The 57,671-nt window shown below is 64.1% G+C and carries 46 protein-coding genes and 1 tRNA gene (2 of these 47 only partly in view); 18 read left to right on the top strand and 29 right to left on the bottom strand.

What is annotated here, in order from left to right:
• From ACQR50_RS04205 to ACQR50_RS04215, 3 genes are all read left to right on the top strand, one after another.
• A protein-coding gene (locus ACQR50_RS04205; protein ID WP_428969909.1) for a DUF2306 domain-containing protein crosses the window boundary here: on the top strand, positions 1-598 show its 3' portion. Its footprint begins 41 nt before the window's first position; only the last 598 of its 639 coding nucleotides appear in the window; its start codon lies beyond the left edge, outside the window; its stop codon occupies positions 596-598.
• Positions 599-1,138: 540 nt separating this feature from the next.
• The gene (locus tag ACQR50_RS04210) at positions 1,139-3,067 is read left to right on the top strand and encodes an AI-2E family transporter (RefSeq protein WP_428969910.1); all 1,929 of its coding nucleotides are present in this window, start codon (positions 1,139-1,141) and stop codon (positions 3,065-3,067) included.
• Positions 3,064-4,197 (top strand): YihY/virulence factor BrkB family protein, encoded by a 1,134-nt coding sequence (locus ACQR50_RS04215; RefSeq protein WP_428969911.1) that lies wholly within the window; start codon positions 3,064-3,066, stop codon positions 4,195-4,197. Before ACQR50_RS04210 ends, ACQR50_RS04215 begins: the two co-directional genes overlap by 4 nt.
• A gap of 538 nt (positions 4,198-4,735) precedes the next feature.
• On the opposite strand, the gene ACQR50_RS04220 is transcribed toward ACQR50_RS04215, so the two are convergent.
• The 3 genes from ACQR50_RS04220 to ACQR50_RS04230 form a co-directional block, all read right to left on the bottom strand.
• On the bottom strand, positions 4,736-5,497 hold the full coding sequence (locus ACQR50_RS04220; RefSeq protein WP_428969912.1) for a Crp/Fnr family transcriptional regulator: 762 nt from the start codon (positions 5,495-5,497) through the stop codon (positions 4,736-4,738).
• 1,163 nt (positions 5,498-6,660) lie between these two features.
• Positions 6,661-8,505 (bottom strand): methyl-accepting chemotaxis protein, encoded by a 1,845-nt coding sequence (locus tag ACQR50_RS04225; RefSeq protein ID WP_428969913.1) that lies wholly within the window; start codon positions 8,503-8,505, stop codon positions 6,661-6,663.
• A gap of 410 nt (positions 8,506-8,915) precedes the next feature.
• Positions 8,916-9,101, bottom strand: coding sequence for a hypothetical protein (locus tag ACQR50_RS04230; RefSeq protein WP_428969914.1), 186 nt, complete (start codon positions 9,099-9,101; stop codon positions 8,916-8,918).
• Between the two features lie 235 nt (positions 9,102-9,336).
• Between ACQR50_RS04230 and ACQR50_RS04235 the strand changes: the two genes are divergently transcribed.
• Positions 9,337-9,786 (top strand): hypothetical protein, encoded by a 450-nt coding sequence (locus ACQR50_RS04235; RefSeq protein ID WP_428969915.1) that lies wholly within the window; start codon positions 9,337-9,339, stop codon positions 9,784-9,786.
• A gap of 1,049 nt (positions 9,787-10,835) precedes the next feature.
• Here the strand turns inward: ACQR50_RS04235 and ACQR50_RS04240 are convergent.
• The 6 genes from ACQR50_RS04240 to ACQR50_RS04265 form a co-directional block, all read right to left on the bottom strand.
• Positions 10,836-12,887, bottom strand: a complete 2,052-nt coding sequence (locus ACQR50_RS04240) for a TonB-dependent receptor plug domain-containing protein (RefSeq protein WP_428969916.1) — start codon at positions 12,885-12,887, stop codon at positions 10,836-10,838.
• A 2-nt stretch (positions 12,888-12,889) separates the two neighbouring features.
• Complete coding sequence (locus ACQR50_RS04245; RefSeq protein ID WP_428969917.1) at positions 12,890-13,327, bottom strand: YfiR/HmsC family protein; 438 nt, start codon at positions 13,325-13,327, stop codon at positions 12,890-12,892.
• 210 nt (positions 13,328-13,537) lie between these two features.
• Positions 13,538-15,427, bottom strand: coding sequence for a putative bifunctional diguanylate cyclase/phosphodiesterase (locus ACQR50_RS04250; RefSeq protein ID WP_428969918.1), 1,890 nt, complete (start codon positions 15,425-15,427; stop codon positions 13,538-13,540).
• A 1,245-nt stretch (positions 15,428-16,672) separates the two neighbouring features.
• Entirely contained in the window at positions 16,673-18,775 is a 2,103-nt protein-coding gene (locus ACQR50_RS04255; RefSeq protein ID WP_428969919.1) for a TonB-dependent siderophore receptor, read from the bottom strand.
• Between the two features lie 586 nt (positions 18,776-19,361).
• Positions 19,362-21,686, bottom strand: coding sequence for a GH92 family glycosyl hydrolase (locus ACQR50_RS04260; protein ID WP_428969920.1), 2,325 nt, complete (start codon positions 21,684-21,686; stop codon positions 19,362-19,364).
• A gap of 125 nt (positions 21,687-21,811) precedes the next feature.
• A complete protein-coding gene (locus ACQR50_RS04265; protein WP_428969921.1) occupies positions 21,812-24,418 on the bottom strand; it encodes a M1 family metallopeptidase in 2,607 nt (868 codons plus the stop codon).
• A 152-nt stretch (positions 24,419-24,570) separates the two neighbouring features.
• On the opposite strand from ACQR50_RS04265, the gene ACQR50_RS04270 reads away from it, so the two are divergent.
• Both ACQR50_RS04270 and ACQR50_RS04275 read left to right on the top strand, forming a co-directional pair.
• Complete coding sequence (locus ACQR50_RS04270) at positions 24,571-25,665, top strand: SPL family radical SAM protein (RefSeq protein ID WP_428969922.1); 1,095 nt, start codon at positions 24,571-24,573, stop codon at positions 25,663-25,665.
• Complete coding sequence (locus ACQR50_RS04275) at positions 25,662-26,171, top strand: metallophosphoesterase family protein (RefSeq protein WP_428970639.1); 510 nt, start codon at positions 25,662-25,664, stop codon at positions 26,169-26,171. The genes ACQR50_RS04270 and ACQR50_RS04275 overlap by 4 nt, the downstream gene beginning before the upstream one ends.
• Positions 26,172-26,210: 39 nt before the next feature.
• Here ACQR50_RS04275 and ACQR50_RS04280 read toward each other — a convergent pair whose 3' ends face one another.
• The 3 genes from ACQR50_RS04280 to ACQR50_RS04290 all read right to left on the bottom strand — a co-directional run bounded on the left by ACQR50_RS04280 (position 26,211) and on the right by ACQR50_RS04290 (position 28,585).
• Positions 26,211-27,191 (bottom strand): aldo/keto reductase, encoded by a 981-nt coding sequence (locus ACQR50_RS04280; RefSeq protein ID WP_428969923.1) that lies wholly within the window; start codon positions 27,189-27,191, stop codon positions 26,211-26,213.
• A 70-nt stretch (positions 27,192-27,261) separates the two neighbouring features.
• Positions 27,262-27,561, bottom strand: a complete 300-nt coding sequence (locus ACQR50_RS04285; protein WP_428969924.1) for a putative quinol monooxygenase — start codon at positions 27,559-27,561, stop codon at positions 27,262-27,264.
• Complete coding sequence (locus ACQR50_RS04290) at positions 27,554-28,585, bottom strand: zinc-binding alcohol dehydrogenase family protein (RefSeq protein WP_428969925.1); 1,032 nt, start codon at positions 28,583-28,585, stop codon at positions 27,554-27,556. The genes ACQR50_RS04285 and ACQR50_RS04290 overlap by 8 nt, the downstream gene beginning before the upstream one ends.
• Positions 28,586-28,685: 100 nt before the next feature.
• On the opposite strand from ACQR50_RS04290, the gene ACQR50_RS04295 reads away from it, so the two are divergent.
• On the top strand, positions 28,686-29,033 hold the full coding sequence (locus ACQR50_RS04295) for a winged helix-turn-helix transcriptional regulator (protein WP_058732892.1): 348 nt from the start codon (positions 28,686-28,688) through the stop codon (positions 29,031-29,033).
• A gap of 23 nt (positions 29,034-29,056) precedes the next feature.
• Here ACQR50_RS04295 and ACQR50_RS04300 read toward each other — a convergent pair whose 3' ends face one another.
• From ACQR50_RS04300 to ACQR50_RS04315, 4 genes are read right to left on the bottom strand one after another with little or no spacing between them, the layout of a single operon-like run.
• On the bottom strand, positions 29,057-29,314 hold the full coding sequence (locus ACQR50_RS04300) for a hypothetical protein (RefSeq protein ID WP_294242170.1): 258 nt from the start codon (positions 29,312-29,314) through the stop codon (positions 29,057-29,059).
• Between the two features lie 6 nt (positions 29,315-29,320).
• Entirely contained in the window at positions 29,321-32,596 is a 3,276-nt protein-coding gene (locus tag ACQR50_RS04305; protein WP_428969926.1) for an error-prone DNA polymerase, read from the bottom strand.
• Entirely contained in the window at positions 32,596-34,383 is a 1,788-nt protein-coding gene (locus ACQR50_RS04310; RefSeq protein ID WP_428969927.1) for a Y-family DNA polymerase, read from the bottom strand. The genes ACQR50_RS04305 and ACQR50_RS04310 overlap by 1 nt, the downstream gene beginning before the upstream one ends.
• Positions 34,301-35,065, bottom strand: a complete 765-nt coding sequence (locus tag ACQR50_RS04315) for an ImuA family protein (RefSeq protein ID WP_428969928.1) — start codon at positions 35,063-35,065, stop codon at positions 34,301-34,303. The genes ACQR50_RS04310 and ACQR50_RS04315 overlap by 83 nt, the downstream gene beginning before the upstream one ends.
• 476 nt (positions 35,066-35,541) lie before the next feature.
• On the opposite strand from ACQR50_RS04315, the gene ACQR50_RS04320 reads away from it, so the two are divergent.
• Both ACQR50_RS04320 and ACQR50_RS04325 read left to right on the top strand, forming a co-directional pair.
• Positions 35,542-36,168, top strand: coding sequence for an SOS response-associated peptidase (locus ACQR50_RS04320; protein ID WP_428969929.1), 627 nt, complete (start codon positions 35,542-35,544; stop codon positions 36,166-36,168).
• A gap of 2 nt (positions 36,169-36,170) precedes the next feature.
• A complete protein-coding gene (locus ACQR50_RS04325; protein ID WP_428969930.1) occupies positions 36,171-37,151 on the top strand; it encodes an MBL fold metallo-hydrolase in 981 nt (326 codons plus the stop codon).
• Here ACQR50_RS04325 and ACQR50_RS04330 read toward each other — a convergent pair.
• A complete protein-coding gene (locus tag ACQR50_RS04330) occupies positions 37,148-37,978 on the bottom strand; it encodes an aldo/keto reductase (protein ID WP_428969931.1) in 831 nt (276 codons plus the stop codon). The two genes, ACQR50_RS04325 and ACQR50_RS04330, sit on opposite strands and share 4 nt — an antisense overlap.
• Positions 37,979-38,095: 117 nt before the next feature.
• Between ACQR50_RS04330 and dinB the strand changes: the two genes are divergently transcribed.
• From dinB to ACQR50_RS04345, 3 genes are read left to right on the top strand one after another with little or no spacing between them, the layout of a single operon-like run.
• Complete coding sequence (dinB, locus tag ACQR50_RS04335) at positions 38,096-39,178, top strand: DNA polymerase IV (RefSeq protein ID WP_428969932.1); 1,083 nt, start codon at positions 38,096-38,098, stop codon at positions 39,176-39,178.
• The gene (locus ACQR50_RS04340; RefSeq protein ID WP_428969933.1) at positions 39,175-39,738 is read left to right on the top strand and encodes an alpha-ketoglutarate-dependent dioxygenase AlkB; all 564 of its coding nucleotides are present in this window, start codon (positions 39,175-39,177) and stop codon (positions 39,736-39,738) included. The genes dinB and ACQR50_RS04340 overlap by 4 nt, the downstream gene beginning before the upstream one ends.
• 5 nt (positions 39,739-39,743) lie before the next feature.
• A complete protein-coding gene (locus ACQR50_RS04345) occupies positions 39,744-40,592 on the top strand; it encodes an exonuclease domain-containing protein (protein WP_428969934.1) in 849 nt (282 codons plus the stop codon).
• Between the two features lie 274 nt (positions 40,593-40,866).
• Here the strand turns inward: ACQR50_RS04345 and ACQR50_RS04350 are convergent.
• Together ACQR50_RS04350 and ACQR50_RS04355 are read right to left on the bottom strand one after the other, a co-directional pair.
• Positions 40,867-40,941, bottom strand: a tRNA-Glu gene (locus tag ACQR50_RS04350).
• A gap of 123 nt (positions 40,942-41,064) precedes the next feature.
• Positions 41,065-42,438, bottom strand: a complete 1,374-nt coding sequence (locus tag ACQR50_RS04355; protein ID WP_428969935.1) for a class II 3-deoxy-7-phosphoheptulonate synthase — start codon at positions 42,436-42,438, stop codon at positions 41,065-41,067.
• Between the two features lie 195 nt (positions 42,439-42,633).
• Here ACQR50_RS04355 and ACQR50_RS04360 point away from each other — a divergent pair, with 195 nt between their 5' ends.
• The 3 genes from ACQR50_RS04360 (at position 42,634) to ACQR50_RS04370 (ending at position 46,137) form a co-directional block, all read left to right on the top strand.
• The gene (locus tag ACQR50_RS04360; RefSeq protein WP_428969936.1) at positions 42,634-43,665 is read left to right on the top strand and encodes a M48 family metalloprotease; all 1,032 of its coding nucleotides are present in this window, start codon (positions 42,634-42,636) and stop codon (positions 43,663-43,665) included.
• Between the two features lie 67 nt (positions 43,666-43,732).
• On the top strand, positions 43,733-45,601 hold the full coding sequence (locus ACQR50_RS04365) for a methyl-accepting chemotaxis protein (protein ID WP_428969937.1): 1,869 nt from the start codon (positions 43,733-43,735) through the stop codon (positions 45,599-45,601).
• A gap of 221 nt (positions 45,602-45,822) precedes the next feature.
• On the top strand, positions 45,823-46,137 hold the full coding sequence (locus tag ACQR50_RS04370) for a hypothetical protein (RefSeq protein ID WP_056429960.1): 315 nt from the start codon (positions 45,823-45,825) through the stop codon (positions 46,135-46,137).
• Positions 46,138-46,184: 47 nt separating this feature from the next.
• Here ACQR50_RS04370 and cysS read toward each other — a convergent pair whose 3' ends face one another.
• The gene (gene cysS, locus ACQR50_RS04375) at positions 46,185-47,639 is read right to left on the bottom strand and encodes a cysteine--tRNA ligase (RefSeq protein WP_428969938.1); all 1,455 of its coding nucleotides are present in this window, start codon (positions 47,637-47,639) and stop codon (positions 46,185-46,187) included.
• A 388-nt stretch (positions 47,640-48,027) separates the two neighbouring features.
• Between cysS and rpsU the strand changes: the two genes are divergently transcribed.
• Together rpsU and ACQR50_RS04385 are read left to right on the top strand one after the other, a co-directional pair.
• On the top strand, positions 48,028-48,234 hold the full coding sequence (gene rpsU / locus ACQR50_RS04380; protein WP_007404630.1) for a 30S ribosomal protein S21: 207 nt from the start codon (positions 48,028-48,030) through the stop codon (positions 48,232-48,234).
• Between the two features lie 146 nt (positions 48,235-48,380).
• Positions 48,381-48,956, top strand: a complete 576-nt coding sequence (locus ACQR50_RS04385) for an FKBP-type peptidyl-prolyl cis-trans isomerase (protein ID WP_428969939.1) — start codon at positions 48,381-48,383, stop codon at positions 48,954-48,956.
• Between the two features lie 741 nt (positions 48,957-49,697).
• Here ACQR50_RS04385 and ACQR50_RS04390 read toward each other — a convergent pair.
• From ACQR50_RS04390 to wecB, 4 genes are all read right to left on the bottom strand, one after another.
• Positions 49,698-49,970, bottom strand: a complete 273-nt coding sequence (locus tag ACQR50_RS04390; RefSeq protein ID WP_244489584.1) for a hypothetical protein — start codon at positions 49,968-49,970, stop codon at positions 49,698-49,700.
• Between the two features lie 161 nt (positions 49,971-50,131).
• Positions 50,132-50,836, bottom strand: a complete 705-nt coding sequence (locus tag ACQR50_RS04395; protein WP_428969940.1) for a metallophosphoesterase family protein — start codon at positions 50,834-50,836, stop codon at positions 50,132-50,134.
• A gap of 126 nt (positions 50,837-50,962) precedes the next feature.
• Entirely contained in the window at positions 50,963-52,225 is a 1,263-nt protein-coding gene (gene wecC / locus ACQR50_RS04400) for a UDP-N-acetyl-D-mannosamine dehydrogenase (protein WP_428969941.1), read from the bottom strand.
• On the bottom strand, positions 52,209-53,339 hold the full coding sequence (gene wecB / locus ACQR50_RS04405; RefSeq protein ID WP_428969942.1) for a non-hydrolyzing UDP-N-acetylglucosamine 2-epimerase: 1,131 nt from the start codon (positions 53,337-53,339) through the stop codon (positions 52,209-52,211). Before wecB ends, wecC begins: the two co-directional genes overlap by 17 nt.
• Positions 53,340-53,452: 113 nt before the next feature.
• Here wecB and galU point away from each other — a divergent pair, with 113 nt between their 5' ends.
• Complete coding sequence (gene galU / locus ACQR50_RS04410; protein WP_428969943.1) at positions 53,453-54,313, top strand: UTP--glucose-1-phosphate uridylyltransferase GalU; 861 nt, start codon at positions 53,453-53,455, stop codon at positions 54,311-54,313.
• Positions 54,314-54,514: 201 nt separating this feature from the next.
• On the opposite strand, the gene ACQR50_RS04415 is transcribed toward galU, so the two are convergent.
• The 5 genes in view from ACQR50_RS04415 to coaBC are tightly spaced (each overlapping or abutting the next) and all read right to left on the bottom strand, a layout consistent with a single transcriptional unit that may run on beyond the window.
• Positions 54,515-54,871, bottom strand: coding sequence for a hypothetical protein (locus ACQR50_RS04415; protein WP_428969944.1), 357 nt, complete (start codon positions 54,869-54,871; stop codon positions 54,515-54,517).
• The gene (locus ACQR50_RS04420; RefSeq protein WP_076715247.1) at positions 54,868-55,635 is read right to left on the bottom strand and encodes a HesA/MoeB/ThiF family protein; all 768 of its coding nucleotides are present in this window, start codon (positions 55,633-55,635) and stop codon (positions 54,868-54,870) included. The genes ACQR50_RS04415 and ACQR50_RS04420 overlap by 4 nt, the downstream gene beginning before the upstream one ends.
• The gene (locus ACQR50_RS04425) at positions 55,632-56,075 is read right to left on the bottom strand and encodes a hypothetical protein (RefSeq protein ID WP_428969945.1); all 444 of its coding nucleotides are present in this window, start codon (positions 56,073-56,075) and stop codon (positions 55,632-55,634) included. Before ACQR50_RS04425 ends, ACQR50_RS04420 begins: the two co-directional genes overlap by 4 nt.
• Positions 56,072-56,521, bottom strand: coding sequence for a dUTP diphosphatase (gene dut / locus ACQR50_RS04430; RefSeq protein WP_428969946.1), 450 nt, complete (start codon positions 56,519-56,521; stop codon positions 56,072-56,074). The genes ACQR50_RS04425 and dut overlap by 4 nt, the downstream gene beginning before the upstream one ends.
• On the bottom strand, positions 56,518-57,671 hold the 3' portion of the coding sequence (gene coaBC / locus ACQR50_RS04435) for a bifunctional phosphopantothenoylcysteine decarboxylase/phosphopantothenate--cysteine ligase CoaBC (protein ID WP_428969947.1). 34 nt of this gene lie beyond the right edge of the window; 1,154 of the gene's 1,188 nt are visible here — the last part of the coding sequence; its start codon lies off the right edge, out of view; it ends in the stop codon at positions 56,518-56,520. The genes dut and coaBC overlap by 4 nt, the downstream gene beginning before the upstream one ends.

Raw genomic sequence — 57,671 nt, forward strand, 5'->3', positions numbered from 1 at the left:
CCGGCCCACCCTTGCGATTCTCGCCGCCATTTTGCCGATTGGCGTCGGATTGATTTCACTCCGCTACGGCCTGCCTGGCAAGCCGGGCGCGGCACCGCTGCCGAATGTCACCATCAACCCCGTTGCGCTGACGCTGCATGCGGTGCCGGCCGCACTGACGCTGATCGCGGTGCCGTTCCAACTGCATCCAGGTTTCCGGGCGCGGCACTTGCGGGCCCATCGCCGGATAGGTTGGGCCTATGTCGGACTGGTGTTCGTGGCCGGGCCTGCCGCCCTTTGGATCGCGCCATCGGCGCTGGGCGGGGCAATCAGCGCAGCGGGTTTCACCGTCCTGGCTCTTGCTTGGATGACGACGACGGCGCTGGGCTTGGTCGCAGCGATAGGGGGGCGCTTAGCCGACCACCATGGGTGGATGACACGCAGCGCGGCCCTGGCGGTGTCCGCAGTGACGCTCAGAATGTACCTGCCGCTCGCAAGCTTAGCCGGCGCAGACTTTGTGATGGCATACCGCCTGGCTTCGTGGGGGTGCTGGGTGCCCAATCTCATCGTTGCGGAGTGGTGGCTTCAAGCCCGTCGGCTGGCGAGCGCCGCCTCCTGACCCGGACCTCCCCGACCGATTTGCTCGTAGCGGTCCATACCGCAGAGATCGACGGGCAAACGCGGCGATGCTTCGGTGGTGGCGGACGACCTACGGAATCGCTCACGATCCAATATGTATCCGACCAGCCAGAGCAGTAACGTGTGTCCGCTTTCGCCCGATCCATTCGCTTCGTCCACTTTGGAGCAATCGCCGCACGCCTACCGCTTTTGTGATGAATGAATGGCGGATGTTGGGACCGGGGAGGGCGACCTTGAATGACCGGATGTGGGTCATGCGTCTTGGTTGACTAGCCGAAGAAGGTATACGAGTAGCAACGTCCGTCCGACGGATTGCCGCAGGCGGCGTAGTGTCAAGATCTTGGCAGGTGGCTAGCATCCGCAGCTGCCCGGAAGAGTTTTGACGCTACGTAAGGATACCCCTCGGCTGAGACGGCATAAAGGCCCGAGGTTCGAACACGTGTTTTTCTGGAGTGTTGTCGTAGAAATACGTTTGCGATGGATCGGCTGCCTACGGGTTAGTGGACCAAAGTAGACAAGCGTGAGTTTGCTGTTCCCGAAGGGAACACTGATGAACGACAGGATTGAGCAAGGGGCAGCCGCTGCTCAGGTGGCGGCCGCCAAAGTGCCGAGCAGAGACGGCTTGCTGGGTCTTGCGGTAGCCGTGGTCGTGATAGCCGGGCTTTTCCTGGCCAAAGACGTGTTGATACCCGTCACGCTCGCGGTGCTGTTGTCTTTTGTCCTGTCGCCCATCGTCCTGTTGCTGCGACGCCTGAAGTTGCCGAAGGGCTTGGCAATCTTCGTGGCAGTGATGAGCGCCTTAGGCGTCCTTGGCGGCATAGGGACATTGGTCGGGATGCAGGCCGCTTCGCTATCGGACAAGGCGCCAAGCTACGTCACGACCATTCAGTCCAAGATCGATAGGGCGACCGGCTTCATCACGAAGGAGCTCCCGTTCGTTGGACCTGACACTGCGCCCCCGGCCGTGATCGCGGATCCCAATGTCGTGCGAGGCACTCGGACCCATCCCTTGAACGTCCGTGTCATCGACAAGCAGATTCCGGTACTGGAACAGGTGGGCAGCTACCTCGAACCGGTGGTGGCGCCGTTCGAAACGTTCGTCATCGTGTTGGTCGTGGCAATCTTCATTCTAATGCAGAAGGAGGACTTACGGGATAGAATGATCCGCCTTTTCGGCTCGTCCGATCTTCACCGCACGACGGCCGCCATGGATGACGCCGGCGGACGGCTCAGCCGGTACTTCCTGTCTCAATTGGCAGTGAACGCCAGCTTCGGTACCGTCGTGGGTATCGGCCTTTGGATCATCGGCCTGCCGGTTCCTGCCTTATGGGGCATTCTCGCCGGCGTGCTCCGTTTCGTACCGTATATCGGCGCGCTGCTGGGGGCCGCCTTGCCATTGGTAGTGGCAGCTGGAGCCGATCCGGGCTGGTCGACGATGCTGATGGTGGCAGCGCTCTTCGTCGTCCTCGAACCGCTGATTGGCTACGTCATCGAACCGTTGCTGTACGGTCATTCGACCGGACTGTCGCCCCTTTCAGTAGTCCTGGCGGCGGTGTTCTGGACATGGATTTGGGGTCCCGTAGGTCTTGTCCTGTCGATGCCACTGACGCTGCTGCTAGTCGTGTTGGGCCGGCATATTCCAAGCTTGGAATTCCTGGACGTTATACTGGGCGACCGACCCGCCCTTACCCCGGTGGAAAGCTTCTATCAGCGGATGCTGGCAGAGGATCCGGACGAGGCACTCGAACAAGCGGAAAGTCATCTCGCGGAACGGTCGCTGACGGCCTATTATGACGAGGTGGCGCTGGCCGCACTCAAATTGGCGGCCGCAGACGTTGAACGAGGTGCCATCACCCGCGAACGCGCGACTAGGGTCGTCGACTCCATGTTGGTGCTCGTAAATGAACTCCATGAGCAGGAGGACACGGCTAGCGCGACCAAGGCGCGGGAGGGTCGGCTGAATCCGCTAGTCGGAGAAGGGGTAGGGTTCGAGGAGACGGCACCGGCCACCCTTCCGGCAGCGCCAGCCCAATGGAAAGCCGACGGAAGCGTCCTGTGCATTGCCGGCCGTGGCGTACTCGACGATGCCGTTACGGCTATGCTCGAGCAGTTGCTTGCGAAGCGCGGCTTTGGCGCAAAACGGGTTTCGCATGACGTCGGATCACGTGCGAACATTGATCGTCTTGATGCTACGGGCACCCGCCTCGTATGCATATCCTACCTCGAGATCGGCGGCTCGCCGTCCCATCTCCGATATCTCGTACGACGCATCCGGTCCCGCGTAGGTAATGTTCCGATTCTTGTCGGTCTATGGCCGGAAGGCGAAGCGGCGCTCACCGATCGTGAGATACAGCGCACGTTGGGCGCGGACCTCTACGTCGGCAGCCTGGGCGCGGCAGTGGAGGCATGCTTGGAATTCGCGGGCGCCGAACGGGAGCAGGTGGCATGAACGTATCTGATCATGGCGCAGGCGCCGGCGCGAACTCCCCCTTACAGGTACCGCCCGCGGGATGGCTCGCAATCCTGAAGCGTACGTGGAAGGAGATGGGGGACGACAATATTGGCATCATTGCCGCCGGTATCGCCTTCTACGTCTTCGCTGCCATCGTCCCGACGCTGGGTGCCGTCGTCTTGAGCTACGGTCTGTTCGCCGAGGCGGAGACGGTACGGCGCAATATCGAGGGCGTCTTCGCCTCGCTGCCCAGGGATGCGGCATCCATCATCTCGGACCAACTGCTGACGGTCGTGGAAAGTTCGAAGGACAAGCAAGGAATTGGGCTGGTAGTTGCGCTGTTGCTGGCCTGGTACGGTGCGACAAAGGGTTCTGCAGCGATCATCACCGGTCTCAATGTCGCCTACGATACGGAGGAGAGCCGAGGCTTCGTCCGTTTGAACCTGTTCAAGCTCGCCGTGGTCGCCGGCGGCGTCCTGATGATGTTCGCCGCAATCGGCACGACCATGCTCCTCGCATTCCTTAGCGGGCTCATCCCGAACGCACCGCTTGCCGTTCTGACAGTCATAAGGGTCGTCGGTTTTATGCTTTTGGCCGTACTGGTTGTGACGGCTGCAGCGGTCCTGTTCCGGTTCGGTCCAGACCAACGACAACCTCGCTGGATATGGCTATCGCCAGGGTCCGCGGGTGCGACGTTGCTATGGTTGGCAGGCACGGCAGGGTTCGGGTTCTACGTATCCAATTTCGGCAACTACGGCGCGACCTACGGCTCGCTGAGCGCGGTCATTGTGACGCTGACGTGGCTCTGGCTTACCGCATACGTGTTCCTGTTGGGTGCGGAATTGAACGCCGAACTGGAACGACAGGTCGAAGGGGCCGCTTCGACCTCCGATCTTCCACCGAATGACCAGCGCGTGTTCGTAGCGCCTCGACTAGCGGGGCCTCCGCAATCCCAACCTGCGACCGGGCGGCGCAATGGGTCGGTTAGCGCGCTCATCAATGTCGTGGGCAACGGTGCGATAGCGACGGTTGGTTTCGCGATGCTACGCCGCGGACGCCCTATTGGAATTTTGGCAGTCGCAGTCGCTGCCGGCGTAGCGTGGCGGAAGCGTCCACCGATCGTGTGAAATGCTCGTGTAAAGGACTAAATACCTAGCCGAGACCAGATGAACGAATGTCTGAAGTAGGGAGGTGGAAATGGGATTCTTTACGTCTGCAATTGGGTCAATAGCTCCCCCTCTCAGTAGCAAATGCCTCCGACAAACCTGGCGCGGTTCAGTTCTCGGCTATTGGACGATGATGCAGAACCTCATGAGTGGGGGGCGCAGCGACAATTTGCGGCGTTTCAGGCCAATAGTAGCCCCATGGGATCGGGCTGACGTCGTTTTGTCCTCCATCAAATCAGGCCATGTCGCTTCTGCCCTTAGGATCCAGCTCGCGACCCGTTTTGCGCCTGCGCGATACGGAAGGCTGGATGAATGCCAATCAATTTTGGAAAATGTATCAAGCTCATGTTAGCGCTTGCAACATCGCCTTCGCGCCTGCAACATGGCTACGCCTTTCAGGCATCCTCTCCTAAAACTTGTGGGCTGGCTCATGCTGGCCCTTTTTTTTGTGCCGCAGTGATGGCTGCGCAGCGGCGTCGGCCGTCCACCGACGATGAGACTATAGCGTGTTCTCAGTGACAGGATGCTGCAAAGGCGTTGGCGCATGAAGGTAGCTACAATCAAAATGGGCTGCCTTTCGAAGCTCATTGATGTCGGGAATGGTAAGCACTTTACGCGAGAGATCGATGACGCCGGATGCTCGCAAACGTTGAAGCACTCGATTGAGGTGGACGGGAGTCAGCCCCAGCGCATCCGCGAGATGCTCCTGATTGACTGGCAACTGAAACTGACGCGATCCGCTGGTTTCGCCTGGGTGAAGGCGAGCCTCGAATTCACAGAGCAGATGTGCAAGCGTGCGAAACGCGTCACTCGAATTCAAGAGCCAGATGCGTAAGATGGCCTCGTCGACAAGCTTTGCGTGCCATAGCGCCCGCCCGATCACTGGAAAGCGCGCTACCAGCTGTTCCAGCTGACCCAGGCTGACCTTTGCTATGACGCAGTCGGTCAGCGCTACGATTGCATGATCCAAGGGGCTGTGGCAGACAGCATGTATGCCACAAAAGTCACCAGGCACAACAAAGCCCGTTATCCGTCGAGTGCCGTCCGGGCGTAGGCTGTAGCGACCGGCCCAGCCATCGAGCACAGCATATAAATAGGACGGCGTTTCACCCTTGGCGATCACATTGCGGTGTCGCGGAATGCTTACCAGCTCGAATTCCAGCCCCCTGATTGCCTCACTCTCGTCTTCGGTCAGGGCAACTAGCTGCGCCAGTCTCTGCAAAAATGGCTGTAACGAGATGTCGTCATCATAGCCCGTCATCTCGATCCCCCCTGACGTTGAGCCATGCCGCATAAGGTGGGTTGATAGCGACGAGCACTGATTTAGATCAATACCCCTGACCTACAACATTGTCGTATGCGTCCATTCGCGCCGTTCGATCGATCGCCGCGTTTGCCCTGCGGGGAATGCGCCGGGAACGGGCATGAAGTGTCAAATGATCACGATAGGGTTGCTTCGCGGTGCCGGCGAAGTGCGATGTGAGCGTGACGTATTAGCCGATCCTAGCGGATTATTTGGATTGGGCTGGTAGAGGTGTGGCGCCTCCAGTGACGCCACACCGTCAGGTCACCGGCAGACGCGGATGCGCTTGTGCGCCCGGTGGCTATATTCGATCCGGCAGCGCTTTTGACGATAGTGGTTGCGGCCTTGCCAACGCGGGCCGTCGTGGCGGTCATACCGATCCGGTCCGCGGTGCGGAGGACCATGACGGCCAGGCCGTGCTTGAGGACCTCTCGGATCATCGTGGCCCCAGCGCTGTGCATCAGCACTGGCGCTCAAGCCGAGAGTGGCGACGGCGAGGCCAGCGGCAAGCAAACTCACAAATTTCATGATCACATCCTTCTGGGAAACAGGTGTCGGGGCAAATGATCTACGTGCCCGTCACGTTCCGTCACCTGAACAGAATTGCCTGTAATCGTTCAGGTTTTACATCCGCGGGGTGATCGAAAACGATCAAATCGATTGCATTGGTGGAATGGTCTCAAATCTATGGTGGTGCCAATTTTTATGGGCGGCAAATGAATCGGGCGGCTACAGTCAACGAGCGCGATTGCCTGACGATGCTGGTTACGAGCGTCGCCAATGTCTGCAATCCCACGGACGGTTCGCATTGATAGAAAAATCGTCTGCGCCTTCCGGCTGACCTATGAGCGTGGGTCGAGTCTTCGCGAGATCATGCTGAGGTGAATGTGGGGTCAGAGACGGCGGTCAATCGGACGGAGGGCTGCTTGGTGACGGCTGTGCGGTTGATCCGCCACTTCGATGGGCTGGCGGTGCTTGGCGATACTGGTGGGGCGGTACAACTGCAGCAGTGGTGCGGATGGCATGTCGTTGCTTCGCATGGGTGAAGCTCGCGGAGTGGCATCAGGGCGAGTACGGCCCGTCAGGATTGCCAAGAACCCTGATGGGCCAACCCGCGCCCGTCAGAATGAAGACCAATCGTCCTCGGCAAGTGCGGCGTTGCTCTGTGCCAGCGGCATCGGTTTGCCTCGCAGGCGTGGGGCTGCGGTTGAGAGGCGGGCTTGGAGCGTGTGGACATTGGCCGGCAAGGTATCCACCGATTGTCCGATCTGGAACCGCGCGATCTGGCGGGCCAAGCCGTCGGCTTCGGTCGCCAGACTCCGTGCCGCAGCGGTCGCTTCCTCAACCATCGCGGCGTTCTGTTGGGTGACGCCGTCCATTTCGCCGATGGCCGTATTGACCTGCTGCATGCCAGCCGCCTGTTGTTCGGCGGCATTGGCGATCTCGCCGACCAATCCGCTGACTTCGACAATGCGCGTGATGATGCCTGTCAGAGCTTGGCCTGCCTCGCCAACCAGCCGGACACCCTCTGCGACCTGTTGAGACGAGGCGCTGATCCTTTCCTTCACGTCCTTGGCGGCATCGGCCGAACGCTGGGCCAACGCGCGGACTTCCGATGCGACAACCGCGAAGCCCTTGCCTGCATCACCGGCGCGCGCCGCTTCGACCCCGGCGTTCAAGGCCAGCAGGTTCGTCTGGAACGCGATGCCGTCGATGACGGCGATGATGTCCGAAATCTCGTTGGAGCGACGCTCGATGCCGTCCATCGCCTCGACGGCGTTCTGAACGATACCACCCGACTGCTCAGCCAGATCGCGCGCGCCGCGCACCGCCGCGTTAGCGCTCGCCGTACGCTGGGCGGTAGTGCGCATCGTCGCACTGATTTCATCGATGGCGGAGGCCGTTTCCTCCAGGCTGGCCGCTTGTTGCTCGGTCCGCATCGACAGATCATCAGAGGCCGTGCGGATTTCGCCGGCGCCGCCATTGATGCCGGTCACCGCCGTCGAAACCTGGGCCAACGCATTCTGCAAGGCCTCGGCAGCAGCGTTGAAATCGGTTTTCAGCGTGGCAAACGGGCCGGTCAGATCGGCATCGACGCGTGTCAGAAGATCGCCCTTCGCCAGATTGGATAGCGCTCGTCCGATGCTGTCGACGATCAGCGTGGTCTGTTCAGCCTTCGACCTTTCGGCGGCAGCGAGTTGGTCGCGAAACTTGGTCATGGCGCTGGCCAGATCGCCGAGTTCGTCCCGGCGATCGGCATCGGGCACGTGGACAGCCATGTTGCCAGCGGCCAATTCGCCCATGGCCTTGGTCATGGTGTTCAGGGGCTTGGCGATCTGGCGGATCAGCAGCGTCAGAAGCGCGATGGTCAATGCGACCGCCGCCAAGATCATCGCTATGGTGATCAAGCGCCCCGTCTCTGCGGTTGCCTTGGCCTCTGCGCGAGCCTTGTCCATGGCGGCCGTATAGGCGTCTTCGGCCCGACCCAGTGCGGCGTTCTGCGCATCATAGTCCTTGACCTCCTGCAACGCACTGGCCTGCGCTGCATCGGTCTCATCGCGGCTCGAGAGGGCGATGGTTTGCGGGATATGATTGGTGAAGCGCTGCCAGATCGGTGCGAAATCCTCCATCGCTGTCTTTGCCACCGGATCCTGCTCCATCGACCTGACCTGAGCCAGCGACTGATCGATCAAGTCGAGTGATACGTGCATCGCCTTGTCATGCGCCGCCATCGCCTCGGGCGACCTACTGACAATATGGGTCATTTCCTCGGCGCGAACGTTCGAGGTCTGTGTGTCGATGCTGTGGGTCAGCTTCTGCAACCGGGCCAGACGAGAGGCAATATCGGAAGTGCCCGCGCTCAAGGCGTTCTGATTGCGAATCGAAAGCCCACCGACGACTAAGAGGGTCATCAAGAGGATTGCAAAGCAAGCTATCAGCTTCGAACTGATCCGCAAGTTTTTCACGATATTCTCCAGACACGCCCTAATCAATTACGCATGTGCGGGACGGCCACACAGGCGCCATCAATAGCCGGCATTCGTTAATGAAAACCTTTGCAGGGCGTTTTTCGATCGTGGTTTTTAACCAGTGGCGTTAGGGCAATTAGTCTGCTTGCGCCTAAATTTATGGTGCGGACAGCCGATAGCCGCCCTTGCCTGAGCGATAGACTCGTCGACTTTCACAAGGAGGCGTTCCGCTATCACTCGATCTCAATTGCTCCTTTACCTCGATTTGGCCGGACGTCAGCCGTCGTTTCCGAGATTAACAAACGGCTGGAACTGGGAAGTGGCAAAGGAGCGCTGGATGGCCGAACATGGGTCTTCGTGACGGAAGGGGAGGGCGGTCGCTTCTGCCCAGTAGCAGACATTCTCAATCAGTCGCACGATCCGGCGATGCGTGCGCTGTCCCTACTGTTCATGTCGCTGTCAATTGCCGGGTGTGACCGCATCAGCCAGCGGGTTTGGAACTGCTCGACCGTAAAGCTTGATGTTCTCAAGACCGGCGCGCCAAATTTCGAGATTGTCGAGACAATTCCGGCGCGTAGCTGGATCGCGTCCATGAAGGGTGGCGTCCAGATAACGAAAATTTGCCGTTGCCGGTGGAAGGGGCGCCAGGGTTCTCTGGCATCAAGTTCAATCGGTCCTTACCAGCCGTTCGAATTCAGCAGACTATATCTGTGCTGGGCGAATTAGCGGCGTTGTAATCCAGCAGTTTTAACGGCAGCTAACCTCCCGGAGCAGCCGTTCCGCTCACGCCCAATAGCAGACGTGCATAGCTTGTGCGAAAGTCGAGGCATGGAACGCGTTGACGACGATACGCCAGCAGACCGGCTTTACCTCAAAGGTTTGGCGATCCGGTATGAGCGACACGTTGGTAAGTGGCTGCCGATCATGTGGCACCTTGCTCTACGCAAACACGCGGGTGCGATGATCGAGCTTGCAGACTGGTTCTTGAACGATGGAAGCGCCGACCCGTTTGGCACTCCCGCAGATGCCTTTAGCGCGGCTGGCCTTTATCGACGCGCATACAAGCAAGGCGACCTGCGCGCAGCTCAACACATGGCGTTGAGCTGCTTCAATAAGGACGACATGGCTGGGTATCGGCATTGGCTCGGTCAGGGTGCCAAGGCTGGTGACGGTGAAGCAAAGCAGGAACGCAAGCGGTTTGAAACTCGCCTCTGGCACGCCGACGCTGGCAGAGTGCGGCGGCTACGCCCGAAGCAGAAGCGGGACGGGTTCGCCTAGGACTGTGCCCGCTCTCCCCTAATAGGCGACACACAGTCAGCCCAGCATCTGGGGCACTGCCTTGGTCTCGCGTGATGAACGAATGGCAGAAACCGGGAAGCGGTCTGGCAGCTTCGAACGACGGCTTCTAGGTCGTCGTGGCGGGAGGGCCGCGCGGCTGCTCTCGCTCCATGTTGCCGCTTGAACGGTGACGGCGCATACCCAGGACCAGTTACTTGATCATAGGCGCTCTGATGATGCCGTTGGATGGGAAATATCGGTATGCCATTGCTCTGGCTCATAGGCCTTCAGGCTGCGGCAACCTGGAGTCCTCCCGCTCAGGCGGCTTGGTTAGGGGACAAGCCTCCGATCGAAGTCCGGTTGCATGCGTCTACCTTGTCCATGCGGGGGGAGGCGCCCATCGAGGTCGATCTTACCGCCAAAGACAACACCTTTGCCGTATCGCCGTTTCTACAACCCACACGGGGCATTGCGTTTGAGGTTATCTCGGAAGACGGGCGACCAGTGGAGCCGGCCGAGCCGATGGCGGGTTCACCGCCCCCGCCTCCTTTGGAGGCAAAGGAACTGACCGCTGTATCAGTCGCATCGCCTTACCGTGTCCTCACCCACGAACCCGCAAAAACAATCTTCCCAGGGGCAGGTCGATACAGGGTGAGAGCCCGGATATTCCTCTTCAATTTCCCATCCGAGCCAGTCCGTTATGCCCAACTAGTATCGGATACGATCACGGTGAACGTCACTAAGTAGAACGCAGCCGTGCCACTCGTGACTGAGGCTTTTGTTGGCAACGTCTGGAAAGCCGGCCGGCCGCTATCACTGAAAGGGTCACATTGGTTAGTGAATGTCAGGATTGGCAAGCTGGTCATTCGCGTCGATGAACGAGCGTCTTCACTCGGAAAGTCGGAAGGGTGTCCCGAGTGACCGAAAGTGGGTCGTCGTCACGGTAGGGCAAGACGGGTATTTTTGCTTTTATGACACGCTAAAGCAACGTTTTACATAATGATGATGATCTGCTCATAGTGCTACCGTCTGATTTTAGCCAGCAGCGCTTATAGCTTCAATGAGACGCCAAGACGAATGCGGCGATCCGCCGGAATAGGGGAATTATAGACCCCCCTTCCATTACCCAGATTCTCACATGCACCATAGAGCGAAAGGCGCTGGGTCACCGCTCGGCTGAGTCGGGCGTCGATGCCGACGCTCGTCGGCACGCGGATCAAGGTCAATTCGGTGGTCGGCAGGAAGCTGGCCTGGTGCGTAACAGTGACCAGATGGGCCGTCGCACTTGCCGCCCAGCCGCCCAAGGCATAGTCGAGGTTCAGGTTTGCGCGATGGCGGGGCGTGGTCGTGCGCGGAAAGACCGCATAATAATTCGCGTCGCGATTTGCCGGAAAATTCTCATCGACGCGCATCAAGCTGTACTTCGCAGACCAGTCCAGACGGGACGTTATCGAGGCGCTTGCCCCCACTTCGATGCCGTAACTGTCAAAACGTCCTACATTTGCGAAGCGTGTGACGGCGACAGGATCGGGCGTGAGCGCCACCGTCACATCCACCGAACTACCCGGCGAGGCGATGACATTTTCGGTTCGCGTATAAAACAGGGTCGCATCCAGCCGCAGGCTCGAATGAAACCTGTGCGAGTAGCTTGCCTCACCACTCCAGACGGTAACGGGATCCAGTCTGGGATCGCCAGTGAAATAAACCGGGATCGGCACGGTGGGAGCCGGCACTTCGACATGTAGGCCAAAGTTGACCAGCGATGGCAATTGCAACCCGCGCCCGCCATTGACGCGAATGCTGCCTGCTTCGCTCACCTGTACCGTCACCGCCGCATTGAAGCTGACCGGTGTGATGGTGCGGTGATAGGACGAAACCGGATCGATCTGCGGAGCCGCGGGGTGTCCGTCTTGCCCGAGTATGAGGTGATCGACGCGGGCCGCACCAATGATCGCAATATGATCAGTAGGCGCGATATCTAGCATTCCGCTTGCGGAAAATACCTCGTAGCCAATCTGTCGCGAATAAAGCCGCTCGCCAGTCATCTGGTTGTTGCGATACTCTGCACCGAACCGCAATGTATCCCTGTTGCCCAGTCGAACGAGAGTCGACGCCATCCCGACGAAGATGCGGTTCCGGACACGAATTCCCGCAATCGCGCTATACGGATCTTCGGCCGCCGTCGTGATGCCGTAATCCGCCTGTAACCAGTTTGAATAGGCCCGCCCCGTCACACTGCCCCAGTTGGTGTCATGGTTCGCCACGATGCCAATGGTCTGGTTGCGGAAGCGCTGCTCTGTCAGCACCTGGCTGGGTAGGAATTCCAGTTGGCGATTGCCGTTCACCCCGCCATTCAATTCGACCGTCGTCGCGTCTCCTGCCTTGATCGACAGCCTGGCATCCAGTTGCGCGGCCCGGACATCTTCCGTGACTGGTGGCTGATAAAGGGCAGAGGGTATCGAGCGCTCGTCTTCTTGCTGGCTGCCGCCCGATATCTTCAGGCCGATCCCGAAGGCTACAGGCATGGTCAACACCGCACCGATCCGTGAATAGCCATGCGTGCCCGCTTCAGCCGTAGCCTGAAGTGTCGGACTTGCCCCTGCACCCTTCGTCACGATGTTGACAACACCGCTGGCAGCGTTGAACCCGAAGAGCGCGCTAGCCGGGCCACGAACTAGTTCGATCTGCTGGATTTCTTCCATCTGGACGCCCAAAAGGTTCCAGTTCGTCATGCCATAGTGATCAAGATAGACCTGCCGCCCGTCCACCAGCACCAGCAATCGCGGATTGTACGTCTGAACACCGCCTCGAACGGCTACGTCGCTCTGCCCCGCAGTCCATCGGTTTACGTCGACGCCAGCATACGCCCTCAACAAATCGGGGACATTGCGTGCGGGTGAACGGGCAATTTGTTCGGCCGTAATGATCGTGATGGAGGCAGGCGCCTCTGATACTCGTTGCGGTTTGCCGGTGACACTGGTCGTGACCGGTTCGCCGAACACTTCGCCGAGCGTTGCGTAATCGACGATTTGGGCGTGAGCGCCCGTCGCGGGGAGAACGGTGCCAAGGGCAGCCGTAATCAGAAGGCTGGCACGTTGCATGCTCAGATTTCCTTGACGAGCATGAGGAAGGCGGAGCCGAACCGAATATGGTTGCGACGCGCGGCTTCCCGGCTAACGACAATCTGAGTCTTGCTGCCTTCGGTGATACCGACAACGCAGCGGCCGGCGGATACGCAGGATGTGTCAGAGGTGATCGTGAGGATGGCCTGAGCGCTGGCCGCCGCTGCGACATCGGCTTGGTAGCTGCGAATTCCGGATGTGACGAACGCCGCGCGAGCGCCGCTCATTTGCCCGAGATCGGCGACCGGCACTCGGCGTGACCGAAATGTCACCCGACCAAAGGTCCCGCCGTGTAGAAGGGCGCGTTCCATGTCGGATGCTTCAGCTTCCGATCCAGCGTTGCCGGGCTGATAGATGATCGCGACGGGAACGGTGCCAACCGGCGCCGGTTGCACGAATGATATGATGCGTGCGGCCACGGGCACATTCAGAACCGCAGACGGTGCTGAGGAACCCGGTAACGCCACACTTACAGAGGACGCCAATGCAACGAATAATTTGCGTCTCAGGCTCATTTCAATTGCTCATCCCGCGCCACCGTCAAGCGATGAGCCACGACCCTAGATAATAATGTTGAAAATTGTGTCATTGCTGGGCGCACGGCACAGCTTGCCAAAGATATATTTTGGCTAGGTGATATTGGTTAAGGTCTGATGACGTGCTTTTCGGACATCCCATCTTGGAAGCATGGTCAGCGTCTGCTCCAAGGAAGTCGGCATGCCATAAAGCCAGCCTTGGCCCTGGGTGCATCCCTTGCGCGCCAGGATTTCCGCTGCCACGGGATCTTCCACCCCCTCTGCTGTGATCTTCATACCAAAGCTGAAGGCCAGGCCAATAATCGCGTCTACTAGCTTTTCGCTTTCGATGCTGGTGGGAAGCGACTGGACGAAGCTCTGATCGATCTTGATCTTGTCAAACCTCAGTCGGCGCAAATTAGACAGGCTGGAGTAGCCCGTGCCGAAGTCGTCAAGCGCGATCGAAAGGCCAGCCGAACGGAAGGTCTGCATAACCCGCTCGGCCGTCACGACGTCATCCATTACCGCATCCTCGGTGATCTCTATCTCGATCCGCATGGGCGACACGCCTTCCTGATGGATGATCTCAATCAGCGTTTCGGCCAGCCTGGGCTCCTCGAGTTGTGTCGGCGAGATGTTGACAGCCAGCCGCAAATGGTCTGGCATCAACAGCGCATCGCGGCAGGCCTGCCTGAGGATCGTTTTGGTCAGCTCCGTGATCTGACCTGTCGTCTCCGCGACCCTGATGAACGCGCCGGGGGTGAGGAGACCGCGCTTCGGATGTTGCCAGCGAGCAAGTACCTCGAAACCGCATAGCGCGCCGTCGGGAAACTCGATGATCGGCTGGTAAAAAGGCTTGACTTCTCCGCGCTGGATGCCGATCCGCAACTCCTCTTCCAAAAGACGTTGGGCCACGCGTTCCTCTTCCATGCGCGGCAAGAACAGACACGCACCGCCCGTCCGGTTGCGCTTGGCTTCATACATCGCAATGTCCGCGGCATGCAGCAGTTCGTCGGGGTATGTCCCGTCCTGCGGAAATACAGACACACCAATACTCGCGCCGATTGTGATAGCGTTGTCGCGCCAGGTGAGCGTCTGGCGCAGGACCTGGCTCGCCCGTTGCGGCAGTTCGAGTGGGTCGCAGTCGTCCTGCGCATCGAGCAGCAAGACAGCGAATTCGTCACCCCCGAGCCTGGCAACAATGCTGGCGGGGCCGAACACGATCCGCAGCCGCTGCGCGACTGTCCTTAATACCGTATCTCCAGCTGCGTGGCCGTAAGTATCGTTGACCTCCTTGAACCCGTCGAGGTCGACGAGGACAATCGTTAATGCGCTTCCAACGACGCGCGCCGCATCCATCGCACTCCGAAGCTCGTCATTGAATACGCGGCGATTCATGATGCCGGTGAGTGCGTCGGTTTGGGCAAGTTGCAGCGCCTCCCGCTCAGCCTCACCGCGTCGCATGATTTCCGCATGCAGTTGCTGTCCGCGCTTGGCGGCCAGCGCCAGCCATAGATAAGACAAAGCCGCGACGATCAGCACCGCGACTGTGACCAACGCCGCCAGCAGGCGTGTCCGCAACGTAGCTACCTCGGCATGGCGATTCGCGTCGGCTATCCCGGATGTGGCTATACCCTTCATTTCATTCAGGACATGGTCGGCGTTGGCGCGGAACGGCCGGAGCATCCCCACGCTGGTCGCAAAGTCGATCTCCAGCATGGACGACACCACGTTGACGGCTTCACCGTACTTATGCAGCTCCAAGACGATACGCCGCGCTCGTGCGCGCTCCGCAGGTGGCAGTCCTGTCTGCTGCCTTGACAACGCTATACTGATAGCTGCGATGCGACTTTGAATATGGGCTAGGCGGGCCACGCTATCACGTTTGTGCCCATTAGCTGCCTCGTCGACCATCAAGCGGTAAAGGTTGCCGTCCTCATGATCAAAATTGCTCGCGATCTCGCTTAACGCGATTGCAGTCTGCATGTCGCGGGTGACAATCACGTTTGTCGTGTGCTGGACATATATTAGCGTGCCAAGACACATGCCAACGGCGAGAACAAGTAGAATTATCAGTGCCCGAGGCTCAGCGATACGCCGAATTCTGACAGGAAGCGCGTGCGAAATTGTCCCACGCCAAAAGGAGAAGGGTTGCACATCGTCGACCGACTTCAGATGCCCGTACTTATCTGAAACACTATCTGGCAAAAATCTTTCCCGCAGTCATGACGGCCAAGTGCCCGATTAGATTACAGTTCCAGCAGATACATATGCCACATTGTAGTAAGATATATGTAAAACTTTGGTAAATTTGATTATAACGTGTCAGCAACGAGTGCCCACGAAATAAGGAGGTTAAAGGCGGTCCATAAGAGGCGCGAAAATGTCAGATTATGAATGATTCTTCACAATCATTTGGGGCTGATGCATTATCTAATAATTTTAGTGGGTTCCATATGTGAGCATCCGCATTTGTGATGCGAAAGCCACCAGGATGGCTTCATCAGAAGCTCACAAACGCGAGGTTCAGATGATTGGTAAGTACCGGGCAAACTGGCCAAGCCGTCACAGCGCCGGTGCCCGTCGGAAAAGCTGTGTTGACGCAACCGCTGCGTGCTAGATACGCGCGGCCGAATGCCGTGGGGCGCGCGACTTAGGCCGTCCTCTCATCCCGTTGGTTGACATGGAAGTGCCCCATCGTTTCCACGCCGATAAGGCGGCGCGCTCCCTATAGAGGACAACCCTCTGGGGCTGCTGGTAGCCGCCCGGCGGTAAAGTCCCCGATCCCGGCCGTCTCACGCGCTCGCACGAGCTGGCCTCCGTGGGGTAGAATGTTCGTCTGAACGAATGGCGGATTTCGGGAATTATCTCAGCGGCGCTGAATAGCTGAAGATGGGTCTCTTCGTAGCGGCTGAGTCACCGATCGCGGCGTGGTCGACCTTTGGCCGCTCACCATGCTGATCACGTTTCAGAAACGCGCGCCTGAGAACGGGTGCGGCTTCCCCGTTTCTCTGTCTTTACGGAGTAGTTTCGGGAAAATGTATTCGGGAAAGTGGACGCCGAAGGCGTGCGTCAGCGCGATCGGCGGGGCGGCACTCCCGTCATGGGTTCGTTTTCGGGAAGGGCACCCCTTGCCTTCTAGGCTCATTCTAGCGGCGCGTTTTCAGAAACGCCCCCCCCGCTTCTCCCATGAAGGGGAGGGTACTCTTCAGCAGCGTCTCCGAGCCTACGCGTGCGCCCCAATCGCCCCTACAGCCGATAACCCAGAGACAGCATCACGTTGCGCGGTGCCGAGACGAAACAGTCGCCGCGCGCCAGGCAGGAGGCATAGGCACGGCTGTCGAGGAGGTTGGTCGCGTTGACGCGCAGGCGCCAGCGGTCGCGCTCCAACTCCACCAAGGCGTCGACCATCGTGCGCGCAGGGGTGGCGATCGTCCAGGCGGCGTTATTCGACACCTGCTGGCCCAGATAGCGCACACCCGCGCCCAGCCGCAGCGTCGCCCAGTCTCCCTCGAACGTCTTGGTCCCCCAGGCCGAGGCGGTGTGGCGCGACAGATAGCCGCTGGCAGCCGCATCGCCGGTGACGTCGTTATACCCATAGGCGAGCGACAGGTCATAGTGGCCGGGCAGCGTGCGCGTCGCCTCCAGCTCGAAGCCTTGGGTGGTCAGCTCACCCGCCTGGATCTGGCCGAGCGGGTTGCTGGGATCGGCGATGGGACGGTTGCGCTCCTCGACGTGGAAGGCGGTCAGCGTGACCAAGGTCGCGCGGTCGGGCTGCCACTTCATGCCGCCTTCAAACTGCCGGCCGGTCTGCGGGCGGAAGGGGGTGCCGTCGGCGGTGCGACCGGCGACGGGCTGGAAGCTCTCGGTATAGCTGACAAAGGGCGACAGGCCGGCGCCGACCTCTCCGATGATGCCGGCGCGGAAGGTGGTGGCGGTGTCAGTGGTGCGGCTGGTGGTGCCTGTCGTGGTGTTCAGGCTGGCCCCGCGCACCCGGTCCCGCCGCGCGCCCAGCACCATCGAGACGCGGTCCCACAGCCGGATCTGGTCCTGGACATAGAGGCCGAGCTGCTTCTGCGTGTCGCGGGTGAAGGGAGCAACGAGCGGCGGTTCGACGATCGACGCATAGTCGATTTCGTACAGGTCGATCACCTGATAGCCGTAATTGTCGCTCTTGCGGACCTGGTTCCAGCTATAGTCGACGCCGGCGAGCAGCGTGTGCTCGACAGCCGGGCCGGTGTGGAAGCGCCACTGGACGTTGTTGTCGGTCGAAAACACGTTGAGCCGCGCGACCGACGATCCCGCATACAGGCCGATCCGCCGCCCGTTGCTCCCGGCAACATAGGGGTTGGTCGGGTTGCTGTAGCTGTTGGGGTAATGGGTGAAATAATCGACGTCGCTGTCGATGTAGCGCGCCTTCAGGCTGAGCTTCAGGTCGTCGGTGAAACGGTGGGTGACGATCCCCGACCCCTGGAGCAGCCGCCCATCATAGCGGTCGTAGCCTGGCTTGCCGACGAACAGGTAGCGCGGCAGGCGCGGGTTGCCGGGATTGTCCCGCTGCGTGCCGACGATCGGCAGGAAGTTCGCGGTCGAGCCGGTATGATCGTCCTGATAGAGGCCGAGCAGCGTCACATCGGTGGCAGAGCCCGGCCGCCACGTGACGGACGGCGCGATCATCACCCGGTCGTCGGGGACGTGATCGACATAGGTATCGGCATCGCGCACCCGCGCGACGATCCGCGCCGCCAGCGTATCGCCCGCCACGCCGTTGACGTCGGCCAGCACTTCCTTGCGGTCGTAGCTGCCATAGACAAGGTTTAGGTCGGCGCTGTTGGTGAACAGCGGCGTCTTCGACACGAGGTTGACGATCCCGCCGATCGAGCCCTGCCCGAACAGGACGGAGGCGGGGCCGCGCACGACCTCCACCCGCGAGAAATTATACGGGTCGGACGCGATGCTGGCATAATAGCTGAAGATGTCGCGCATCCCGTCGCGGAACTGCAGCGCATTGACCCCGCGGATGGTGAAGCTGTCGACGCGGGTGTCGCGGCCATAGGCGTCCGAGTTGACGCCAGCGGCATAGCGGACGGTGTCGGCGATATTGATCGCGCCCTGCGCCAGATAGACGTCGTCCGGGATGACGGTGAGCGGCTGCGGCACCTCGATCAGCGGGGTTTCGGTCTTGGTGCCGGCGAAGGCCTGGTCGCGGCGCCCTTCCAACACGATCTCGCGCTCCCGATCCGCGGCGATCTCTTCGGCGGTGCGGCGGTCGGTATCCTCCGGCACGGCCGCGCGGGCGGGCAGGGCGGCGATCGCGGCGAGCGCAACCCCGGCGAGGATGATGGCCTTCATGATGTCGGTCCCCTTATGTCTTCAGGGGGCGCTTAGTGCGATTGAGAGTGATTCGCAAATTAATCATGACATAACGTACATGAACATACCTGTCGCGCGGAGCGCAGCGCTGGCCGGACGTCCGCTTTCTAGGACCATCACTCGCGCGAGCAACCTCGGCTTGCGTCAAACGAACAATTCCCCCGGGTAGGCCGAGGCGGCGCGCGCGTTGACACTCTCGTCCGAGGGACCCCGCTACTCTTCGACTATAATCGCGGGCGTAACTATGACGCTCGCCGCTGCCATTCGAAAAGAACGCGGACGACCCGATAGCGGCATTGGCGAAAGTCGAAGGTGTCATAACTGCACGGTCGTGATACTGACCAGCGCCGGCCACCGCGCCCAACCGGCAGCAATCGTATTTCCGTTTGATGGGGTGCTGTGGTTTCGGGAAGCCATGAGCTTTCCCCAAATTCGATCGTTTTTGGGAAAGCCGAACGTAAGCGGGGAGGGTCGAGGGTCAGCGGCTGCTCTGTCGCCAACGTGAACGAATGGCAGAAGTTGGGGAGCCGAAACGAGGCCGCGAATGACCGCAACTGGGTCCTTGTCACCGCGTCGTGCTGGAAGAATATGGTCGATCCTTGGGTTGCGTCGCCCAGGCGGTGTTCGGCGTCGCCTGCATCGTGAAACGCAATTCACCCCCGGCCATGATCTCGTCGTGCCGCAGATAGGCGCGCGTTACGGGTATCCCGTTCAGCATCACCTTCCCGACATAAGGATGCCGGTCGTCCAGCCGATCGGCGATAACGGTCAACTGCCGCCCGTTGGGCAGGGAAAGCACGGCTCGATTCAGGAAAGGACGACCGATCACATATTCTAGGCTGCCGGGCGTTACCGGGTAAAAGCCCAGCGCTGTGAAGACGAGCCAGGCGGACATCTGCCCGAGATCGTCGTTGCCGGACAGCCCGTCGGGCGTCGGGCGATACTGGCTCTCGACGATTTGCTTCAGCCGGGCCTGTGTCCGCCACGGTGCCCCGGCATAGCTGTACAGATAGGCGACATGGTGGCTGGGTTCGTTGCCGTGAATATACTGACCGATCAGTCCGGCAATATCCTCAGCATGGCTATAGTCGAGTTTCGAATTGTCGAACTCGAACATGGCATTCAGTTTGGCGACGGTGACCGCATCGCCGCCTAGCGCGCGGACGAGCGCTGCCTGATCCTGCGGCACGAACCAGCTATATTGCCAGGCGTTACCCTCGGTATAATCCGATCCGTAGTTGATCGCTGTTGGATCGAACGGCGTGCGGAACGACCCGTCGCTCTTGCGCGCACGGATGAAGCCGGTCTGGGCATCAAAACCATTGCGCCAGTTGCCTGCACGTTTTTCGAATGTGGCGGCAATGTCTGTACGGCCCATGGCGCGCGCCATCCGTGCGATCGTCCAGTCGTCATAGGCATATTCGACGGTCTTGGAGGCCGCCTCCGGTTCATGATCGATCGGTACATAACCGCGCGTCATATACTCGCCCAAGCCGCCATAGGGCGCATAAGTCGCGCTCGCGACCATGGCGGCAAGCGCCGCGTCCGCATCGAACCCTCTAATCCCCTTTAGATAGGCGTCGGCGATAACGGGTGCGGCGTGATAGCCGATCATCGTCCACGTCTCGCGCCCTTGGAACTGCCAGACGGGCAGGATGCCATCAGGACTGTCTTCGCGGCTGGCCACGAGTGACCGGACGATCTCGCTCGACACGCTTGCCGGCTGGATGAGCGTCAGCAGCGGATGCTCGGCGCGGAACGTATCCCAAAGCGAGAAGGTCGAACGGAATGTATAGCCTTCCGCACGATGCACCTGATTGTCGGGCCCGCGATAACGACCGTCTGCATCGCTGGCCACGGCGGGTGCCAGCAAGCTGTGATATAGCGCAGTCGCCACGGACTTCGCCATCGGGGCAGGCGCATCGATCTTCACCGTTTCGAGGGCCGCGCGCCACGCCCGGGTGGTCTTTGCCCGGATGGCATCGAAATCCCCGGCTTCGCTCGCCAGGTTTGCAATCGCGCCCGCCTCATCGACCGATGAGATCGCGCTGGTCACTTCAAGCGGTTGGTCAAGGGGGCCGAAATCGAAGCGGGCCACCAATGCGCGTCCGGCGCGGTCCGCAACGGCGTCACTGCCGTGCCCCGGTCCCTGGAAGCCCTTATAAGGGACGTCCGTCTCGGTCGAGACGAACGCGTGCCCTTTGAGCGGCACGGAGAAACGGATCGCAAAGCACAGGTTGCGGTCGGGCGCCCAGCCGCGCGTTTGTCGGCAGCCGGTAACAATGCCGTCGGGACGCAGCCTGATCGAGGACCACAGGACTTTTCCGGGATAGTTGTAGAGCGAGCTGCGCAGATCGAGCACCAGATGCATGGGCGGCGCCCCGGACACGGCACGATATCGGGCGACGCCGATCCGTGTCCCCGCGGTCAGCTCCGCCTGAACGCCTCGATCCTCCAGCTTGACGGCGTAATAGCCCGGCTGCGCGGCCTCTGTCGCGTGATCATAGCGCGAGCGATAACCCGACCCCGGCTTGCTTGCGTTGCCGGGTTCCAGTGGCACGCTATCCCCGCTGACTGGCATCATGAGGAAATCGCCGAGATCCGAATGCCCGGCACCGGAGAAGTGCGTCAGCGAAAAACCTTGGATGGTCGGATCTTCATAACGATAGCCCGCCGCATGGCTGTAGCATTCCCGAATGACGCAAGTTGTGTCGGTGTCGGGCGAAAATTGCACCATGCCAAAGGGCGCGACCGCCCCAGGAAAGGTGTGACCTTCTCCTCCCGTGCCGATCATCGGGTCGACCCGATCGTAGGTCGACTGCGCGGACAGCGGCATCGCGGCAAGACCGGCGAGCAGGACCAGCACGGCCCCCTGACGAAAATGCTTCATTGCCGCATTAAAGCACCCCGGAGCATCTGGCGAAAGTCGCTCGTCGCTGTACGTCCATCATTTCAAAGGTTTGGCTCGGTTGCCGCATGCAAAACGGGCTGGCTGTCCGGTTGCCGGGTCTTTCATCAGACCTTCGTTGACGTTGGAAATGTCGCGGCCCTGATACGCACGGTTAAAGCCAGTTCGTCGCGTGCGGTCAAAACCTTACGACGGACATCGAGGGGAAGGGCGGGGTGCGCCTCTAAGAACCGATCGACGACATCGAGCGCCGCCGCATCGCGCTGGCCGCCGATAAAGGCGTCGATCCAGGCGGGCAGGAAGAAGATGCGCCGGTTCTGGCGAATCCATTTAAGTCGGTCAAGCGCCGGACGAAGGAAGGGCAAAGTGAATTCGGTCTGCTCGATCGTGTTGAAGGCGCCGAGGCTTTCGCTCGCCCAGGCTTCGTTGAGCGCGGCATCATCGAAATAGCGGGTGAAGTAGGCCGCCTTGACCGCGCGGTCAGGTGTCGCCGCACGGGCGACGAACGCGTCCTTCACCGCTTCGCTCGTTTGGTCGAGCCGTTGCTCGGCCGCGTAGAGCGCGGCGGCATCGGGCGCCGCGACCGCAATCAGACGACGGACGATCGCCCAGCGTGTCGGCTGGCGGATTGCGGTGCCGACCAAAGTCGCGCGGCCCGCCAGGAGGTCGCGCAAGCGGGCAAGTGCGAGCGGCGTCCGCGCGGTCGTGATCAGGCGATCGAGCGCGTCCTTGCGCAGGCCGTATCCCAGGTTCGCATTGTCGATGCGGGCGAGCAGCGCCTGTTCCCAGCGGGGCCGCAGCGGCGCGGACGCATCGTCCGGCAGGTAGGCGTCGAGTGCGGCGGCGCCGCGCGACAGGATGGTGCGCGAAATCTGTTCGTCGGTTTCGCCGGGCAGGTGGTCGAGCAGCATCGTGATGTAGCGCGCCGGTGAGAAGCGGACGTCGCGGACGGTGTCCCACACCGCGCTCCACAGCATCGCGCGGAGCAGCGGGTCCTCGACCGCGCCGACGTTCGCCACGATCCAGGCGAGGGTGCGGTCGTCGGGCAGGAACAGGCCGTATCCCTGGTCGTCGTCGTTCGGCCAGACATAGTCGGGCACCGGCAGCCCCGCCGCCCCGGCGACGATCGCGGTCGTGCCGGAGAAGGCGGCGTCGAGCACCACGTCGGTGCGGTCGCGATAGCCCAGCCGTACCCGGACCTTCATCGGCCATGTGCCGCCGCGGTCGCCGGGCAGCGACCGCGCCGGCCGCTGGACGAGTGTCAGCGACTCGATCCGGCCGCCCGCGATGCGGAGCTGCGTGTCGACGCGGGGGAGGCCGGCGCGTAGCATGTACTGGCTGCCGAATGCGGTCAGGTCGACGTCCGACGCTGCGCCGACCGCGCCGAGCAGGTCCTGCCAGGTCGCGTTGCCATAGGCATGATCGGTCAGGAAGCGGTGGAGGCCACGTCGGAACCCCGCCTCGCCGACCAGGAAGGCGAGCTGTTTGATGACCGCCGGCGCCTTGTTGTAGACGATCGGGCCGTAATTGCTCTTGGCGGCATCGAGATTGTCGAGCGGCTGCCACAGCGCCTGCGTGCCGCTGGTCGCATCGGCGCGGTAGGCGGGCGTCTTGGTCGACAGGAGGAAGGTGGTCCAGGCGTTGCTGCCGGGCTGTAGCTCCGCCTGGATGCGCGCGGCCATATAGGTCGAGAAGCCTTCCTTCAGCCAAAGATCGTCGAACCAGCGCATGGTGACGTCGTCGCCGAACCATTGATGGCTGATCTCGTGATAGATGGTGGCATCGCGACCGACGCGCTGCGGCAGCGTTGGCGGCTCGCGGAAGATGAAGCGGTCCTCGTTGTAGAAGACGGCGCCGACATGCTCCATGCCGCCAAAGGGAAAGGCGGGCGCAAGCACCAGGTCGAGCTTAGCGAAGGGGAAGGGGATGCCGAACCAGTCGCTGAGCCAGCGTACCGCAGCCCGGTTGGTCGCGATCTGCGCCTCGGCATCCACCTCGGCCCGGCGCGAGGCACGCGCGTAAAGGCTGATCGGGCGCTCCCCCGCGGGCGCCGACGTCCAGCGCGTCCAGGGACCGGCGGCGAAGGCGGCGAGATAGGTGGAGATCTGCTCGGTTTCGGCAAAGCGCCAGCGCGTGCCGCCGGTCTCAGGCTGGTGCCCGTCCAGCGGACCGTTGGCGATCACTGTCCAGCCGCTCGGCGCGGTGATCGTCCAGCGGAAATACGCCTTCAGGTCCGGCTGGTCGAAACAGGGGAACAGCAGATTGGCGTCGGAGGGGACGAGCAACGTATAGAGATAGGTCTGGCCATCCTTGTCGTCATGATAGCGGATGATGGCCGCTCCCGACGCCGCGATCGGCGTGGCAAACCTTGCCGAGACGATGTTGGGGCCGGTCTTCAGGAGTGATGCGGGGAGGGCGAGATGCCCGTCGACTCGTCCCTCGGCCGATAGCGGACGGCCGTTGACCATCAGATCGGCGAGCGTGGGGCCGCGAAAGTCGAGGACCAGATCGCCGCTGTCGCCCGCGCGATCGAAGCGGATGACGACCGCGCCCGCGGCGGTGTCCGTCGCGGTCAGGTCGAACGACAGGTCGTAGCGGACGCCGGATATCTGCGCCGCGCGCGCCCTTGCGAGGTCGAGCGAAATGCCGCGTCCGACGGTGCCCTCCGCCGACAGCCCGGCGGCGCGCGTCCGTGCTGCGGTCCAGAGCCCCATCGATGCGAGTATCGCGGAGCGGAGCAGCGTACGGCGTGTGTCGAGGAAGTGCAGGCCGGCCCCCTGTCGTGGTGGAGCGCCGATCCTAAGACGATGTGGCGGTGCCTGTCGATCGGTCGGACCGTCCCCGCATGTCGTTCGTTGGCCCGACCATGGCGACGATATCGACAGCACCGACGACGGCCAGACCGGCCGCAGGATGGGGCCCGCGCCGGTTGCTGGTGACACGCTCGGCGCTGGGCTTCGCGCACGGCCGAGCCATCGTCGCGCGCGCCGAGGCGCATGGTGTCGAGGTCGTGACACTTCCTGGCGATCGCCTCGCGCTGGGCCTACCCCACGATCCGCGGCGTGCCTATGCGGAGGCGAAAACGACGCTAGCGGTGGTGGTCGCGCCACCGTCGAAACGGCGGTTGCAGCCGATCGCGCCCAGCGCCGACTGGCGGGTCGACCTTGCCGAAGGGTGTCTTGCGCATTGCAGCTATTGCTATCTCGCAGGGTCGTTGAAGGGGCCGCCGATCACCCGCGTCTACGCCAATCTCGACGAGATACTGGACGGGCTGCCAGCGTATCTGGGACAGGGCAGCATCACCTCGCGCAGCGAGGCGCGCGCGCACGAAGGCACGACGTTCGAGGCGTCCTGCTACACCGATCCGCTGGGTCTGGAGGCGATCACCGGATCGCTGTCGGCGGCGATCGCCTGGTTCGGCCCCTGGGAGGCGGCGGCGCAGTTGCGCTTCACCACGAAGTTCGCTGACGTCGGGCCGCTGCTCGGCCTCGACCATCAGAAACGCACGCGGATGCGCGCCTCGATCAATCCGACGATGTTTGCCCGGTTCGAGGGCGGTACGGCGCCGGTCGCAGCCAGGCTCGCGGCCCTGGCCGACATGGCGCGCGCGGGCTATCCGATCGGCCTGACGATCGCGCCGATCATCGCGGCCGACGGCTGGCGCGAGGCGTACGACGCTTTGCTCGCCGATGCGGCAGGGGCGCTGACAGGTATCGCCGATCTCGACCTGACGGTCGAACTCATCACGCATCGCTTCACGCCCGGATCGAAGGCCGTGCTGGAGAGCTGGTATTCCGGCTCCGCGCTCGACATGGGCTTAGACAATCGGACGACGAAGCGGACCAAGTTCGGGACCGAAAAGCAGGTATACGACGCGCCGACGATGCGCTCGCTGCGGACGTTCTTCGAGGCGAGGATCGCGGCGCTGCTGCCGATGGCGCGCATCCTGTATTGGACATGACCATCTTCTTCACCGCCGACACGCATTTCGGCAATCATCGCACGATCAATATCCACAAGCGGCCCTTCGCTAGCGTGGCCGAGATGGATGCAGAGCTGATCGAACGGTGGAACGCCGTCGTGGGGGCGGAGGATGTCGTCTGGCACCTGGGCGACGTCGCCCGGCGGCCCGGTGACGTTGCGGCACTGCTCGCGACGCTCAACGGAACCAAGCACCTGCTGCGCGGCAACAACGATCCCGACGCCACCGGCGCCGCATCGGGCTGGGCGAGCGTCGGCGACTATGCCGAGATCGAGGTCGACAGCCGTCCGCTCATATTGGGGCACTATGCCTTCCGCAGCTGGAACCGCCAGCACAAGGGCGCGCTCAACCTGCATGGGCACAGCCACGGACGGCTGACACCCATGCCGCGCCAGTTCGACGTCGGTGTCGACGTCCGCGATTTCCGGCCGGTGACGCTGGCACAGTTGCTCGCGAAGCGAACCACGGCGCCGGCAGGGGGATAAGCCCCGCAGCCGGCTTGGTCGATCCGCCCGTGGGGGCAGTTACGAGAAGCCGACCACCGCATGTGGCACGTACGGCGCCTCCAGCCGGGTGATCTCGTCGTCCGACAGGGTCAGGTCGAGCGCCGCGATGGCGTCGTCGAGGTGCCCCGGCTTGGACGCGCCGACGATCGGTGCGGACACCTCGGGCTTGGCCAGCACCCAGGCGAGCGCGACCTGCGCACGGGGCACGCCGCGCTCGTTCGCGATGGCGGACACCGCCTCGACCACCTTGCGATCCGCCTCCGCAGTGTCGGCGTAGAGCGTCCGGCCGAATTCGTCGGTATCAGATCTAGCGGTGGCTTCGTCCCAGTCGCGCGTCAGCCGTCCGCGCGCCAGCGGGCTCCATGGGATCACGCCGATCCCCTCCGCCGCGCACAGCGGCAGCATCTCGCGCTCCTCCTCGCGGTAGAGCAGATTGACGTAATTTTGCATCGTGGAGAACCGCGTCCAGCCGTTCGCTTCGGCGACGTGGAGCATCGTCGCAAACTGCCAGGCGAACATCGACGAGGCGCCGATGTACCGCGCCTTGCCCGCCTTCACGACGTCGTGCAGCGCCTCCAGCGTCTCCTCGATCGGCACTTCATGGTCGAAGCGGTGGATCTGGTAGAGGTCGACATAGTCGGTGCCGAGCCGGGTGAGGCTGGCATCGATTTCGGTTATGATCGCCTTGCGGCTAAGCCCTGCGCCGTTCGGCCCGGGGCGCATCCGGCCATGGACCTTGGTGGCGATCACCACTTCGTCGCGGCGGGTGAAGTCCTTCAGCGCGCGGCCGACGATTTCCTCCGATGTGCCGTCCGAATAGACGTTCGCGGTGTCGAAGAAGTTGATCCCGGCCTCCACCGCCTGGCGCAGCAGCGGTCGGCTCGCCTCTTCGTCGAGCGTCCAGGCATGGTTGCCGCGATCCGGGATGCCATAGGTCATGCAGCCGAGGCAGAGACGCGAGACGTCGAGGCCGGTGCTGCCGAGTTTGATATAGTCCATGGATGGTCTCGCTTGTGCGGTTTGCTGCTGCAACGAACGGGAGGCTCCTGCGTCGCAAGCGATGGAAAGATCAGCCGATCCGCCGAAGTCGCTCGATCGTAGGCGGCTCAGCAAGCAACGCGTCGAAGCGGGCGGCAAGCCGGGTGAGGGCAGGAGCGCGGCCATGGGCGTCGAGGGCGGCCTGGTCGGCCCAGCTCTCCACCATCATGATCACGCCGGGCGCGTCGCGGCTCTCGTGCGCATCGTAGAGCAGGCAGCCCGGTTCCGCACGTACCTCGGCCAAGATCTCCTGAAATGCGTTGGCCAGTTCCTCAGCCTTGCCGGGACGGGGGATCAAGCGGGCGATGACGTGGACGACAGGATCAGTCATGCCGCGTCTCCCAATCTTGCAGCACAATCTTGCCGCGCGTGGTGGTACTCTCGATGCGGCGGTGCGCCTCGATAAGGTTGGCGGCATTTATTGGCGAGAGCGTGTCAGTCGCCGTGGTGCGAACGCGCCCCACGTCCACCAGTTCGGCCACCGCGTCCAACAGTCGCCCCTGCTCGCCGACGTCCGGTGTATCGAATAGCGACCGGGTGAACATCAATTCCCAATGGACCGACACCGCCTTGCGCTTGAAGTCGACGATGTCGAGGCTGGCGGGATCGTCGATCAGCGCGAAGCGCCCCTGCGGCGCGATCAACTTGGCAATGTCGGTCAGATGGCGATCGGTGTGGGTGGTCGAGAAGACGAAGGCAGGCGCGCCTAACCCCAAGGCAGCGATCTGCGGTGCCATCGGTTGGGAATGATCGATGACATGATGCGCCCCGAGCCCGCGCACCCAGTCTTGCGTCTCGGCGCGCGAGGCAGTGGCGATCACGGTCAGGTCGGTGCGGGCCCGCGCGATCTGGATCGCCGCGGAACCGACACCACCCGCGCCGCCGATGATCAGGATGGCATGGGCGCCGCCAGCCGGTTGGTCGTCGACCTTTAGTCGGTCGAACAGGGTCTCCCAGGCCGTGATCGCCGTCAGCGGCAACGCCGCCGCCTCCGCGAAGCCGATGCTGCGGGGGCGATGGCCCACGATCCGCTCGTCGACCAGCTGATATTCCGCATTGCTGCCGTCGCGCATCAGGTCGCCCGCATAGAAGACCTCGTCACCCACCTTGAAGCGGGTGGCCTCAGGGCCGACCGCCTCGACCACACCCGCCGCATCCCAGCCGAGAATGCGCTCGTCACGCCCGTCGAATGGGGCGGCGCCAGTGCGAACCTTCGCGTCGACGGGGTTCACCGAGATGGCCCGAACCGCGACCAGAATGTCGCGCCCGGTCGGAACGGGTCGTGGCAGTTCGACCTCGACAAGGGCTTCGTCCCGGTCAATCGGGCCGGGCTGGCGATAGGCTATGGCGCGCATGTGTCTTGCTCCTTTTGCTGACGCACGCGAGGTAGGGACGGTGTCAGCTTATGTCGTAGGCACAAAAAACGCTCATAGTGTCGAAAAGGATACCGGCCCGATGGCGAAGGCCCGTCACTCCCGCCTCGATTGTACCCCGGGCTGCGCCGTCGAGGCGGCGGTGAGCCTGATCGACGGCAAATGGAAGGCGGTGATCCTCTATCATTTGCAGGACGGACGCACGCGCTTCAACGAGTTGCGCCGCCGCGCTGGTGATGTGACGCCGCGCATGCTGACCAACCAGTTGCGCGAGCTGGAGGCTGATGGCCTGATCGAGCGCGAGGTCTTTGCCCAGGTGCCGCCGCGGGTAGAATACAGTCTGTCCGATCGCGGCCGATCCCTGTCGCCGATCATCGCGGCCTTGAAGGACTGGGGTGATGCGAACATGGATCTTTTCGCCTTGCGGTGAAGTCCCGCCTGGCGACAGCAAGGCTATCTTGGATCGGCCTCCAGTTGCCGGATGATACCATTCAGCGCTGCGGTGCATCCCTGCGCGCGGCCGATGTCGTGATCGGTGCCGGCGGAATTCCAGAACATGTCGAGCGGCCAGCGTTCCGGGCAATGCGCAATCAGGCAGCGTAGCGCGAGGCGCACCTCGATGGTGTCAACCTTGCCTTTGCCCGACCGGGCGGCGGCCGCGCGCAGGATGTGCAGCGACAAGTCTATGATGATCCGCTGATGGCGCGACATGGCCGATCAATGAAAGTCGCGCGACTTGATCCGCACCACCTGTTCGGGGTCTTGGCCATTGGCGTGCGGTGGCCAGTAGCTGTCGCGCGGGCCCGGTCGCCAGCCGGCATCGCCCCGGTCGGGCGACCCGGCATGGCGCGCACCGTCTCCCCGGCCGGTCGCATGGGGGAAGTCCATCTGTCCGACTTGGGCGAGCAGCCCGCCATAGTCGATGATCCGGTCGCAGATGACATGGATGACAAGCCCCTCGCGCTGGACCCGGCCCTTCATCCCAATCATTGCCGCCGACATGACGGTGCGGCGCTGCGCCTCGAACCGATCGGGCCAGAGGATGCCGTTGGCGATGCCGGTCTCGTCCTCGATCGTGATGAACAGCACGCCCTTGGCGCTGCCGGGCTTCTGGCGGACAAGGATGATGCCGGCGACCTCGACATGGCGGCCGTCCTTGATGTGGGCGAGGTCGGCGCAGCGGACGATGCCGCGCCGAGTGAGATCCTGCCGCAGGAAGGCAAGGGGGTGGGCGCGCAGCGATAATTGCAGCGCGCGGTAATCCTCCACCACCTCGCGGCCCTCGGTCAGTGGGCGTAAGGGTACGTCCGGCTCTAGCCCCTCCGGGCAGAACGAGGCTTCGCGCGCATCGGCGGCGGCGAACAGGGGGAGGGGGGCCTCGCCCAAGCCCTTCACCTTCCATAACCCCTGACGGCGATCCTCGCCCAGCGCATGGAAGGCATCCGCTTCGGCCAGTCGCTCGATCGCTGCACGGGGCACGCCCGCACGCCGCCACACCTCTTCGACCGACTGGAAAGGTGCGTCCCCCCGCGCCGCGACGATCGCCGCACCATGCGCATTGGCAAGGCCGCGCACCTGGCGCAGTCCGAGCCGCACGGCGAGATAGTGGCCGGGTGTTTGTTCTAGCGTACAGTCCCAGCGGCTGGCGTTGATGCAGGCCGGCCTTACCTCGACGCCGTGCTCGCGCGCGTCGCGGACGACCTGGGCGGGCGCGTAGAAGCCCATCGGCTGGGCGTTGAGCAGCGCCGCGCAAAACACGTCGGGATGATGATGCTTCATCCAGCAACTGGCATAGGCGATCTTGGCGAAAGAGGCGGCGTGGCTCTCGGGGAAACCGTAGGAGCCGAAACCCTCGATCTGCTTGAAGGTCCGTTCGGCGAAGTCGCGGGGGTAGCCGCGCGACACCATGCCCTCGACCAGCTTGTCGTAGAAGTGGCTGACCCCGCCGGTGAACTTGAACGTCGCCATGGCGCGGCGGAGCTGGTCGGCCTCGACCGCGGTGAAGCCTGCACCGACGATCGCGACCTTCATCGCCTGTTCCTGGAACAGCGGCACGCCGAGAGTCTTCTCCAGCACCGCGCGCAATTCGGGGCGTGGGTAGTCGGGCTTCTCACGCCCCTCGCGGCGACGCAGATAGGGGTGGACCATGTCGCCCTGGATCGGCCCCGGTCGCACGATCGCGACCTCGATGACGAGGTCGTAGAAGCGCGCCGGCTTCATGCGCGGCAGCATGCTCATCTGCGCTCTGGACTCGATCTGGAAGGTGCCGAGCGTGTCGGCCTTCTGGATCATCGCATAGACGTGCGGGTCATCGTCCTGCAGGTCGGCCATGCCGACCGCCACGCCCTTGGCTTCCTCCAGCAGGTTGAAGGCCCGGTTCATGCAGCCGAGCATGCCCAAGCCCAGCACATCGACTTTCATGAACTTCAGCGCATCGATATCGTCCTTGTCCCATTCGATCACCTGCCGGTCGACCATCGCGGCGGGCTCGATGGGTACGAGATCGTCAAGCCGGTCATGGGTCAGGACGAAGCCGCCGGGATGTTGTGACAGGTGGCGCGGTACGCCGATCAACTGGCGCGACAGTTCCATTGCAAGGCGCAGCCGCCGGTCGTTCATGTTGAGGCCGAGCTGGGTGACTTGTTTCTCGCCGACGCCCTCCTGACTCCACCCCCAGATGAGGCCGGCGAGCGCCTTGGTCAGGTCCTCGGGCAGGCCGAGCGCCTTGCCGACCTCGCGCACCGCACCGCGGGCGCGGTAGCGGGTAACGACGGCAGTCAGCGCAGCATGATTGCGGCCATAGGTGTCATAGATCCACTGGATGATCTCCTCGCGCCGCTCATGCTCGAAATCGACGTCGATGTCGGGCGGTTCGCGGCGTTCGCCGGAGACGAAGCGCTCGAAGAGCAGCTCATGCTTGATCGGGTCGATGCTGGTGATGCCGAGCACGAAGCAGACGCAGCTGTTGGCGGCGGAGCCGCGCCCCTGACACAGGATGCCCCGTCTGCGGCTTTCCGCGACGATGCTGTTCACGGTGAGGAAGTAGGGCGCGTAACCCAGTTCGCCGATCAGAGCCAGTTCATGGCCGATCTGCTTGCGATAGGCGTCCGGTACACCGTCCGGGAACATCCGTTCGACCGCTTGCTCGGTCAGCCGTTCGAGTGCGCCTTGCGCGGTCAGCCCTTCGACCACCCGTTCATGCGGATATTGATAGCTGAGTTCGCCAAGGTCGAAGGTGCAGGTGCGCGCGATCGCAGCGGTGGCGTCTATCGCATCGGGAAAGGCGGCGAAGCGCCGCTCCATCTCGGCCGGGGATTTGAGGTGCCTATCGGCATGCCGCTCGCGCCGGTAGCCGAGCGTGTCGACCGTGCACTTCTCGCGGATCGCGGTGACGACGTCCTGCAACAACCGAGCCTGCGGGGCATGGTAGAGGATGTCGCCGAGTGCGACGGCGCGGACCCCTGCCTCGCCGGCCAGCGCGGCGAGGTCGTGCAATCGCAGCGCATCGTCGGGTCGGCGGCGGAAGGTTAGACCGCAATAGCCGCGCCCGCCGAATGTCTTGTGCAGATCGACAAGATGGCGGTCCGTCATCTTGTCGGCCTCGTGCGGGAGCAGGATCGCAATCAACCCCTCATTCCAGGCAACCACATCCGCCCAACCGAGCGTGCAGCCGCCCTTGCCCGCGCGCGACTTGCCCAGCGTCAGTAGCCGGGTGAGCCGCGACCAGGCGTTCTTGTCGGTTGGATAGAGCAGCAGCGCCCGCCCATCGTCGAGATCGACGCGCGTGCCTGCGATCATCCGCACGGCAGTGGCCTTCTGCGCCTCCCACCCGCGCACCAGTCCGGCGACACTGCCCCGGTCGACGATTCCGAGCGCGGTGTGGCCTTGCAGCGCGGCTGCGGCGAAGAGTTCGTCGGGGCTGGAGGCGCCGCGCAGGAACGAGAAATGGCTCGTCACCTGAAGCTCGACATAGGTCGTGGTGGGGGCCGCCATCAGCCGAATAGCCCGTGGAGGTACCAGCTGAGATCACCGGTTGCGGCATCGACCCCGTCGCCGCGGCGGAACAGCCAGAAGCGTGCGCCGGTGTCGTCCTCGACCCGAAAATAGTCGCGCACCGCCCAGACCTCGCCGTCGCGCCGCCACCATTCGCCATGGATGCGCTCCGGACCATCTCCGGCCACCACCGCATGGACCTGCCCGCGCCAGGTGAAGCGGCGCGGCGGTGCGTCGGGGAGGAGGGCGAGCACGCCGGTCAGCGGCTCGGGCCGGCTGAGCAGCCGTACCGGCCGGCGCCAGGCCGGCCAGCCAGTCGGCGCGGCGAGCGGCGGCGCGCGGCGTACCGCGCGTTCGGGCACGTCGCTCTCGACTGGCGCGGCGGTGAACAGCGCCGCCTCGCCCACCCGGCCGGCGATCTGGTCGACAAGCGTCGCGACGTCGGGCACCGCTGCCTCGCCGGTCAGGTCGCCCGCTACCGCGGTAGCACCCAGCGGATCGGTCCGCGTCGCGGCGAGGCGCATCGTCTCGATCCCGTCACCCGGATCGATCCGCTCGATGCGCAGGTGGAAGAGGCGGGCGAGATGCACGACATCGCGGGTCGCGCGCGCGGTGCCGATCGCGAGCCGCTGCTCGCTGCCGTCGATCCGGTCGAGCAGCAGCACCAATGTGCGCACACCGCGCCCGCGCGCCTGCAACAGCATCATCATGTCGGCGAGCAGGTCGGCGATCACTTGCTCAATCGCCTCGGCGGTGCCGATCGGCTCGAGCAGCCGGCGCTTTGCGACCGGCGTCTCCTCGGGCACGACCGGCACGATCGGTTCGGGGACACGCCCCAGTGCCTCGTCGAGGCGGCGGACACTCGCCATGCCTAGCCGCCGGGCGAGCGGCCCGCGTGGCAGCGGCAGGAGATCGGCGATCCGGTCGAGCCCAAACCGGTTCGCCGCCGCTGTTGCTTCCGGGGTCAGGCGGAGTGCGGCAGGAGGTAAGGGAGCCAGCGCTTGGGCTTCTTGTCCGCCGGGAACCAACAGGATCGCGTCGCGACCGAAGCGAGCGAGGGCATGCGCTGCGCCCGGCGTGGAGGCGACCGTCACACGCGCGGTCAGGCCGAAACGTCGGCAGAACCGGACCAATCGCTGGCAGAAGCGCGCTTCGCCGCCGTGCAGATGTGCGACGCCGTTCAGGTCCAGCCACAGTCCGTCAGATCCGCTGACCGCGGCGGTCGGTGTCCAGTGGCGCACGGCATGCAGCGCCAGATCCGCCAGCAACGCCGCATCTGCCGCCCGGTCGGCGGGGCGGATGTCGAGATCAGGAATCAGCGCCCGCGCCTGCGTCACCGCCATGCCCGGGGTCAGTCCGAGCGTCATCGCCGCCGGGCAAGCGGCGGCGATGACCTGTCGCTGGCCAATCTGCTCGGCCAATACCAACGGCACGAGATGTGACGCGGGTACTGGCGCTAATGCTGCCCGAGGCTGGCCCGGTGCGCTGGAGTGTTTGAACGGATGGTCCGCTGCCTCGGACCGGCGACCCAGTTCGCGCATCGGTGGGCGCTGGTGCAGCGGCAGTGCCGCTACCTGCTCCTCCACCGTTGTACGCGCCGCGCCTTGCTGCGCCCAGCGCGCACCGGGACGCCAGCCGCCGCCCCGTGGCACCGAGCAGGCACCAGGGTCATCGTCGACCGGAAGCATAGGCGCAGGCCTCGGTTCAGGCAGCGCGCGCGGCCGCTCCAGCCGCCGCAGTCGCTCGATCGCGAGATGCGGCAGGTAGAGCGAGGCGACCCGTGTCATCGCATGCCTCCAAGTCCATCGTGAAGCCCGGGCCACCCCGTTGGCGCGCCAGCTCGACCATCCACCGAGCGCGGCCGACCCCGGGGGCGGGGAGCGGCGTGGACGGTGCACAGGCGATCCGCCACCGCGTCATTGCCGCCGACAGCTCGGTCAGTGGGCAGGTGCCCTGTCGGCGCCAGCGGCGTGAAAGCAGGGCAGGGGTATTTCCCGTCATCGCCGCCAGCTGCAGTCGCCGGGTCGCAACCATGTCGGCGCGCTTTACCTCACCGACGACCGCTGCAAGCCCGCCATGACGCAAGCCATCCTCCATGACGGCCAGAACGTCCTTGTCCTCACGTACCTCAGCGAAGAACAGCGTGGCAGGGCTGAGTCCGGCCTGTTCGAGACCCGGCGCATAGAGGTCGAACCGGGTGAGCGCCCAGAGCACCCGGCGGCCGCTTTGCGCCGCCGCGCGCGCGGCAATCCCCACCGCGAACAGCGTGGCAGCCGCATCGTCGGTAAGGGTCGGTGTCGCCGAAGACGTCTCGTGCAGACCCCCGAGCGCCAGGCCGCCGCCCGTCAATCGCTTGTCTATCGCCTCGATGCCGAAAGGCAGGACTGCACCCTCACCGCCGCCTACAGCGCCTATGGCGCCCCGCAGGCGGGCCAATGTTTCGAGGGGTGGGGCGGTAGAAGACATCATTGCTGCGACTCATATGTTCGCTATATGTTCCGTTGATTCCGCAGGCGGGTCAAGGCGTTGCGCAAGCGGATCGATAATCGCAACGGGACAAGATCGTGGCAGACGAGAGCCGTAAAAGGGGCAGCCAAGAAGGCGGGGCAGGGGCCGATCACGATCATATCGGGCGGCGCCTGCGCACGTTGGAAGAGTGTGCATTGCACAAGCGCACGCTGCGTCTCAACTGTCCATAATGCGGTCACGTCCGCGTCTTCGATGCCGTTGCACTCTGGTGGCTGTTTTACCGGCGAGGATGGGACGGCACACTCGGATTGGTAGGGCGGCGGCTATGTTGTTCGGCATGCCAGGCGCAGGGACACACCCAGCGTCCCCATGTGGTGATCGGCCGGGACCAGCCCACTGGTGCCGCTCTGCCCTATCCGGACGCCGCGACGTGGAAGAACCTTGTTTCGCGCTATCGGTCGTGATGGAACAGGCGAATGTGTAATCTTTACAACATCAAGGTCGATCCGCGGACCTATTTCGACGCGCTTGCTGCAGTCGACGATGCGAGCAACACGCTGGAGGTCGAGAAGGATTACGCGGCGCCCGGCAAACCCGGCTATGTCGTTCGTGTCGAGGAGGGCCGACGGGTGCTCAGCACAATGCGCTGGGGCTTCCCAACCCGCAAACCGCGCAAGCGCCCGGCGCGCGAGGGGGAACTGCCCTTTCTCTACGACTGGTGGACGAACGCCCGGAATATGCAGAGCAATATGTGGAAGCCGTGGCTGCTGAAGGCGGAGCATCGCTGCTTGGTGCCCTTCACCCGCTTCTCCGAACCCAAGGCAGCATCCGATCGGAAGGCGCCAGGCGACACCAACTGGTGGTTCACCATCGAGGATCAGGCGGTGCCCTGCTTCGCCGGGCTATGGAAGGTCGATCAGGATCATGACCGGGTCTATGCCTTCTGCACGACCGAGCCCAATCCGCTGGTTGCGCCCAAGCATCCCAAGGCGATGCCGGTCATCCTCCTGGCCGAAGATCAGGAACGGTGGCTGACCGCACCGGTGGAGGAGGCGCTCAGCTTACTGACCGCCTATCCCTCGCAGCTAATGAGCGTCGCCTGACCGTGGCCCGCAACCGCTATTATAACGGGCCGCCGAGCGATCACTTCGACGGTACCCGTTTTTTCAATCCGGGCCAGCCCAGCACCGATCGAGGCTTGCGCGCCATCCTGCGCTGGAAGCTGGCGGGGGCTGCTGCCAAATGGCCGAAGTCGGTGCCGGTCACGCCCGCCAGGCCCGAGGCGCGCGTCGATGGCCTGTGCGTGATGATGGTCGGTCATGCTTCGCTGCTGATCCAGGCGGCGGGGGTGAACATCCTCACCGATCCGGTCTGGTCGGAGCGCGCCAGTCCGTTCCGCCGCGTCGGGCCGAAGCGGGTGACCGCGCCGGGGATCGCGTTCGACGACTTGCCCCCGATTGATGTCGTGCTGCTGAGCCATGCGCATTACGACCATCTCGATGTCGACACGCTGCGGCGCCTTCAGGCCGCGCACGACCCGCTGATGGCGATGCCGCTCGGCAATGATGCGATCGTCCGGGCGGCGGTCCCGGCAGCGCGGTGCATGAGCGGCGACTGGTGGGAGCGGCTCGACCTCGGCGGCGGCATCGTGACGACGCTGACCCCGGCCAATCATTGGTCAAACCGCTGGCCGAGCGACACGCGCATGACGCTGTGGAGCGGGCATTACCTGGACACGCCGGCGGGCTCGATCTGGTTTGTCGGCGACACGGGCTATGGCGACGGACGCATCTTCGGCGAGGTTCGCGAACGCCTAGGATCACCTGACGTCGCCCTCATCCCGATCGGTGCCTACGCGCCGAGGTGGTTCATGGCCGCACAGCATGTCGACCCGGCCGACGCCGTAAGGATTTTCAACGATGTAGGGGCAGGGCGAGCGCTGGGTATTCACTGGGGCACGTTTCAGCTGACCGATGAGGCACGCGAAGAGCCCGTTGAGGAATTGGCCACGGCATTGCGTGCTGCGAGTATCGCACCAGAACGCTTCGTCGCGGCCGAAGCGGGCGGTGTTTACCGCTTGGCCTAGAGCATCTCCAACGGCACGCGGCTCTTGGGGCGGGGGAACAGCTTGTCCAAACGATCAAGGACGCTTCCATCGAGGGTCAGGTCAGCCGCAGCCCGATTGTCGCGCACATGCGCAATTCGGCCAGCCTTCGGAATGGCGATGACGTTGTCGCGCGCCAACAGCCAAGCCAACGCTAGCTGGGCGGGTGTCGCACCGATTTCGTCTGCAAGGGAGCATAACCCGGCATGGCCGACGAGGCGGCCCTGCTCGACGGGGCTGTACGCCATCGTCGGGATTACATGTTCGGCAAGCCAGGGCAGCAAGTCGTGCTCGGGACCGCGCCGGGTCAGATTGTAGAGGATCTGGTCGGTTGCGCATGCCTCGCCACCGCTGGCGACCAGCTCTTCCATATCATCGGCATCAAGATTGCTGACGCCCCAACGGAGAATCTTGCCCGCCTCGACCAGTCGCTCCATCGCATCTACGGTCTCGCCCAAGGGCACATTGCCTCGCCAATGCAGTAGGTAGAGGTCGAGCCGGTCGGTGCCGAGCCGCGCGAGACTGGCCTCGCAAGCGCGGGGCAAGCGATCGTGCGACGCATTTTGTGGGTAAGCCTTGCTGACAAGGAAGACCTGATCCCGCTTGCCTTGAATCGCCTCTCCGACGAGCCGCTCGGACTCGCCATCGGCGTACATTTCTGCCGTATCGATCAACGTCAGACCGAGATCGATACCTCCGCGCAGGGCAGCAATTTCTTCTGATCGGACTCGCCGATCCTCAGCCATCATCCAGGTGCCTTGGCCAAGCGCGGGGACAGTGGTGCCGTCAGGCAAGCGGATCGTCTTCATGGCACCCTAAACGTGCCAATGGAATTTCGGAGCCATCACCAAACAGTTGCGCATCAGTCTCGTTTGTCGGACCAGCATATGTTCCCAATTCGTTCCGAATGGGATAAGCTCCGCGGCATGGTCACGCGCAAGATCATTCACGTCGATATGGACGCCTTCTTTGCGTCGGTTGAGCAGCGCGATGATCCCAATCTTCGTGGGCGTCCCGTTGCGGTCGGCTCGGCCGCGGCGCGGGGCGTGGTCGCGGCGGCGAGTTATGAAGCGCGCAAGTTCGGCGTGCGGTCGGCCCTGCCGTCGGTAACGGCGCTGCGCCGTTGTCCGGACCTTCTCTTCGTGCGGCCGCGGTTCGAGGTTTACCGCGAGGTCTCCCGCCAGATCCACGCGGTCTTTGCTCGCTACACGGACCTGATCCAGCCGCTGTCGCTCGACGAGGCCTATCTCGACGTGACTGCTGACAAGCAGGGACTCGAGACGGCCTGGCGAACCGCCAAGGCGATCCGTGCCGACATCTTGGCAGAGACCAGGCTGACGGCGTCGGCTGGCATCTCGTACAACAAGTTCCTGGCCAAACTCGCGTCCGATCACCGTAAGCCCAATGGGCAGTTCGCGGTGACGCCGGAGATGGGTGCCGCATGGGTCGAGACGCTGCCGGTTGATCGCTTCCATGGTATTGGGCCGGTCACTGCCAGGAAAATGAAGAGCCTTGGTATCGAGACGGGTGCAGACCTGAGGGCGAAGCCCCTGGAGTTCCTGCAAGCGCATTTCGGCAGCTCGGCTCATTGGTATTATTCGATTGCGCGCGGAGAAGATGACCGGCCGGTCAATCCCAACCGGGTCCGCAAGTCATCCGGATCAGAGACGACGTTCGACCGTGACCTGGTCGAAGCAGCGGAGATCGAAGCGGGCGTCTTGCAAATGGCGGATGACGTCTGGCGATGGTGTGAGAGCCGACAGGCGTTTGGACGAACCGTGACGGTGAAGGTCAAATATGGCGACTTCCACCAGATCACGCGCAGGCGCAGCCAGCCGACGGTCGTGGCGACGCGAGATGCGCTGCACCGTGCCGCCCTTGAATTGATCCGATCGGTGTTGCCGACCCAGAAGGGTGTTCGGCTGGTCGGCGTGACGGTGTCGAATTTTGCTGACGCCCAAGCCACCACGGCCCCTGAACTGGCAATCTTTGCAGAGGCGGCAGCATGACCCTCGATCTGTTCGATACCCCCATCTTGCCCGGGCTTCGCACGCAGCCTGACCTGATCGACCAAGCCGAAGAGCAGATGCTGATCGCGCGCATCGACGCGGCCGATCTGACGCCGTTCCGTTTCCAGGGATGGACGGGCAAGCGTCTGACGACGTCATTTGGCTGGAGTTATGACTTTGAGGTGGGACGTCCAATCGAGGCGCCTCCGATCCCCGACTGGTTGCGTCCATTTCGGGAGCGAGTGGCGGTTTTCGGGCAGTTGGACCCCGAAGACCTGATCCAGGTGCTGCTGATCCGCTATGACCCGGGGGCGGGGATCGGATGGCATCGTGATCGACCGATTTATGGTCACGTCCTTGGGCTCTCACTTGGCGAGCCTGCGACCATGCGGTTTCGCCGCCGGCGAACTGGCGGATTTGAAAGAGCCGCCGCACCCTTGGAGCCGCGTGCGGCCTATCATCTGAGCGGGCCGGCCCGTCATGAATGGGAGCACAGCATCGTCGCTCTCGAGCGGCCGCGCTGGTCGATTACCTTCCGCAGTCTGGCAGCGCACCCGTGAGGCCTTTGCTCACGCCTTCGCTGAATGAGACTGATCCAGACTTCGTTGTGGTCGACGTAGAGACGGCTTGCTCCCGCGTCAGCAGCATCTGCCAGATCGGCATTGTCGGCTTCAAGGACGGGATCGAGACATTCGCGTATGAAACACTGATCGATCCACTGGACCATTTCTCATCGTTCAACACCCGCATCCACGGGATCACCAGTGATCATGTCGTCGGAGCGCCGACCTTCGGCGATGTACATTCGACCATCAATGCTCATCTGGCAGGCCGGATCACGGTTGCGCATTCCTTCTTCGACAAGGGCGCGCTCGGCGCCGCCTGCGCGATTCATCAGCGTGATGTAATCGGGACGACGTGGCTCGATAGCGTTCGCGTTGCGAAGCGGGCCTGGCCCGAACTGCCCAGCCATCGGCTGAACGTGCTGAGCAAGTTCCTGGGCATTCGGCACAAACATCACGATGCACTCAGTGACGCCCGCGCCGCTGGCATCGTGATCGTGCGCGCAATCGAGCATACCGGTATGGGCCTTTCCGGATGGCTCGCACCCGCAAGCACCCGACGCGGCCCGGCTCCCAAGGCAGCTGCGGATGGTCCCCTGAAAGGTGAGCGGGTGGCCCTACTGGGCGCTGCTCGAGATGGAAAACTGGCACGATGTCTGGCGGAAGCCGGGGCGCGGATCATGTCAGGGGTTGGTACCACCACAACGATGCTCGTCATCAGTGACGACCAACCCTTTGGCCGCTTTGTGTCAGGTCATGCCGAATATCGCCGCGCTGAAGAGATGCGGAAGCAAGGAGCATCGATCAAGATTGTGCGGGAGACGGAGATGCTAACCTGGATGCAGCGCTAAGCGAAATAGCTTGGTCGGGATCAGCGTGCTTTCGAGCGCGCTTCGGGCTTTCATCGATCGGAAAAGCGCCTCACGCTCGAAGCGTGGTCGCCGTTATGGGGCCCGGAACCACACTCGGATGCGAGACGCAATGGCATATCCGAATCGATAACCTTCGACCCAGGGCGGCTCATTTCGAACCATCACAGCCAGATTATTTTGGGGGACGAGATGATGTCGCTAATCGCACCATGTCCGCAAAAAGCGCAGATTTCTGCCACTCTTGTCTTGACAATGGTGACCCCTACGAGAATCGAACTCGTGTTTTCGCCGTGAGAGGGCGACGTCCTAACCGCTAGACGAAGGGGCCGTGCAGTGGAGGGGCGCTATTAGCGGGGGTGGGGTGGGGCGTCAAGCGCTTCCCCGCCGAAACCTTGATAAAAGTGAAAGGGGCGGGGCGACATGGTGTCGTCCCGCCCCTTTCCGGTATCGATCAAGCGGCGTCCTTGCGGCGCTCGGCCATTTCCTCGTTCAGCATTTCGGCCAGCAGGAAGGCCAGCTCCAGGCTCTGGCCCGCATTGAGGCGCGGGTCGCAATGGGTGTGGTAGCGGTCGGCCAGCGACTGCTCGGTCACGTCGATCGCACCGCCGGTGCATTCTGTCACGTTCTGGCCGGTCATCTCGGCATGGATGCCGCCCGCATGGGTGCCCTCGGCGCGGTGGACGGCGAAGAAGCCGCGCACTTCGGCCAGGATACGGTCGAAGGGGCGGGTCTTGTAACCGGTCGCCGCCTTGATCGTGTTGCCGTGCATCGGGTCGCAGGACCAGACCACCGGATGCCCCTCGCGCGTGACGGCGCGGACGAGCTTGGGTAGATGCGCCTCGATCTTGTCATGGCCATAGCGGGTAATGAGCGTCATGCGGCCGGGCACGCGGCCGGGGTTCAGCGTGTCGAGCATGCGCAACAGCGCCTCGGGCTCCAGGCTGGGGCCGCACTTCACGCCGATCGGGTTGCCGATGCCGCGCAGGAATTCGACATGCGACGAACCCTCGAACCGGGTGCGGTCGCCGATCCACAGGAAATGGGCCGAGGTGTCGTACCAGTCGCCGGTCAGCGAGTCCTGACGGGTCAGCGCCTGCTCATAGGGCAGCAACAGCGCCTCATGGCTGGTGTAGAAGCTGGTCTGCGCCAACTGGGGCACCGACGCCGGGTCGATGCCGCACGCCGCCATGAAGTCCAGCGCCTCGCCGATCCGGTCGGCCATCTCGCTATACTTCTGCGCCCAGGGGCTGCGGCCCATGAAGTCATGGGTCCAGCGGTGGACCTGGTGCAGATTGGCATAGCCGCCCTGCGCAAAGGCGCGCAGCAGGTTCAGCGTCGCCGCCGACTGGGCGTAGGAGCGCAGCATACGCTGGGGATCGGGAATTCGTGCTTCGGCGGTGAAGGCGATGTCGTTGACATTGTCGCCGCGATAGCTGGGCAGTTCCACGCCCCCCACGACCTCGGTATCGGCCGAGCGCGGCTTGGCGAACTGGCCCGCCATGCGACCCAGCTTCACCACCGGCAGCTTGGAGGCGAAGGTCAGGACGACCGCCATCTGCAGGATGACGCGGAAGGTGTCGCGAATGTTATTCGCGCTATGCTCGGCAAAGCTCTCGGCGCAGTCGCCGCCCTGGAGCAGGAAACCCCGGCCCTCGGCCACCTCGGCCAGTTCGGCGGTCAGGCTGCGCGCCTCGCCCGCAAAGACCAGCGGCGGATAGGTCGCCAGCGTCTTGGTCGCGGCGTCCAGCGCATTCTGGTCGGGATAGTGGGGAAGCTGGCGCGCTTCGGCGTTGGTCCAGCTGTCGGGGGCCCAGTTCGCGGCCATGATCGTCCTGCTCTTTCGTCTTCTTTGGTTTCGAGCATCGCCCATGCGCCGATTCGACCCCATACGCAATGAAGTTGGCGTTTGAGGCCCCCAAGTCGCGTGCTTTGTTGCGCCTGATACGAGTTTGCGCCGAACGGTGGCCGATTGCGGCAACCGGCTTTGCGGATTCGCGGCAGAGGCGGTAGCGGAGACGCGATGTCGCGTGCCTCCATCCTGTCGTCGGCGGTCGTCGCCCTGTCCGCCTTCCTGCTGTCGGTGCCGGACCAGGCGCCCGCGGCCCCCTTGGTGTCGGTCGAGAAGACCGACGACACCGCCTTGTTCGCGGCGATGCGGGACGCCGATCTGCGGTTGGCGGCGATCGCATGGAAGCTGGCGACGGCCAATGCCGCGATCTGTCCCGACCGGGCGCCGACCCCCGGCATCGTGATCCACGCGATCGACCAGTACGACCCGGGGGTACGCAAGGACCTGCCCGCGATCTTCGGCTTCGAGGGGCCGGTCGCGGTCGAGGCGGTGGTGCCGGGCAGCGCGGCGGCCAAGGCCGGAGTGCAGGCGAACGACACGATCGAGGCGGTCGACGGCAAGCCCTTCACGGTCAACCCGGCAGGCGCGTCGCAGGCGAACACCGCGACCCGCGATGCCGCGCAGCGCCAGATCGCCGCAGAGCCCGCCGACCGGCCGTTGCGCCTGACCCTGCTGCGCCAGGGGCGAAAGCGGGACGTGACGGTGCCGGCCCAGCCCGGTTGCCGGTCGCGTTTCGAGATGCTGATGGGGCCGGGGCTGACCGCGTCGGCGGACGGCGATATCGTCCAGATCGGCTCGCGCTTCTTCGAGCGGTTCGACGACCGGATGATCGCGGTCGTCGTCGCGCATGAATTCTCGCACAACATCCTGCACCATCGCGACCGGCTGGACGCGGCGGGGGTGAAGCGCGGCATCCTGTCGGAGTTCGGGCGCAACGGGCGGCTGTTCCGCCAGACCGAAACCGAGGCGGACCTGCTGGGCGTCAACCTGATGCGCAACGCGGGTTACGATCCGCAGGATGCGGTCCGCTTCTGGCGCGAGCATGGCGGCGAGGTCGATGGCGGCATCTTCCGCAGCCGGACACACCCGTCCTCCTCGGCGCGGGCCGATGCCGTCGCGGCCGAGATCGCGGCCATCCCGGCAGGTGCGCCGACGCCCTATCGCCCGCCGCTGCTCGACCGAACAGGGGCGGCATTACAATAGGATGGAAGTGTAGGCATTTAACCAACCGTTTGTAGTTGGGGGACTATGCCCGATCAAAATCGCGGACATGACAGCCCGCGATGTGTCGGGAATCGTCATGCTTTCATCCTTGCCCATACCGAAGAAGATCGGCCTGTCCTTCGCGCTCGTCATCATGACGGTCTTCGTCATGATCGGCGTGCTGTGGTGGGCGTTCGCCCGCATTCAGGCGACGACGACGGAAAGCAGCCACGCCCAGGACATCTATGGCTACACGCTGGAGATGGAGGGCGGGGTCCAGCGCGAAAACAGCCAGATGCGCGGCTTCCTGATCACCTCCGACGAAGCCTATCTGAAGCAGTATTTCGAGTCGCGCGCGACCGAGATACAGTCCGCGTCCAAGCTCGACGCGCTACTGGAAAATGATCCGAAGGCCCGGGCGGAGGTCGCCCGGTCGCACGAGCATATGCAGGAATGGCGCCGCACGATCGGTGATCCGCTGATCGAACGCAGTCGCACCGACCGTGAAGGCGCGCAGCAATGGCTCCGCGACAATAGCGAGCGGGTTCGGGTCACCTCGGTCCTTCAGGCGCTGCGCGATGTCCGGGCGCAGACCGTCGCGGAATTGAAGAGCGTGCGGGCCGCACGGAAGACGGCGCTGCTGACCGGGAAATGGAGCCTGGCCGTCGGGGCGGTGGTGATGATTGGTGTCGCGGCGGCGATGGCGATGCTGTTGTCGCGTGCGCTGGGGCGGCCGATCGTCCGGCTGACCGGGATCATGGAAGCCTTGTCGCGCGGTCGTAACGATATCGCCGTCCCCGATGCCGACCGGGGCGATGAACTGGGCAGCATGTCGCGGGCCGTCGTCGTGTTCCGCGACGCGGCCGTCGCCAAGGCGCGGGCGGATGCCGAGCAGAATGAGGTGGTCGACCGGATCGGCGGCGCGCTGGGCCAGTTGGCCGATTCGGACCTGACGGCCCGGCTTTCGGGTTTCCCGCCTTCCTATGCGGCGATCGAGCGTGACTTCAACACGGCCGTCTCGCGTCTGTCGGGCTCGCTGGGCGCGGTACGGGTCAATGCCGCCGGGATCAGCAGCGGCGCGGTGGAGATGAACGAAGCCGCTGACGACCTGGCCCGCCGTGCCGAGCAGCAGGCGGCGAGCATCGAGGAAACCTCGGCCGCGATGAACGAGATCGCCCAGTCGGTGACGGCGGCGGCGACCAAGGCCCAGTCGGCCGAGGGCATCGTCCGCAAGGCGAGCAGCGACGTCGCCAATAGCGAGGCGATCGTCCGGCGCACCGTGTCGGCGATCGGCGACATCGAACGCTCGTCCAACGAGATTGCCGAGATCATCGCGGTGATCGACGGCCTGTCCTTCCAGACGAACCTGCTGGCGCTGAATGCGGGCGTCGAGGCGGCGCGGGCGGGCGATGCGGGCAAGGGCTTTGCCGTCGTCGCCTCGGAAGTGCGCGCGCTCGCCGAACGCTCGGCGGAAGCGGCGCGCGACATCAGCGCCCGCATCACGACCACGGTCGAGCGGGTGCGCAGCGGCGTGGAACTGGCCAACAAGACCGACGAGTCGCTGCGCCTGATCGCTACGGGCATGCACGACATCAGCGGCCTGGTCGAATCGATCGCGGGCGGGGCGTCGGAACAGGCGACGAGCATCCAGCAGGTCAATCTGGCGATCAACGACATGGACGGCGTGACCCAGGCCAATGCCGCGATGGTCGAGGAAGTGACCGCCGCCGTCCGCGCGCTGTCCGCCGAAGCCCGTGCGCTGGAGGAGCAGGTCAACCGCTTCCGCGTCGACGAGATGGTGATGGCACCGGTCGTGTCGGTCGCTCCCATGCGCCGCCCGCCCGCCCCGGCGCCCGCACCGGTGCGGCGTGCGCCGAGCCCGGTTCAGGGCAATCTTGCCGTGAAGCACGATGACGACGACTGGAGCAGCTTCTGATCGCCCACCGACATCGCTGCATGGCCAGGGAGCCGATTGGCATTGGACCGTGCCCTTCTTCCCTCGCCCCTCATAGGGGGGAGAGGGCAGAAAGCAGGGCGGCCTGATAGGTCCACGATCCCACCCGACAGGTCGCGGGCCTTCTTACATTTCAACGCGGGGCCGGGGCCCCATGCGGCGCGGGGATTGTAAGTCGGGTCCTGCCGGGGCAAGCGGCGGCCATGGATATTCCCCAACGCTATGCCGATTTCATCCAGTGGATCGGTGACGGCACCGGCATGGCCGACAGCCTGTTGCACGTTCATGCAGGCATGGCGGTGCTGTTCCTGGCGCGCATCCTGACCCGCAAATCGCTGGCCACGCCGATCCCGCTCGCCTGCGTCGCGCTGGCCGAGGCGGCGAACGAGATCCTCGACCGGCTGCATTACGGGTCGTGGCGCTGGACCGACACGCTGGGCGACATCGCCAACACGATGTTCTGGCCGACCGTGCTGTTCATCGGCCTGAGGATGCGATCCCCGCGCGGACGGCGCTGAGCGGTATTTCTACAATTCCTCCCCTGAAAGGGGAGGAATAGGTCTTATCAACCTTCCGGCAGCACCGGCTTCCAGTCCCAGCCCAGCGGGTCGCCGTCCATCACCTCGACCCCGGCGGCGAGCAGCGTGTCGCGAATCGCGTCGCTCTTGGCGAAATCCTTGTCCGCCCGCGCCGCGCGACGCTCGACCAGTTGCGCCTCGATCTCCGACTCGTCCAGCGTGGCGGTCCGGGGCCGGGTGCGCAGGTCGGCGCGGGTCAGCGTCGTCAGTTGCAGCCCCAATGTCGCATCGAAATCGGTCAGCGCGGCGAGTCGCACGCCGGGCGACAGCTTCTTGTCGCCCAGCATCTCGTCCAGCACGGGCAGCGCGCGGGGCGTCGCCAGATCGTCGGACAGCGCGGCGTCCAGCCGCTCGCGATAGGGGGCGGCATCGCCCTTCCCGGGCGCATCGGCGCGGGCGCGAAGCCCCTCGACCGTCTGGACGAGGCGCTTGAGCCGCACCTGCGCGGCCGCCAGGCCATCCCAGCCGAACTCCATCTCCGAGCGGTAATGTGCCTGCAGGCACATCAGGCGATAGGCGAGCGGGTGGAAGCCACGATCCATCAGCGCCTGGAGCGTCAGGAACTCGCCCGACGACTTGGACATCTTGCCGGTGCGGTCGACCAGGAAATTGTTGTGCATCCAGATATTGGCGCCGCTGTCGGGGGTGCAGCTGTGCGCCTGGTTCTGGGCGATTTCGTTGGGGTGGTGAATCTCGCGGTGGTCGATGCCGCCGGTATGGATGTCGAACTGCGCACCCAGATACTGTTTGCTCATCACCGAGCATTCCAGATGCCAGCCCGGCGCGCCCGGACCCCAGGGGCTGTCCCATTCCATCTGGCGATTTTCGCCCGGCGCGGAGGCGCGCCAGATGGCGAAGTCAGCCGGGTGGCGCTTGCCCGCGACCGGATCGATGCGGCTTTCGCCCTCGTCGTCCTGATGCCGGGCGAGACGGCCATAATCGGGCACGGTCGTGACGTCGAAATACAGGCCGTCGGGCAGGCGGTAGCAATGCTTCGCCTCGATCGCCTTGGCGAAGTCGATCATCTGCGGGACATGCTCGGTCGCCAGCGGGAAGCGGGTGGGCTCGGCAATGCCCAGATCCTTCAGGTTGCGCTTGAAGGCGTCGGTGTAATGCGCGGCGATCGCCCAGATATCCTGGCCGCTCTTCCTGGCGGCCGCCTCCATCTTGTCGTCGCCCGCATCGGCGTCGGAGGTCAGATGGCCGACATCGGTGATGTTGATGATGTGGGTGAGCGGCCAGCCCTTCCACCGCAGCACGCGCGACAGCGTGTCGGTGAAGACATAGGCGCGCAGATTGCCGATATGCGCATAATTGTAGACCGTCGGCCCGCAGGAATAGACGCGCACGTTGGCCGGATCGATCGGCCGGAACGTCTCGGCCATGCGGGTCAGGCTGTTGTACAGGGTCAGAGGCGTGGCGGGGGAAGCGGGGACGGTCATGGCGCTTGCCTTAGCCATCTCGGCTCCGGCCCGAAAGAGGCCCCGGTCCGGCGGGTACCGGACCGGGGCTGGCGCGGTGACAGGGGAGGCACCGTGCCGTTTCGTTCCTGAGCCTCAAAGGCCCGTGAACATGTCAGGGTGCCCGGCATACGGGAGTTAGCCGGACAGCGAGGCTTCTAGGGGGCGGGGGATCACCGCAGCATGGCCGCCACATGACAAGCGCGTTCATATCCGGCACTTCGGCGCCGAGCGGAGGATGCCGTGCGGCAGAGCGATTTGCGATCCGACGGGTTGTAATCGGACGACCGCGCTGCTAGGAGCGCCCGACGATGCGGCCACAGTTGTTCTGCGGCCGCTTTATCCTGTTTTGCCGGAGCAATTCGTTTTTATGCAGATCATCGTTCGCGACAACAATGTGGATCAGGCCCTTCGCGCGCTCAAGAAGAAGCTGCAGCGGGAAGGCGTGTATCGCGAAATGAAGCTCCGTCGCCATTACGAGAAGCCCTCGGAAAAGCGCGCTCGTGAGCGTGCTGCGGCGGTGCGTCGTGCCCGCAAGCTGGAGCGCAAGCGCGCCGAGCGCGACGGCGCACGGTAAGCGTCTCGCCGGGCGGCACCGTGACCCTCTCGCATCTGGCGGAGGGCGCAGCGCGGCCCGGCACCGGCCGAATCGCATGAGGCGAATCGGCCCGCGCTTCGAGCGCCGCATTCCCTGAACGCCCACGCACAGAGCGAGAAACAGGCATGTCCGTAACCGCTGTTCCCCTTCGTCCCGTCCGGCGTTCCTATCTGGTCTGGATATGGGTTGCGGTGGTGGCGGCCGTGATCGCCGCTGCCTTGCTGGCGCGGCAGGGCGATGCCGCCCTAGTGCGTGAGGCGCGCGGCGCTGGCGTCATGACGACTGCGTCTGGTCTTCAGTACAAGGTGATCGAGCCTGGTCAGGGCGGTGCGCACCCGACGGCGACCGACGTGGCGCTGGTTAACTATACCGGCCGCCTGATCGACGGCACCGTCTTCGACGCCTCGAAGCAGCCGACCCCGATGCCGCTGTCGAGCGTGCTGCCCGGCTTTGCCGAAGCGCTGAAGCTGATGCCCAAGGGTTCGAAGTATCGTTTCTGGCTGCCTGCCAAGCTCGGCTATGGCGACCATGCGAATGGCCCGATCCCGGCCAATTCGGAACTGGTGTTCGACGTCGAGATGATCGACTTCATCCCCGAATCGGTCCTGCGCCAGATGCAGGCGCAGCAGTCGATGATGGGCGGCGCGGGTGGTCCTGGCGGGATGCCCGGCGGTGCTCCCGGCGCACCGTCGCCCCGCTAAGGGCGATACTGAACCCCAAGCGTTTCCCATCGGATCGAGATCGCCGGAGCCCCACAGGGTTCCGGCGATTTTGCGTTTTAGGCTTGGCTTGGGGCCACGGCATGCCGGGCGAGCGACGATGTCGCCCACACCCGGCGTGCATCTCAGGGGTTTGGCCTCAGAGGGCTTGCTGTAATAGCCGGATATTCGCCCCGTACACTCGATTCGGCGAAGGTTGTGGTCGGTTCCTACCGGGGTTGTTACCGCCGATCCTGCTTATTGTGTGAGGGAGATGGCCGTAATCGGGCTCGATCATCTGCGTCGCGCAGGCAGGGAGCCATATGACCAGCGCTCATGGGGAAGCTCCACCCCGACCTATTCCTGAAAGGGAGAGGCTTACTCCCATCAAGGCCAGGTCCGCGCCCTTTGAGAAGTGGCCGATGACCCGGATCTTGTAGAGGCCGCTCGTGAGGGAGCATGCTTGACGATAACCCTGATGCTTCGTCCGCCCCAGACACCTCCTGCACCCCGCTATGCGCTGATACCCAACGCGCTTGATTAGCGGATCATCATATCCGTTCGGCGTCGAATGCGTAGGGTCAGGGCCGACCGCGCGTCGGTGAGAGCGTCGGCGGTCCCGATATGTCGGTCTTGCATATCGGGCCGTATTTTCCCGATGGGGCAAACCAATCCCATCTTCACCAGACAAAAAAATAGCGGCCCGAAGGCCGCTATTCCTTTCAGCCGTGAGGCTGAAGCAACTTAGTTGCTGTCGGCCGAATCGTCCGAGTCGGCGACAACAACGATGCCGGCGACGACGGCAGCAGCCGCCAGAACGGCGACGAGGATGCCACCGCCGGCCAGGCCGTTCTTCTTGGCAGCCGGAGCCGACGCGCGGACCGACTTCGAAACCGAAAGGCTGGCAGCCGGGTTCGCAGCCATCGCCGGAGCAACGGTCATCGAAACGGCGGCAGCGGCGACGAGAAACTTCCCAAGACGCATGTCTAACTCCCTTAAAAATGTCAGCAGGGCCATGGCACGCAAGCCGTCCCAAGGCAACCCTACTAACGAGTATGGGACAGATATGCTCCCACACTGATGCGGCAATGCAACATTACTTTACCGCCCTGCGGCTATACGTTGCTTTGCCGCTCAACGGAATGCCCCCGCAAACGTTTCGCCTCAGTAAAGAGACATCAGGTGGAAAAAATCTCTCGTGCCTGATCTTCCAACATCAGCGCGGTCAGACGGTCGCTCTGATAGGCGCCGGTGTCGATTCCGATGCGATGCGGCAGGATTTCTGCCTCTTCGGCTACCGTATGGCCATGCACGACCATCTTCTCCAGGGGCGCGCGGTGATCCAGAAAAGGATCGCGAATCCAACGTGTTTCGGCCAGCTTCTGCTCGGCGATCGGGATGCCGGGGCGGATGCCCGCATGGACAAAGGCATAGTCGCCCAGAACCATGATCTCCTTGAGGTTCGACAGGAACACCTGGTGCTCGTGCGGCACCACGGCCTTCAGCCGGTCGGCAACCTCGTTGTAATCGAGCCGTTCATAATCCTCGCTCGAGACGCCGTAGCTGAGCATCGTCTCGCGCCCGCCGATTCGGCAGAAGAGACGCAACGCCTTGTCGTCGCCGTCGATCGCGCGGAGGAAAATCTCCTCATGATTGCCCATCAGGCAATGGACGCGGCGATCGTCCACGCTGAGTTGGCGGATGCGCTCCACGACTCCGGCCGAATCGGGGCCGCGATCGACCAGATCGCCCAGGAAGATGATGTGGCGTTCGGCGGGCGGGCGCGCGGCGTGATCTGCCTCGATCCGGGTCAGGATGGCGTCGAGCAGGTCCAGCCGACCATGGATATCGCCGACGGCATAGACCCGAAGACCGGGCACCATGGCGGGTACGAAATCAGGAACGCGCTTTCGTAGGTTCAACAGCTTGGCAAGCATGGATGGTTTGATATCCGCTATAGGCGGTTGTGCTTAGTCCCGACCATGTGCTCGCGCAATGCGACGTGGGCCTCAGCTCTGGTCGGGCCAGAGCCCGCGCGTGTCCAGAACGGTCTTGCCCCGCCGCTCGTCGAGCGGAACGGATCGGAAAATGTCGTGGTCGACCAGAACGATCATCGCTTCGCAAGTTTCCAGCGCGGTGTCGATATCGATCAGCTGTGCGCCCGTCCCGTCAAAGGCACGGGGCAGGGTCGTGGCATAGGGCTCGACGATATGGACGCGCTCGCCGAACCGGGCGGCAAGGGCGGCCGCGACCTTCAGCGCGGGGCTTTCGCGGAAGTCGTCGATATTGGCCTTGAAGGCGAGGCCCAGACAGGCGACCGGCCCGTCCTGCGCCTCGATCATCGCGGCGGCGCGGGCGATGATATGATCGGTCTTGCCGTCGTTCACTTCACGCGCGGTGCGGATCAGCGGCGTGTTGGCCGGGTCGGCGGCGACCAGGAACCAGGGGTCGACCGCGATACAATGTCCGCCGACGCCGGGGCCGGGCGACAGGATGTTGACGCGCGGATGGCGATTGGCCAGCCGGATCACTTCCCATACATCGACCCCCAACGTGTCTGCCACCAGGCTGAGTTCGTTGGCGAAGGCGATGTTGACGTCGCGAAAGGCGTTCTCGGTCAGCTTGGTCATTTCGGCCGCGCGCGCGGTCGTGGTGACGCACGCGCCGCGCACGAAGCGCCGGTAAAAGGCCAGAGCCTTGCGCGCGCAGCGCGGCGTGATGCCGCCGATGACGCGGTCATTGTCGATCAGCTCGACCAGGATACGCCCCGGCAAAACGCGTTCCGGGCAATAGGCGATGGCGAGATCGGCCTGCTCGCCCGGCCGGGTGGCGCCCGGCAGCTTCAGGTCCGGGCGTTCGCGCGCGATCAGGTCGCGGACCTGTTCGGTCGTGCCGACGGGCGACGTCGACTCCAGGATCACCGTGTCGCCGGTCTTCAGCACCGGCGCGATCGCCCGTGCGGCATCCAGGACGAAGGTGATGTCGGGCTGGCGATCCTCGGTGAAGGGAGTCGGCACCGCGATGACGAAGACATCGGCCGGAGCGACGGTCAACGAGGCCTTCAGGCTGCCGCGCGCGACCACGCCCGATACCAGGCCGTCCAGATCGACCTCCTCGATATGGACGCGGCCCGAATTGATCGTCTCGACGACCGAGGGGGTGACGTCGACGCCGGTCACCATCGCGCCGGTCCGCGCGATGATCGCGGCGGTGGGCAGGCCGATATAGCCCAGCCCCATCACCGTGACCGAGAGTTCAGAGTCCAAGGGCATGGGTCATGATCCTGTTGATCTGCTCGGCGGTATTCCCTGCGCCGAACGGGTTGTGCGCGCGCGCCATGGCGGCATAACGGTCTGTATCGTCGAGCAACGCGAAGACTTCCGCGGCGATCCGGTCCTCGTCGGTACCGATCAGCCGGGCCGTACCCGCCGCCACGCCTTCGGGACGTTCGGTCGTCTCGCGCATGACGAGCACCGGCTTGCCGAGCGCAGGGGCTTCCTCCTGCACGCCGCCCGAGTCGGTCAGCACGATATGCGCGGCGTCCAGCGCACGGACGAATTGCGGATAGTCGAGCGGCGCGATGCGCGCGATGGCGGGATGGTCGCCCAATATCTCGTCCATCACCGCCACGACATTGGGGTTGGGGTGCATCGGGAAGAGGATGCCGACATCCTCCCGCTCGGCGATCCGGCGCAGCGCACGGGCGATCGCGGCCATGCCGTCGCCGAAATTCTCGCGCCGATGGGTCGTGACCAGCAGGACCCGCTTGCCCGCGAGCCGCGCCAGCACGGGATCGAGGCCCGACGCCAGCGTCGGATCGACGGCGATCCGTGCCCTGGTCCAGTGGAGGGCATCGATCACGCTGTTGCCGGTCACATGGACCCGGGCCGGATCGATCCCCTCGGCGCGCAGCGCGGCGGCGGCGGTTTCGGTCGGCGCGAAGTGCAGTTCGGCGATCGGCGCGATCATCCGCCGGTTCACCTCTTCGGGCCAGGGCTGATAGATATCGCCTGAGCGCAGCCCCGCCTCGACATGGGCGACCGGGATCTTGCGGTAATAGGCGGCCAGCGCCCCGGCCATGGCGGTCGCGGTATCGCCCTGCACGACGACCATGGCGGGACGCTCGCTATCCATCACCTCGCCCAGCCCGGTCAGCAGCCGCGCGGTCAGCCGGTCGAGCGATTGGCCCGGTTCCATCAGGTCCAGATCGTGATCGGGGACGAGCCCGGCGATATCCAGCACCTGGTCCAACATCCCGCGATGCTGCGCGGTAACGCAGACCCGGACCGGCACCGCTCCCGAATCACGCAAGGCCCTGACAACAGGGAACAGTTTGATCGCTTCCGGCCTTGTGCCGAAGATGATGAGGATCGGGGGGCGCGTCATCGTGCGATTCGTAACCTGTCGCTTTTAAGGACATCCTAACCGCATCCCGCTGGCGCGAGGCTATGTTGCGCTGCACGATGCGGCTAGAGGCAGATTGATTCAGGGAGTGTTTCATGACGATCAAGAAGGTTCGCAAGGCTGTTTTTCCGGTGGCCGGTCTGGGGACGCGCTTTCTGCCCGCGACCAAGTCGATGCCGAAGGAAATGCTGACCGTCGTCGACAAGCCGTTGATTCAGTATGCCGTCGAGGAAGCGCTGGAAGCGGGGATCGAGCAGATCATCTTCGTCACCGGTCGCGGCAAGGGCGCGCTGGAGGATCATTTCGACATCTCCTACGAACTCGAAGCCACGATGAAGGCGCGCGGCAAGAGCCTCGCCGTGATCGAGGGCATCCGCCAGAAGCCGGGCAGCCCCGTCTATGTCCGCCAGCAGGAGCCGCTGGGCCTGGGCCATGCGGTGTGGTGCGCGCGTGAGATCGTCGGCGACGAGCCCTTCGCGGTGCTGCTGCCCGACGAACTGATGGTCGGCGGCTTCATGAAGCAGATGGTCGAGGCCTATGACCAGGTCGACGGCAACGTCATCGGCGCACTGGAAGTGCCCGACAGCGAGACCGACAAATACGGCATCATCTCGCCCGGCAAGCAGGACGGTCGCCTGACCGAAGTGACCGCGCTGGTCGAAAAGCCCAAGGGCAAGGCGCCGTCGAACCTGATGATCCCCGGCCGCTACATCCTGCAGCCCGAGGTCATGCAGATCCTCGACGCGCAGGAGCCGGGCGCGGGCGGCGAAATCCAGCTGACCGACGCGATGGCCAAGCTGATCGGCAACCAGCCCTTCCATGGCTTCACCTTCGATGGGCAGCGTTACGACTGCGGCGACAAGGCGGGCTGGCTGACGGCGAACCTGGCGCTGGGTCTGGCGCGTGAGGACATCGGTCCGGCGGTGCGCGAGTTCGCGACGAAGCTGCTCGGCTGATTTCAGTTTTCCGAGTTGACGAAGGGGGCGGGGCCGAAAGGCCACCGCCCCTTTTTCATTCCTCCCCTGCAAGGGGAGGGGAACCAGTGAAGCTGGTGGAGGGGTGTAGCCGGTTGCGAGTGAGACCCGCTCTCGCCGAGCGCGACACCCCTCCGTCAGGCCTTCGGCCTGCCACCTCCCCTGCAAGGGGAGGAATGAGCATTAACGCTCCCGCCGGTCCGCCCGCCGCGCCAACCAGCCGAAGGTCAGCTGGATCACCGTCGGGCATAGCATCGTGTTCCAGATGTCGAACCAGCTGGCAGGCAGATTGCCTTCATCGGTGGCGTAGAAGGGCTGAAGCAGGTCATAGGCTTCGTTGACCGTCTCGATCACCAGCACGGTCAGCCAGCAGCGCCAGTCCCAGGGCTTGCGCCGCATGACCAGCGCCGAAAGGGTCAGGATCGCCATCCCTGCATAGGCGTGGAGCGTACTGTCGGGCAGGCCGGTGACCTGCCCGATCCAGCCCTTGTCTCCCGTCCAGTCGAGCCAGCCCGACGGCGGCGTCGGCCGCGCGCTCATGCCGCCACCGCGACCATGTGAGCGCAACGACAGCCGGGGTCCTTGGGCAAGGCAAGCGTACGGAAACGCATGGTCAGCATGTCGGCGATCAGGATGCTTCCCGCACTGTCGCGCCCGAACGGTGCGGCGGCGCGTAGAGCCTCCAGCGCGGCCAGGCTGCCCATCACCCCCGTCACCGGCCCCAGCACGCCGTCATCGGCGCAGGTCAGCCCGGCCTGGTCGGCCGCCTCGCCGACGAAGCAGCGATAACAGGGTTTGTCCGCTTCCCAGCCGCGATAGACCGCCAGCTGCCCTTCGAACTGCCCGACCGCCGCCGAGACGAGCGGGATGCGCAGGGCCAGCGCGGCATCGGCCACCGCCAGGCGGGTCGCGAAATTGTCGCAGCCGTCCAGGACGACGTCGGCCCCCTCGATCAGGGCGGCGGCATTGTCCGGCGTCACCCGCGTGCGGTGCACGGCCACGGCGACATGCGGGTTCAACCGCGCGACATGGGCGGCGGCGGCCTCGACCTTGGGCGTGCCGCGATCCTGTGTGGTGAAGATGGTCTGGCGTTGCAGGTTGGACGGCTCGACCACATCGTCGTCGATCAGCACCAGCGATCCGATGCCCGCGGCGGCCAGATACTGAATAGCGGGGGAGCCGATGCCGCCCGCGCCGATCACCGCGACCTTGGCCTGTTTCAGTTTCAGCTGCCCGCCGCCGCCGAACTCGCGGAGGACTATGTGGCGGGCATAACGGGCGAGTTCGTCGTCGCTCAGGATCATCCCGGCCCCGTACCCGGCCAAGTATAGGTGATGACCGTCCGATACCAGCGATCGCCCGGGATCATGGTCCGGTGCGCCAGGTGGCGCACCATGCGCTGTGCCGCGCCTGCGCTGAACTGTTCGACCGTGGGGCAGCCGATAGCGAGCGGCACCACGCTGTCGGCGTTGCCGTCGGCGCTGATCCGGATGGCGAGGGGCACGACCAGCACCATCTGCGCGTCGTCCTGCCGGGCGCGGGTGCAACGCCCCGCCGCCACTTCGTCACGAACGAAACGGACCATATCCGGTCCGGCAGGCGGCAGGGTGAGCACGCCCAGCGTCGACCAGTCATGCGGCGGCTCGGCCGGGCCGGGGGCGGTCAGCGGGGGCACCGGCGCCACGGGCGATGCCGGCGCGATCGCCTGAGTCGCAGCGGCGGCGAGGAGCAGCGCCGCGATCACCGCCCGGTCGATCCGAAGCCGCCATCACCCCGCTCGGTCGAGTCGAGTTCGTCGACCAAGGCCAGGGTCGCGCGCTGGACGGGGGCGGGGACGAGCTGGGCGATGCGCTCGCCGCGCACCACCTCGAACGGCTGGTCGCCCAGATTGGCGAGGATCACCTTCACCTCGCCGCGATAATCCTCGTCGATCGTGCCGGGCGTGTTGAGGCAGGTGATGCCGTGTTTCAGCGCCAGACCGGAACGCGGGCGCACTTGCACCTCGTAGCCCGGCGGGATCGCGATAGCGAAGCCGGTGGCGATAGCGGCGCGTTTGCCGGGCTCCAGCGTCAGCGTCTCGGCGGCGACCACGTCCATGCCCGCCGCGCCGGGGGTGGCATAGACGGGCAGGGAAAGACCCTCGCCATGGGGCAAATATTTGATGGCAATGGAGATTGGTGCGGTCGTCATGACCGTGCTTGTAGCGCATCCGCGATACGTTGCGCGAGCCCCCTGGCCACCGTATCCTTGCCCATCCGTTCCCAGCTCTCGACGCCATCGGCGGTGACGAGGTGGACGCGGTTCGCATCGCCGCCGAACACGTCGCCCGATACGTCGTTGGCGACGATCCAGTCGGCGCGCTTGCGCAGGCGCTTGGCGACGGCATGGTCGATGACATGCTCGGTCTCGGCCGCGAAGCCGACGACCAGCGCGGGGCGGTCGGGCGCGGCGGCGACGGTGGCGAGGATATCCGGATTCTCGACCAGCGTCAGCGCAGGGGCGCCGCCGCCGTCCTTCTTCATCTTCTGCCCGGCCGCCTCGACCCGCCAGTCGGCGACGGCGGCGACCATGACGGCGGCATCGGCGGGGAGTGCCCGGGCGACGGCCTGCGCCATGTCGCGCGCGGTTTCGACATTGACCCGGTCGACGCCCGGCGGGGTAGGCAACGTCACCGGCCCGGCGACCAGCGTCACCCGCGCGCCCAAGGCCGCCAGCGCACCCGCCACCGCAAAACCCTGCCGCCCGGAGGAGCGATTGGCGATGTAGCGGACCGGATCGATCGGTTCGTGAGTCGGACCCGCCGTCACCAGCACATGCCGCCCCGCCAGCGGGCGATGGGCGGGCGTCAGCTTCGCCTCAATCGCGGCGAGGATCGCGGGCGGCTCGGGCAGGCGGCCGGGGCCGAACTCGCCGCACGCCATCGCGCCTTCATCGGGTACCATTACCTCGACCCCATCGGCACGCAACTGCGCCACGTTGCGCTGGGTCGCGGGGTGCAGCCACATGCGGACATTCATGGCGGGTGCGACCAGCACCGGCGTATCGGTGGCGAGCAACAGAGTCGTCGCCAGATCATCGGCATGGCCGTTCGCCATGCGCGCCATCAGGTCGGCGGTGCCCGGTGCGACGACGACCAGATCGGCCTCGCGGCTGAGCTGGATATGGCCCATCTCCGCTTCGTCCTTCAGGTCCCAAAGCGTGGTGAAGACCTGGTTCTCCGACAGCGCGGCCAGAGTCATCGGCGTGACGAAATGGCTGCCCCCCTCGGTCAGGACGCAGCGCACGCTGTGCCCGGCCTTGCGCATCAGGCGGATCAGCTCGCAACTTTTATAGGCGGCGA

The sequence above is a fragment of the Sphingomonas sp. Xoc002 genome, assembly GCF_050408055.1.
Taxonomy (GTDB): Bacteria; Pseudomonadota; Alphaproteobacteria; order Sphingomonadales; family Sphingomonadaceae; genus Sphingomonas; species Sphingomonas yabuuchiae.

What these genes read in the sequence shown, in the direction of transcription:
- ACQR50_RS04215 (WP_428969911.1), top strand. Translation starts at nt 3,064, where the DNA reads ATGAACGTATCTGATCATGGCGCAGGCGCCGGCGCGAACTCCCCCTTA.
- ACQR50_RS04220 (WP_428969912.1), bottom strand. Translation starts at nt 5,497, where the DNA reads ATGACGGGCTATGATGACGACATCTCGTTACAGCCATTTTTGCAGAGA.
- ACQR50_RS04230 (WP_428969914.1), bottom strand. Translation starts at nt 9,101, where the DNA reads ATGGACGCGATCCAGCTACGCGCCGGAATTGTCTCGACAATCTCGAAA.
- ACQR50_RS04235 (WP_428969915.1), top strand. Translation starts at nt 9,337, where the DNA reads ATGGAACGCGTTGACGACGATACGCCAGCAGACCGGCTTTACCTCAAA.
- ACQR50_RS04240 (WP_428969916.1), bottom strand. Translation starts at nt 12,887, where the DNA reads ATGCAACGTGCCAGCCTTCTGATTACGGCTGCCCTTGGCACCGTTCTC.
- ACQR50_RS04255 (WP_428969919.1), bottom strand. Translation starts at nt 18,775, where the DNA reads ATGAAGGCCATCATCCTCGCCGGGGTTGCGCTCGCCGCGATCGCCGCC.
- ACQR50_RS04260 (WP_428969920.1), bottom strand. Translation starts at nt 21,686, where the DNA reads ATGAAGCATTTTCGTCAGGGGGCCGTGCTGGTCCTGCTCGCCGGTCTT.
- ACQR50_RS04265 (WP_428969921.1), bottom strand. Translation starts at nt 24,418, where the DNA reads ATGGGGCTCTGGACCGCAGCACGGACGCGCGCCGCCGGGCTGTCGGCG.
- ACQR50_RS04270 (WP_428969922.1), top strand. Translation starts at nt 24,571, where the DNA reads ATGGCGACGATATCGACAGCACCGACGACGGCCAGACCGGCCGCAGGA.
- ACQR50_RS04275 (WP_428970639.1), top strand. Translation starts at nt 25,662, where the DNA reads ATGACCATCTTCTTCACCGCCGACACGCATTTCGGCAATCATCGCACG.
- ACQR50_RS04280 (WP_428969923.1), bottom strand. Translation starts at nt 27,191, where the DNA reads ATGGACTATATCAAACTCGGCAGCACCGGCCTCGACGTCTCGCGTCTC.
- ACQR50_RS04285 (WP_428969924.1), bottom strand. Translation starts at nt 27,561, where the DNA reads ATGACTGATCCTGTCGTCCACGTCATCGCCCGCTTGATCCCCCGTCCC.
- ACQR50_RS04290 (WP_428969925.1), bottom strand. Translation starts at nt 28,585, where the DNA reads ATGCGCGCCATAGCCTATCGCCAGCCCGGCCCGATTGACCGGGACGAA.
- ACQR50_RS04295 (WP_058732892.1), top strand. Translation starts at nt 28,686, where the DNA reads ATGGCGAAGGCCCGTCACTCCCGCCTCGATTGTACCCCGGGCTGCGCC.
- ACQR50_RS04300 (WP_294242170.1), bottom strand. Translation starts at nt 29,314, where the DNA reads ATGTCGCGCCATCAGCGGATCATCATAGACTTGTCGCTGCACATCCTG.
- ACQR50_RS04305 (WP_428969926.1), bottom strand. Translation starts at nt 32,596, where the DNA reads ATGGCGGCCCCCACCACGACCTATGTCGAGCTTCAGGTGACGAGCCAT.
- ACQR50_RS04310 (WP_428969927.1), bottom strand. Translation starts at nt 34,383, where the DNA reads ATGACACGGGTCGCCTCGCTCTACCTGCCGCATCTCGCGATCGAGCGA.
- ACQR50_RS04315 (WP_428969928.1), bottom strand. Translation starts at nt 35,065, where the DNA reads ATGATGTCTTCTACCGCCCCACCCCTCGAAACATTGGCCCGCCTGCGG.
- ACQR50_RS04320 (WP_428969929.1), top strand. Translation starts at nt 35,542, where the DNA reads ATGTGTAATCTTTACAACATCAAGGTCGATCCGCGGACCTATTTCGAC.
- ACQR50_RS04330 (WP_428969931.1), bottom strand. Translation starts at nt 37,978, where the DNA reads ATGAAGACGATCCGCTTGCCTGACGGCACCACTGTCCCCGCGCTTGGC.
- dinB (WP_428969932.1), top strand. Translation starts at nt 38,096, where the DNA reads ATGGTCACGCGCAAGATCATTCACGTCGATATGGACGCCTTCTTTGCG.
- ACQR50_RS04340 (WP_428969933.1), top strand. Translation starts at nt 39,175, where the DNA reads ATGACCCTCGATCTGTTCGATACCCCCATCTTGCCCGGGCTTCGCACG.
- ACQR50_RS04355 (WP_428969935.1), bottom strand. Translation starts at nt 42,438, where the DNA reads ATGGCCGCGAACTGGGCCCCCGACAGCTGGACCAACGCCGAAGCGCGC.
- ACQR50_RS04360 (WP_428969936.1), top strand. Translation starts at nt 42,634, where the DNA reads ATGTCGCGTGCCTCCATCCTGTCGTCGGCGGTCGTCGCCCTGTCCGCC.
- ACQR50_RS04365 (WP_428969937.1), top strand. Translation starts at nt 43,733, where the DNA reads ATGACAGCCCGCGATGTGTCGGGAATCGTCATGCTTTCATCCTTGCCC.
- ACQR50_RS04370 (WP_056429960.1), top strand. Translation starts at nt 45,823, where the DNA reads ATGGATATTCCCCAACGCTATGCCGATTTCATCCAGTGGATCGGTGAC.
- cysS (WP_428969938.1), bottom strand. Translation starts at nt 47,639, where the DNA reads ATGACCGTCCCCGCTTCCCCCGCCACGCCTCTGACCCTGTACAACAGC.
- rpsU (WP_007404630.1), top strand. Translation starts at nt 48,028, where the DNA reads ATGCAGATCATCGTTCGCGACAACAATGTGGATCAGGCCCTTCGCGCG.
- ACQR50_RS04385 (WP_428969939.1), top strand. Translation starts at nt 48,381, where the DNA reads ATGTCCGTAACCGCTGTTCCCCTTCGTCCCGTCCGGCGTTCCTATCTG.
- ACQR50_RS04390 (WP_244489584.1), bottom strand. Translation starts at nt 49,970, where the DNA reads ATGGCCCTGCTGACATTTTTAAGGGAGTTAGACATGCGTCTTGGGAAG.
- ACQR50_RS04395 (WP_428969940.1), bottom strand. Translation starts at nt 50,836, where the DNA reads ATGGTGCCCGGTCTTCGGGTCTATGCCGTCGGCGATATCCATGGTCGG.
- wecC (WP_428969941.1), bottom strand. Translation starts at nt 52,225, where the DNA reads ATGCCCTTGGACTCTGAACTCTCGGTCACGGTGATGGGGCTGGGCTAT.
- wecB (WP_428969942.1), bottom strand. Translation starts at nt 53,339, where the DNA reads ATGACGCGCCCCCCGATCCTCATCATCTTCGGCACAAGGCCGGAAGCG.
- galU (WP_428969943.1), top strand. Translation starts at nt 53,453, where the DNA reads ATGACGATCAAGAAGGTTCGCAAGGCTGTTTTTCCGGTGGCCGGTCTG.
- ACQR50_RS04415 (WP_428969944.1), bottom strand. Translation starts at nt 54,871, where the DNA reads ATGAGCGCGCGGCCGACGCCGCCGTCGGGCTGGCTCGACTGGACGGGA.
- ACQR50_RS04420 (WP_076715247.1), bottom strand. Translation starts at nt 55,635, where the DNA reads ATGATCCTGAGCGACGACGAACTCGCCCGTTATGCCCGCCACATAGTC.
- dut (WP_428969946.1), bottom strand. Translation starts at nt 56,521, where the DNA reads ATGACGACCGCACCAATCTCCATTGCCATCAAATATTTGCCCCATGGC.